Origin of the sequence: Klebsiella sp. GG_Kp146, from assembly GCF_040061975.1 — a bacterium.
GTDB lineage: Bacteria > Pseudomonadota > Gammaproteobacteria > Enterobacterales > Enterobacteriaceae > Klebsiella > Klebsiella quasipneumoniae.
In genome coordinates, this window is record NZ_JBEAHA010000001.1 from 170,623 (window position 1) to 227,471 (window position 56,849).

At 59.9% G+C, this 56,849-nt stretch carries 50 protein-coding genes and 1 pseudogene (2 of these 51 only partly in view); 19 read left to right on the forward strand and 32 right to left on the reverse strand.

Annotation, left to right across the window (positions count from 1 at the left end):
- The 6 genes and pseudogenes from ABLU95_RS00810 to tssK all read right to left on the reverse strand — a co-directional run.
- Positions 1–579: the start of a LysM peptidoglycan-binding domain-containing protein gene (locus ABLU95_RS00810; protein WP_348878611.1), read on the reverse strand. The gene continues 1,584 nt to the left of window position 1, outside the view; only the first 579 of its 2,163 coding nucleotides appear in the window; its start codon is at positions 577–579; the stop codon falls past the left edge of the window.
- Between the two features lie 2 nt (positions 580–581).
- A complete protein-coding gene (gene vgrG / locus ABLU95_RS00815) occupies positions 582–3,209 on the reverse strand; it encodes a type VI secretion system Vgr family protein (RefSeq protein WP_065881238.1) in 2,628 nt (875 codons plus the stop codon).
- Positions 3,210–3,359: 150 nt separating this feature from the next.
- Positions 3,360–3,483: pseudogene (locus ABLU95_RS00820) on the reverse strand (hypothetical protein).
- A 186-nt stretch (positions 3,484–3,669) separates the two neighbouring features.
- Entirely contained in the window at positions 3,670–5,367 is a 1,698-nt protein-coding gene (locus tag ABLU95_RS00825; protein ID WP_065881236.1) for an OmpA family protein, read from the reverse strand.
- Positions 5,368–5,370: 3 nt separating this feature from the next.
- Positions 5,371–6,024 carry a type VI secretion system protein TssL, short form gene (gene tssL, locus ABLU95_RS00830; RefSeq protein ID WP_065881234.1) on the reverse strand — a complete coding sequence of 218 codons (654 nt, stop codon included), beginning with the start codon at positions 6,022–6,024 and terminating at the stop codon, positions 5,371–5,373.
- The gene (gene tssK, locus ABLU95_RS00835) at positions 6,021–7,361 is read right to left on the reverse strand and encodes a type VI secretion system baseplate subunit TssK (RefSeq protein ID WP_218810843.1); all 1,341 of its coding nucleotides are present in this window, start codon (positions 7,359–7,361) and stop codon (positions 6,021–6,023) included. The genes tssL and tssK overlap by 4 nt, the downstream gene beginning before the upstream one ends.
- A gap of 597 nt (positions 7,362–7,958) precedes the next feature.
- On the opposite strand from tssK, the gene ABLU95_RS00840 reads away from it, so the two are divergent.
- Positions 7,959–8,288 (forward strand): gamma-glutamylcyclotransferase family protein, encoded by a 330-nt coding sequence (locus ABLU95_RS00840; RefSeq protein ID WP_065881230.1) that lies wholly within the window; start codon positions 7,959–7,961, stop codon positions 8,286–8,288.
- A 115-nt stretch (positions 8,289–8,403) separates the two neighbouring features.
- Positions 8,404–8,943 (forward strand): DUF2058 domain-containing protein, encoded by a 540-nt coding sequence (locus ABLU95_RS00845; protein ID WP_023290173.1) that lies wholly within the window; start codon positions 8,404–8,406, stop codon positions 8,941–8,943.
- A gap of 24 nt (positions 8,944–8,967) precedes the next feature.
- Here ABLU95_RS00845 and ABLU95_RS00850 read toward each other — a convergent pair whose 3' ends face one another.
- Positions 8,968–9,666 carry an RluA family pseudouridine synthase gene (locus ABLU95_RS00850; protein WP_241516603.1) on the reverse strand — a complete coding sequence of 233 codons (699 nt, stop codon included), beginning with the start codon at positions 9,664–9,666 and terminating at the stop codon, positions 8,968–8,970.
- 191 nt (positions 9,667–9,857) lie between these two features.
- Here ABLU95_RS00850 and ABLU95_RS00855 point away from each other — a divergent pair, with 191 nt between their 5' ends.
- Together ABLU95_RS00855 and ABLU95_RS00860 are read left to right on the forward strand one after the other, a co-directional pair.
- On the forward strand, positions 9,858–10,340 hold the full coding sequence (locus ABLU95_RS00855) for a cold shock domain-containing protein (protein WP_004203243.1): 483 nt from the start codon (positions 9,858–9,860) through the stop codon (positions 10,338–10,340).
- Positions 10,341–10,454: 114 nt separating this feature from the next.
- Positions 10,455–11,354 (forward strand): LysR family transcriptional regulator, encoded by a 900-nt coding sequence (locus ABLU95_RS00860; RefSeq protein WP_348878612.1) that lies wholly within the window; start codon positions 10,455–10,457, stop codon positions 11,352–11,354.
- On the opposite strand, the gene ABLU95_RS00865 is transcribed toward ABLU95_RS00860, so the two are convergent.
- From ABLU95_RS00865 to ABLU95_RS00875, 3 genes are all read right to left on the reverse strand, one after another.
- Entirely contained in the window at positions 11,329–12,138 is an 810-nt protein-coding gene (locus tag ABLU95_RS00865; protein WP_348878719.1) for a substrate-binding domain-containing protein, read from the reverse strand. The two genes, ABLU95_RS00860 and ABLU95_RS00865, sit on opposite strands and share 26 nt — an antisense overlap.
- A gap of 11 nt (positions 12,139–12,149) precedes the next feature.
- Positions 12,150–13,445: an MFS transporter gene (locus ABLU95_RS00870; RefSeq protein WP_241516494.1), complete on the reverse strand. Its 1,296-nt coding sequence runs from the start codon at positions 13,443–13,445 to the stop codon at positions 12,150–12,152.
- Between the two features lie 333 nt (positions 13,446–13,778).
- Positions 13,779–14,711, reverse strand: a complete 933-nt coding sequence (locus ABLU95_RS00875; RefSeq protein ID WP_241516495.1) for a LysR family transcriptional regulator — start codon at positions 14,709–14,711, stop codon at positions 13,779–13,781.
- Between the two features lie 99 nt (positions 14,712–14,810).
- On the opposite strand from ABLU95_RS00875, the gene ABLU95_RS00880 reads away from it, so the two are divergent.
- Positions 14,811–15,287, forward strand: coding sequence for a GNAT family N-acetyltransferase (locus ABLU95_RS00880; RefSeq protein WP_004203250.1), 477 nt, complete (start codon positions 14,811–14,813; stop codon positions 15,285–15,287).
- Positions 15,288–15,336: 49 nt separating this feature from the next.
- Here ABLU95_RS00880 and pckA read toward each other — a convergent pair whose 3' ends face one another.
- Positions 15,337–16,980, reverse strand: a complete 1,644-nt coding sequence (pckA, locus tag ABLU95_RS00885; protein ID WP_023290179.1) for a phosphoenolpyruvate carboxykinase (ATP) — start codon at positions 16,978–16,980, stop codon at positions 15,337–15,339.
- Between the two features lie 283 nt (positions 16,981–17,263).
- On the opposite strand from pckA, the gene ABLU95_RS00890 reads away from it, so the two are divergent.
- Positions 17,264–18,157, forward strand: coding sequence for a LysR substrate-binding domain-containing protein (locus tag ABLU95_RS00890; protein ID WP_023290180.1), 894 nt, complete (start codon positions 17,264–17,266; stop codon positions 18,155–18,157).
- A gap of 5 nt (positions 18,158–18,162) precedes the next feature.
- On the opposite strand, the gene ABLU95_RS00895 is transcribed toward ABLU95_RS00890, so the two are convergent.
- From ABLU95_RS00895 to ABLU95_RS00915, 5 genes are all read right to left on the reverse strand, one after another.
- Entirely contained in the window at positions 18,163–18,882 is a 720-nt protein-coding gene (locus tag ABLU95_RS00895) for an ABC transporter ATP-binding protein (RefSeq protein WP_262962561.1), read from the reverse strand.
- The gene (locus ABLU95_RS00900; RefSeq protein ID WP_072420770.1) at positions 18,879–19,754 is read right to left on the reverse strand and encodes an ATP-binding cassette domain-containing protein; all 876 of its coding nucleotides are present in this window, start codon (positions 19,752–19,754) and stop codon (positions 18,879–18,881) included. Before ABLU95_RS00900 ends, ABLU95_RS00895 begins: the two co-directional genes overlap by 4 nt.
- Positions 19,751–21,037, reverse strand: a complete 1,287-nt coding sequence (gene livM, locus ABLU95_RS00905) for a high-affinity branched-chain amino acid ABC transporter permease LivM (protein ID WP_023290183.1) — start codon at positions 21,035–21,037, stop codon at positions 19,751–19,753. Before livM ends, ABLU95_RS00900 begins: the two co-directional genes overlap by 4 nt.
- A 9-nt stretch (positions 21,038–21,046) precedes the next feature.
- Positions 21,047–21,961: a branched-chain amino acid ABC transporter permease gene (locus tag ABLU95_RS00910; protein ID WP_023290184.1), complete on the reverse strand. Its 915-nt coding sequence runs from the start codon at positions 21,959–21,961 to the stop codon at positions 21,047–21,049.
- Between the two features lie 109 nt (positions 21,962–22,070).
- Positions 22,071–23,129, reverse strand: a complete 1,059-nt coding sequence (locus ABLU95_RS00915) for a branched-chain amino acid ABC transporter substrate-binding protein (RefSeq protein ID WP_075206763.1) — start codon at positions 23,127–23,129, stop codon at positions 22,071–22,073.
- 289 nt (positions 23,130–23,418) lie between these two features.
- Between ABLU95_RS00915 and ABLU95_RS00920 the strand changes: the two genes are divergently transcribed.
- Positions 23,419–23,565, forward strand: a complete 147-nt coding sequence (locus ABLU95_RS00920; RefSeq protein ID WP_004225356.1) for a hypothetical protein — start codon at positions 23,419–23,421, stop codon at positions 23,563–23,565.
- 51 nt (positions 23,566–23,616) lie between these two features.
- Here ABLU95_RS00920 and pflB read toward each other — a convergent pair whose 3' ends face one another.
- The 5 genes from pflB to tdcA form a co-directional block, all read right to left on the reverse strand.
- The gene (pflB, locus tag ABLU95_RS00925; RefSeq protein ID WP_348878721.1) at positions 23,617–25,911 is read right to left on the reverse strand and encodes a formate C-acetyltransferase; all 2,295 of its coding nucleotides are present in this window, start codon (positions 25,909–25,911) and stop codon (positions 23,617–23,619) included.
- 29 nt (positions 25,912–25,940) lie between these two features.
- Positions 25,941–27,149, reverse strand: a complete 1,209-nt coding sequence (gene tdcD, locus ABLU95_RS00930) for a propionate kinase (protein WP_180263535.1) — start codon at positions 27,147–27,149, stop codon at positions 25,941–25,943.
- A gap of 27 nt (positions 27,150–27,176) precedes the next feature.
- Entirely contained in the window at positions 27,177–28,508 is a 1,332-nt protein-coding gene (tdcC, locus tag ABLU95_RS00935) for a threonine/serine transporter TdcC (RefSeq protein WP_348878614.1), read from the reverse strand.
- A 25-nt stretch (positions 28,509–28,533) separates the two neighbouring features.
- Positions 28,534–29,523, reverse strand: coding sequence for a bifunctional threonine ammonia-lyase/L-serine ammonia-lyase TdcB (gene tdcB / locus ABLU95_RS00940; protein WP_023290189.1), 990 nt, complete (start codon positions 29,521–29,523; stop codon positions 28,534–28,536).
- 93 nt (positions 29,524–29,616) lie between these two features.
- Positions 29,617–30,555, reverse strand: coding sequence for a transcriptional regulator TdcA (gene tdcA / locus ABLU95_RS00945; RefSeq protein ID WP_032453338.1), 939 nt, complete (start codon positions 30,553–30,555; stop codon positions 29,617–29,619).
- Between the two features lie 197 nt (positions 30,556–30,752).
- Between tdcA and ABLU95_RS00950 the strand changes: the two genes are divergently transcribed.
- From ABLU95_RS00950 to ABLU95_RS00975, 6 genes are all read left to right on the forward strand, one after another.
- Complete coding sequence (locus ABLU95_RS00950) at positions 30,753–30,875, forward strand: hypothetical protein (RefSeq protein ID WP_218811005.1); 123 nt, start codon at positions 30,753–30,755, stop codon at positions 30,873–30,875.
- 437 nt (positions 30,876–31,312) lie between these two features.
- Complete coding sequence (locus ABLU95_RS00955; protein ID WP_348878616.1) at positions 31,313–32,401, forward strand: ABC transporter ATP-binding protein; 1,089 nt, start codon at positions 31,313–31,315, stop codon at positions 32,399–32,401.
- A complete protein-coding gene (locus tag ABLU95_RS00960) occupies positions 32,394–33,023 on the forward strand; it encodes an ABC transporter permease subunit (protein WP_023290192.1) in 630 nt (209 codons plus the stop codon). The genes ABLU95_RS00955 and ABLU95_RS00960 overlap by 8 nt, the downstream gene beginning before the upstream one ends.
- On the forward strand, positions 33,023–33,691 hold the full coding sequence (locus ABLU95_RS00965; protein ID WP_348878722.1) for an ABC transporter permease: 669 nt from the start codon (positions 33,023–33,025) through the stop codon (positions 33,689–33,691). The genes ABLU95_RS00960 and ABLU95_RS00965 overlap by 1 nt, the downstream gene beginning before the upstream one ends.
- Positions 33,692–33,752: 61 nt before the next feature.
- Positions 33,753–34,652 (forward strand): ABC transporter substrate-binding protein, encoded by a 900-nt coding sequence (locus ABLU95_RS00970; protein ID WP_241516496.1) that lies wholly within the window; start codon positions 33,753–33,755, stop codon positions 34,650–34,652.
- Between the two features lie 58 nt (positions 34,653–34,710).
- Positions 34,711–36,054, forward strand: a complete 1,344-nt coding sequence (locus ABLU95_RS00975) for an LLM class flavin-dependent oxidoreductase (protein ID WP_348878723.1) — start codon at positions 34,711–34,713, stop codon at positions 36,052–36,054.
- 47 nt (positions 36,055–36,101) lie between these two features.
- Here the strand turns inward: ABLU95_RS00975 and ABLU95_RS00980 are convergent, their stop codons facing one another.
- The 6 genes from ABLU95_RS00980 to ABLU95_RS01005 all read right to left on the reverse strand — a co-directional run bounded on the left by ABLU95_RS00980 (position 36,102) and on the right by ABLU95_RS01005 (position 42,242).
- The gene (locus ABLU95_RS00980) at positions 36,102–36,902 is read right to left on the reverse strand and encodes a PhnD/SsuA/transferrin family substrate-binding protein (protein WP_348878618.1); all 801 of its coding nucleotides are present in this window, start codon (positions 36,900–36,902) and stop codon (positions 36,102–36,104) included.
- A complete protein-coding gene (locus tag ABLU95_RS00985) occupies positions 36,895–37,881 on the reverse strand; it encodes a fatty acid desaturase (protein WP_348878619.1) in 987 nt (328 codons plus the stop codon). Before ABLU95_RS00985 ends, ABLU95_RS00980 begins: the two co-directional genes overlap by 8 nt.
- Before the next feature lie 423 nt (positions 37,882–38,304).
- Positions 38,305–39,051: a proteasome-type protease gene (locus tag ABLU95_RS00990; protein WP_032453343.1), complete on the reverse strand. Its 747-nt coding sequence runs from the start codon at positions 39,049–39,051 to the stop codon at positions 38,305–38,307.
- Between the two features lie 16 nt (positions 39,052–39,067).
- A complete protein-coding gene (locus ABLU95_RS00995; RefSeq protein ID WP_032453344.1) occupies positions 39,068–39,883 on the reverse strand; it encodes a transglutaminase family protein in 816 nt (271 codons plus the stop codon).
- Positions 39,880–40,809, reverse strand: coding sequence for an alpha-E domain-containing protein (locus tag ABLU95_RS01000; RefSeq protein ID WP_002910835.1), 930 nt, complete (start codon positions 40,807–40,809; stop codon positions 39,880–39,882). Before ABLU95_RS01000 ends, ABLU95_RS00995 begins: the two co-directional genes overlap by 4 nt.
- Entirely contained in the window at positions 40,803–42,242 is a 1,440-nt protein-coding gene (locus ABLU95_RS01005) for a circularly permuted type 2 ATP-grasp protein (protein ID WP_101978088.1), read from the reverse strand. The genes ABLU95_RS01000 and ABLU95_RS01005 overlap by 7 nt, the downstream gene beginning before the upstream one ends.
- Before the next feature lie 486 nt (positions 42,243–42,728).
- Between ABLU95_RS01005 and ABLU95_RS01010 the strand changes: the two genes are divergently transcribed.
- Positions 42,729–44,462 carry an alpha,alpha-trehalase gene (locus ABLU95_RS01010; protein WP_023290200.1) on the forward strand — a complete coding sequence of 578 codons (1,734 nt, stop codon included), beginning with the start codon at positions 42,729–42,731 and terminating at the stop codon, positions 44,460–44,462.
- A gap of 255 nt (positions 44,463–44,717) precedes the next feature.
- Complete coding sequence (locus tag ABLU95_RS01015) at positions 44,718–46,838, forward strand: TonB-dependent siderophore receptor (RefSeq protein ID WP_348874095.1); 2,121 nt, start codon at positions 44,718–44,720, stop codon at positions 46,836–46,838.
- A gap of 41 nt (positions 46,839–46,879) precedes the next feature.
- Here the strand turns inward: ABLU95_RS01015 and emtA are convergent, their stop codons facing one another.
- Positions 46,880–47,491, reverse strand: a complete 612-nt coding sequence (gene emtA / locus ABLU95_RS01020) for a membrane-bound lytic murein transglycosylase EmtA (protein WP_048335997.1) — start codon at positions 47,489–47,491, stop codon at positions 46,880–46,882.
- Between the two features lie 175 nt (positions 47,492–47,666).
- Here emtA and ldcA point away from each other — a divergent pair, with 175 nt between their 5' ends.
- The gene (gene ldcA / locus ABLU95_RS01025) at positions 47,667–48,581 is read left to right on the forward strand and encodes a muramoyltetrapeptide carboxypeptidase (protein ID WP_044523947.1); all 915 of its coding nucleotides are present in this window, start codon (positions 47,667–47,669) and stop codon (positions 48,579–48,581) included.
- 92 nt (positions 48,582–48,673) lie between these two features.
- Positions 48,674–50,407, forward strand: coding sequence for a potassium/proton antiporter (locus ABLU95_RS01030; RefSeq protein WP_348878625.1), 1,734 nt, complete (start codon positions 48,674–48,676; stop codon positions 50,405–50,407).
- Between the two features lie 16 nt (positions 50,408–50,423).
- Here the strand turns inward: ABLU95_RS01030 and dadX are convergent, their stop codons facing one another.
- The 3 genes from dadX to ABLU95_RS01045 all read right to left on the reverse strand — a co-directional run bounded on the left by dadX (position 50,424) and on the right by ABLU95_RS01045 (position 53,047).
- Positions 50,424–51,494, reverse strand: coding sequence for a catabolic alanine racemase DadX (gene dadX, locus ABLU95_RS01035; protein ID WP_023290204.1), 1,071 nt, complete (start codon positions 51,492–51,494; stop codon positions 50,424–50,426).
- Between the two features lie 9 nt (positions 51,495–51,503).
- On the reverse strand, positions 51,504–52,802 hold the full coding sequence (locus ABLU95_RS01040; protein WP_101978085.1) for a D-amino acid dehydrogenase: 1,299 nt from the start codon (positions 52,800–52,802) through the stop codon (positions 51,504–51,506).
- A 98-nt stretch (positions 52,803–52,900) separates the two neighbouring features.
- The gene (locus tag ABLU95_RS01045; protein ID WP_060591653.1) at positions 52,901–53,047 is read right to left on the reverse strand and encodes a hypothetical protein; all 147 of its coding nucleotides are present in this window, start codon (positions 53,045–53,047) and stop codon (positions 52,901–52,903) included.
- A gap of 76 nt (positions 53,048–53,123) precedes the next feature.
- Between ABLU95_RS01045 and ABLU95_RS01050 the strand changes: the two genes are divergently transcribed.
- Complete coding sequence (locus tag ABLU95_RS01050; RefSeq protein ID WP_004203310.1) at positions 53,124–54,656, forward strand: SpoVR family protein; 1,533 nt, start codon at positions 53,124–53,126, stop codon at positions 54,654–54,656.
- Positions 54,657–54,730: 74 nt separating this feature from the next.
- Here ABLU95_RS01050 and fadR read toward each other — a convergent pair whose 3' ends face one another.
- Positions 54,731–55,450 (reverse strand): fatty acid metabolism transcriptional regulator FadR, encoded by a 720-nt coding sequence (fadR, locus tag ABLU95_RS01055; protein WP_004203311.1) that lies wholly within the window; start codon positions 55,448–55,450, stop codon positions 54,731–54,733.
- Between the two features lie 248 nt (positions 55,451–55,698).
- On the opposite strand from fadR, the gene nhaB reads away from it, so the two are divergent.
- A protein-coding gene (gene nhaB, locus ABLU95_RS01060) for a sodium/proton antiporter NhaB (RefSeq protein ID WP_101978084.1) crosses the window boundary here: on the forward strand, positions 55,699–56,849 show its 5' portion. It continues 400 nt past the right edge of the window; the window shows 1,151 of its 1,551 coding nt (coding positions 1–1,151); its start codon is at positions 55,699–55,701; its stop codon lies beyond the right edge, outside the window.

Genomic DNA, 56,849 nt, shown 5'->3' on the forward strand with positions numbered 1-56,849 from the left:
TTGATTTACAGAAGGAGTCGGGTTTTCTGTTGTTCTACTTTCTGATGGGCTGGAAGCAGATGAGTCATTTCTTTGTTTCGCCTTTTCTTTTTCCTGTCGTTTGCTCGATTGCTGGGTACCTTGTTTAACTCTGGTACTTCCTTTTATTATCATTTCTCTGGATGATATCCGCAGAGTTAACGTTCCCAGCGGTAATTTTTTATGGTTGGCTATCAGAATATATTCTTTCTTATTCAAATGTTGTAATTCAACCTTTATACCTTTGGTACTATCTTCAATAAGCAGACCTGCCATAACACCAGTCCCATCGGTTACGTATTCATACGTCCTGCCATCGAAAGTGAGTCTGACTTTTGCATTTTTGAGCGGACGCCAGGCAAGATCGCAGATCCTCAACGTCAATTGAGTATCATAGACTTTATCTTTTGATGGTAAATTTAATATCTGTCCGGGTTGGATAATATGTCGCTCTGCTTTAGTGTGAAGTCCATTAATACTGGCAAGTTCATTGATATCAATGCCAAATTTACGACTGATTTTCCACAGGCTGTCACCCTTCTGAACGGTATACTGTTCCATAGCTATTCCTTATCTTGTTCGTTTAGTTCACCATCATACTGCGGACCATGCTCACCAAGATCCAGATCATCATCAATCTCATCCTCAATCTCGTAGTTATCATCATAAGAAAAAAGACTCGTCCATTTGTCATCGCCAATTATTGCCTGAAAATTTTTACTTTCAGGTTGTTCAAAACATCCCGACTCTCCATCATTAAAAGCAGAGTCCCATATTTTTTCTTTTGACTCACTATCGAAAAGACTCACTTTCATAACAGATGGTGCAGCATTACCCAAAGCGTCCAGCAACATAAAACTCATTGCGTGTGGGCCACTATCGGGTAGTTCTGGAATATTTGATTGCAAAGACGCCGGACCACTATAGAGAAGCTTACTTTGTTTCATCATAATATCACCAGGACAACCTAACTCTATATTCCCCCCGGACAGACGAACATACGCACCACCAGCACAAGCCAATGTCAAAGTTTTTGCTGCTGTCAAAGTAATATTTTCTGTTGTACTGACCAAAGAGATATTCTGTTTAGCGATTGTTTCAATATTTCCTGACTGAGACTGCGACACCAAATCTCCCTTTGCGGCAATCGTCTCGACTCCTTCATCCTCAGTAAAAATTGATATTTTTTTAGATGCAGCCAGGCAAATATTATTATTTGCCCCCAATTCAATACGTTGCCCTGCCGTAATATAGATATTTTCACTTGCAGTCGTCTGAAAATGACCACCGCTGGCTAAAGCAACACCTTCGGGTGCACTTGCCAGCAATACAGCCTGCTTTAATGTAAGTAGCTTCTCTTCCATCAATGCCTGTTGTTGTTCATATTGCAGAAGCTGTGCTTTTGCCGCTGATGCTGCCTGTGAAAGTGATTCCATTTGGCTAAGGGCTTGCGCCAGTAAAGAATGTGCCGCAGCCATATCCAATGTCTTCCCCTGTGCTTCAGGCTGACTGTCCGCAGTAATAAATATCCCTTTCCCGGCGCGTATCGCCCCCCACTCATCAGTACGCAGCTCAAAACCTTCCCCACGGAGCGCTCGCTGAGCATCCACATTATGCCCCAGGTTCAGCTGCGTCTTGCCGCCGTACTCGGTGCTGAGCTTGATATGCTCTTCGCCGCGCTTGTCCTCCATCCGCAGCTTGTTCAGCCCCGCCGTTCTGATGACGTTGCGCGTACTGTTCTTTTCCGTCACATGGTCAACATGCCGCGAGTCGTGCAGCGCATGGGCGATATACGGGCGGTCGGGGTCGCCTTCGTGGAACGCTATCGCCACTTCCGTTCCCTGAATCAGCGGGAAGTGAAAGCCGTACACATCGCCGCCGTAGGGTTTGGCAAGCCGCACCGGCATGCTCTCCTGGCCCTGCTTTTTATCATCCCGGTCGGCGTCGAACATCACCCGGTACAGCCCGGACGCATCCTGCCAGGCGTAGATATCATTCGCCTTCGCGCTGGTCACCCGCGCTGTCATCGTGCCGGTCACCTTCGGACGCGGCAGCAGCGGCGGACGCCAGCACACCGTTTCGCTGTACGGCACCGCCAGTATTGTCACCCGCAGGGCGTTCCTGCGACTGGCGGTAAAACCGGTTCCGGTGATGAGTACCGGCTCCTGTAATGGCGCCGGCAGGGTCGGCGGCAGGCTGTCGGTGAGGGTCAGCACCTGGGCGGGCGCCAGCGTCGCGTCGGTGCTGACGCCGGTTATCAGCGTCTGGTTCGCCAGAAAACGTTCGTGGTCCAGGCGGGCGTAAAAGTTCGCCGTTTCCGCCGTGGGGTCGATTTTATCGCCCCGCTCCTGGTGGCGCAGTTTGTAGTGATACACCTCGCCATAGGTATTTCCTTCGCCGTCCCCCCGCGTCATATCCGCCGGGGCTGACTGCAGAATGCTCTGCGCGGTACGGTGGTTGTAATCTTTCGTGATGACGCCCGCCTCCACCACGTTATGGGAGACATTCAGCCCCCACACTGATTTCGCACCGCTGTCGCTCATCCCGGACGGGCTGTTAACCGGCAGTGTCTTATCGAACATCAGCGCCCGCTGCGCGTCGGCGAAGTGGACCACTTCGCTCTGGGCCTCTTCCTGCAGGGTGAAGAAATAAAATATCCCCACCTCTGCCAGCAGGCGCTGGATAAACGCCAGGTCACTCTCCTGATACTGATTAATTTGCTCGCGCCGCGGATAGTGTTGCTTGAGATTAAACTCATACTCCCAGTCATGCAGGTGGTGTTCCTGCAAAACCTGCTCCACCACTTCCGGCACCGATTTATTGACGAAGAAACGATGGGTGCGGAACTGTTTGTCCAGCAGCGAGAGGAAGGGTTCGAGGGTTATCATGTACTCTGCCTGGTCAGCAGAGCCACTGATACGCTCAAAATGCGTGACCACGCCATGCACCCGTTTGCATTCGGTCAGGCTCTGTAATATGCCGCCGCCCATCGTCAGCGTCGCCGGTTTGCTCAGTAACTGGCTGGCGTCGATATTTTTATCCGTGCTGGTGAAATAAATTGTCCAGAGATACGTTTCACTGAGTTTTTCTGCACCGCTGAATTCTTCCACATCCAGCGATGCAGTACATGAAGGAATATCCAGCTGGTAACGGTTAAGGGTGGTGCCGGTAATTATTGAAGAGGTATCCATTATATTCCTGTTTTACTCCGCAGTAGTGACCATCAAACATCGATTAACAGGCCATACGGTTTAATTTTGTTTAATGATAATCATCTCATTCATCATAAATATATTTAAGTGCATATCGATATATCAGATACCCCACCAGGAGTTTCATTACTAAAAGGCAACCCCAGGGATATTTATTTTCACTTACTGAGAAATAAAAAAGCACACAGAAACCGGAACCTTCAACGTTTAACGCTGCCAGCATTTCTCTGGCACTGTCCTTAGCGCTATCCATGCTGATCTCCTTTATCCATCCCCTTTCCTGCGCTTCATCCCCGCAGAGGCCCCGCTTTGCCGACAAGATTGACTGGCTGCAGGCACGCTACCGCCCATCGCTGTTTCCTGTTTATCAGGAACCCGTAGCGCACAGGGTCAGGCAGGCAGATTGTTATTGTTCACCGTCCTCGTTCGGGGTCGCGGATTACTCGGTTTCGTTTTTTAAGGCGTCAGCCCCGGCTCCTGAGGTATTAGCCGTGCCCGGCGTCAGACAGGCGTCCTTCTGCGGGACCAGACTGATCTCCACCCGGCGATTTTGCGCCCGCCCGTCTGGCGTCTCGTTGCTGGCGACAGGACGACTTTCGCCGTAGCCCTGCACCGCAAAACAGCTCTCCGGCACATCGCCGGTATCGCGCATCCAGTCGCGGACCGCCTCGGCACGCTTCAGAGAGAGCTGTTGATTGGATCTATCGTTGCCGATGCTGTCGGTATGGCCTGCCACCACGATCAGCCAGCCGGGTTTCGCCTTAATGCCCAGCAGCGAGTTCACCAGCAGCTTTGTCGAACCCGGTTTCAGCGTCGATTTGCCTGTATCGAACAGCGCCATGCTATCGAGGCGGATCGTCTGCGGCCCCTGCACAACCTGCTTAATGACCGGACGCGGCGGCGGGGGCGGCGCCCAGTCATTGATCGCGGCTTCCACGAAGGGGATCAGCCGCAATCCCTGATACAACCCCAGCCGGTAACGCAGCGGCTCTCCCCGGCGCAGCCAGTCATCCAGCAGGCGGCTGTCGGCACGCAGACGCTGCTGCGCCTGCAGCTTCGGCGTCGGCGGCGCGCCGCTAAGGCGGTGATACACCGCCAGATGATCGCCGACGCTGCGCACCAGGCGCTGGTTGTTGATAAAGGAAGCCAGCATCGCCAGCGCCAGAAAGAGGAAGCCCATGCCAGCGGCAAGACCGGCAGCGCGCATCCGGCGGCTGACCCCGTGGCGGTGCGGCAGTGACGACAGAAGAAGATCCGGCAGCGGGTGAGGACCTGGCGCCGCGGCGTTGCCCGGGGAGAGCGTGGTGATCCCGGCGATTTGCTGCTGCCAGAGGTTATTTGCCACCGCCGTCACCGGCGTCAGGCAGATGCCCATGGCGCACAGGTCCAACGGCGAAAGTTCCGCCTGGCGAGTGCTCAGTGGCCGGACAAGAACGTTTTCTGCCAACGCCAGAATGCTCTCCAGCCACAGCGTCTGATGCAGGCGTGAGGCTGAGCTGCCCTCTCGCTGCCAGTCGGCAATCGACTGGGGCGCTTGTCCCTTCTGCCGCACCTGGAGACCAGGCCGATCCGGCGTGACGGTAAACCAGCGGCTTTCCGCTGCCTGGCCGCCAGGCGGCGTCACCCAGAACACGCTCCACACCGGCGGCAGACCGTTTAACCAGGTTCGGCACTGAACAATACTCCGCCGCCAGTCGCACAGCGACTGCACCAGGTGCTCCCCGGAGGGGTGGTGCTCCGGTACCACCGCCAGCAGCACGGAAACCTGCGATACCAGCGCCGGACGCGCCGCCGCCAGGTACTGCGCCAGCCGCGGCAACTGCTCCGCGCTGTCTCCCCGTAGATACCAGCCGTGACGGGTTTCGCAGTGCGCCGAACGCCCGGGAAACAGACTGTCGGTATCCCCGCAGACCAGAACCACTGCCCCCTGAAAATCCTCGGGCGGCAGGACGATTTCCGATCGCTGACGGCTGACTGCCCGGCGACGCTGACGCCAGAGCGCCGCGCCGCCCACCAGCAGGATGCACAGACTGACGATCACCTGGTTGCCGATGGACAGCGGCCAGAAGCCCAGCGCCAGCCACAGGGCCAGGATGACGGTCAGTAGCGTAAGCAGACGACGGGCGTTATCACGCATCTCTTATCCCTGCCCTGCTATCTTCGCCACCATCTGTGACAGCACGGCGGAGAAGGTCAACCACAGCGCGGCCAGCGCCACAATGCCAACCGCCCAGCCGCACCAGTACATCCGCCGTCCGCTGCGCAGCCGGGAGGCACGAACCACCACCGGCGCCTCCTGGGTCAGGCTGAACGGCGGGACCCGTGCGCCAAGCGCATGCGCCACGTCCTCACGCCGTTCGTCATCCTGGGCGCGGTACTGCCCGACAAACCCCAGCTGCAAAGTACGATAGAAACAAGTCAGCACTGCCGCATCCGCCGTGGGCTCTCGCAGCAGCTGGCGGATCCGTTCCCAGAGCTCTTCCCCGGCGTTGAGAGTGCTGAAAAAACGCGCCTGCAGCGGATCCTTGCGCCACCTGCGGTAGCCATCATCCTGACTGGCGCGGTTGAGGACGCTCTCATCGAGCAGCGCGCAGTAGGCATAGAGCATCTGCTCAGCGCTGGCTTCACTGACGCCTGCCGCCGCCAGCGCCTCGCGCGCCTCGGTCACCCATCGACAGGCCTGACGATAGAGCGCCTCGCCATCGGTCACCGGCTGGCCGCAGCGTAACTGACTGACCATCAGCCAGCCCGGGTAAAAGGTTTTGTTGATCAGATCGCTTTCAGAGATATTCATGAGCGCAGTACCGCAAAGAGTTCAAGTTTCACGTCGCCAAGCGATTCCGGGGTATAGAAGGTGCAGTTGCCGGCCTCCAGCATCGCGCGGGCGGCATCGGTGGAGAGATCCAGAGCGAAATATTGGTTTTCCAGACGTAGCGGAATCGCCGCCGGCACGTGGCTCAGCGGTTTGATCGCGATGCCGCTGAGGGCAATGTTGACGACCTCGGCGACATCATCATGGCTACCCGCCTTACAGAGCTGCGGAAAGCGGCTCTGAAGCTGGTGAGGGGGAAGTGAAGAACGCACCGACAGATAAAAATCCGCCCCCTCGCGCAGCCGTGCATCGTGCAGCCTCCCCCGCCAGATCTCCCGGTCAGCACCCTGCTCCAGCGCGATGGCGATCACCCTTGAGGGCAAGCTGACTTCGAGCAGCGTATCCAACAGGGCAAACAGCGGTGGGAATACCTGCTCCGGCGAGGCATGCCGGTAGCGGGGGATCGCGTCCAGATGATGTTCAAGAGAGAAGGTCAGCAGACTGCCGGCCAGCCTGGCCAGTTCACGATAGAGCAGCTCCGGATGGCGCGAAGGGTCCTGATGCAGCTCGCTGAGCACCGGCTCGGCGCTGTTCAGCGCGTTGAGCAGCCAGAACAGGGAAACATCCGCCACGGCAAAATCAGCCATCCGCGCATTGCTTTCACGGCGCATGGCCATGAGGCGTCTGCGTCGGGCCTGCAGGCGATGTAGCAGCTCGCCCAGCTCGCTGACCAGCGTCGGGCTTGCGGCCAGCGACAGCAGCGGCGGGATGAATTTCGGGTCAACGATCCACTGCCCCTGGGCGTCGCGTACCAGACGCGCTACCGGGCAGGTAAGGAAGGCCGCATTTTCCTCGGTGGAGAGACGCAGCGTCAGCGCGTGGCGCAGAACGGCCAGCTCGCTGCGTTCATGGCCTGCCAGCTCCTGCACGGTCACCTGCTCGGCGCGCCAGCGGCGCGGGCGGGCGCTTTCCTGGCCGTCATCAAGATTGCCGCCGCTGGCGCTGAGCAGCGGCAGAGCGAGCAGAACCTCCACGTTGTCCTGCATCACGTCCGATACATCGCGGACCGGTGGCAAAATATCCGCCAGCTCGGTGTCAATCAGCGCGCCGTCGGCGAAACGCACGATCAGCCGGGTGGCGTTGAGCCGGGAAAGGGTGAGCGCGCTGGCGTCAAACTCCGCGCGCAATACCCCCCAGGGGTGGGCGAGCGCCATGCGGGAGACCGTATCGGCGACGTGCGCCTCCCAGCGGGCCTGTTGCTGAAACTGCTGCGGAACCAGAAAAGCCCCATCGTGCCATAATGGGCGGAAAATCTTCATTGCACCTCCTGTGCCTTTCGCTTTCATCTGTCTGCAGACAGGACCAAATGCCCGGTCGGATATCCTTCATCCGCCGTACGTTCGCCTCAGCCCCTGCATTTGCTCTGGCCTGTTCCTCACTAGCGGTTTTTCTCCCGAACGTCGTTCGTCTCGATTGATTGCCTGCCGCTTCAAGGAAAGGAAATATCTCCCCTGCCCGCGAGAATTTCGAAATCAGATGGTATTTTTTGTTCAAGGGAGGTTTATCTTAAAGTGAAATAGCCAGGGGAGGTAACGCCTGGCCCTAAATAATATCTGAATTCAACCCAAGGAAGTTTTATAATTCCTCTTCATTCCATTCACGCAGCTTATTCTATAAGCCGTCCATTTATTATTTCGCTATTAAATATTATTTATATTCACCTGCAAATAATAAAAAACTCAACACTAAATTGTCACTGCAGTAAATATGCCACCGACAGCGCCGGCGCCTGAATCTCCTCCGGCATCAGAGAGATGCCTGCCCCCCCACCCGGCCATTGCCAGGCGCTGAATTACCCCGTATTTTGGTTTTCCGCTCCGCTGGGGGCGGGTATCAGGGCGAACGAGAGAGAGAAAATGAAACCGCTATTTGTCTATGGGACGCTCTGTCCCGGTCGCAGCAATGCGCATATTCTGGAGGCGATCGGGGGCGAGTGGCGTCCGGGCTACGTTACCGGTACCTTTTACGCGCGCGGCTGGGGCGCAGCTGCTGATTTTCCGGGGATCGTCCTCGATGCCAACGGCCCGCGGGTCAACGGCTATCTGTTCCTGTCCGACCGGCTGGCGGCGCACTGGGCCATGCTGGACGACTTTGAGGAGGGGTACGATCGGGTGTCGGTGGAGGTGACCACCGACGATGGACAGCAGGTCAGCGCCTGGATTTATCAGCTCCAGCCCCGGGAGTAATCCCCGGCCAGTCTCGAGCTACCGGGCACAGCGGCCCAGTACGTCCGCGGGTCTGGCGTCGTTTCCGCCAATGCAGGTATACTTGCCAGATGTTTCCTAAGCTTCAGATACGCAAATGACAAAACTTACCTTACAAGAGCAGATGCTCAAAGCCGGCCTGGTCAGCAGCAAAAAAATGGCCAAAGTCCAGAGAACGGCGAAAAAATCCCGCGTGCAGGCCCGTGAGGCCCGGGAAGCGGTGGAAGAGAATAAAAAAGCCCAGCTGGAGCGCGATAAACAGCTCAGCGAGCAGCAAAAGCAGGCGGTGCTGGCGAAAGAGTATAAAGCTCAGGTCAAGCAGCTGATTGAGATGAACCGCATTACGGTCGCCCGGGGCGATATCGGCTTTAACTTTACCGATAATAATCTGATCAAAAAAATCATGGTCGACAAGACCACCCAAACCCAGCTGATTAACGGTCGCCTGGCGATTGCCCGCCTGGCGGTGGATAACAAACCTGAAGGGGAATATGCAATTATTCCGGCGATTGTGGCAGAGAAAATTGCCCAGCGCGATGCCAGCAGCATCGTGTTGCACAGCGCCCTGAGCCAGGATGAGCAGGATGAAGACGATCCGTACGCCGACTTTAAGGTGCCCGACGACCTGATGTGGTGATGGCGGGCTTCCAGCGGCAGGCGATCAGAACGAGCTTGCCTGCTGGATATGCATCGGCTCGCAGCTGACGGGGTGGCGAAAACGCAGTTCGCTGGCGTGCAGCATCAGCCGCGGAGCCTGTTCCGTGCCCGGAAATTCCCGGCCGCCATACAGATCGCAGCCAAGGATCGGATAGCCCAGCAGCTGACAGTGGATCCGCAGCTGATGGGTGCGCCCGGTCTCCGGGGTGAGCGCCACCCTCGTCAGCGCCAGCGCCCTCTCCCCTTCCCGCGTCTGGTACATACGGTCAATTACCCGGTAGTGCGAACGCGCCGGTTTGCCGTGCCGGGCGCAGATCGACATGCGCGGGAAACGGGCCGGGTCTTTGGCGATCGCCGCCTCCACTATCCCTTCATCTTCCGGCAGATGGCCGCACAGCAGCGCCGTATAGACCTTACCCACCGTGCGCTGACTGAACTGCTGGCACAGCGCGGCGTTAATCACCTTGTTGCGGGCGACCACCATCAGACCGGAAGTGCCGAAATCAAGGCGGTGTACCAGGGTGCAGCCCGGAAAGCGCTGGACCAGTCGATGATGCACGGAGTCGAGGTTGCGCGGATCTTTGCCTGACAGGCTCAGCAGCCCGGCAGGTTTATTGATCAGCAGCAGGTGTTCGTCCTGATACAGGAGGGTTATCTGCTCGCGGCACGGCGGAGCGACAAAGGTATCGATAATGGTGGACATCAGACGGCCCGAAGAAGGAGTGGCCGGCGATAGTACCCCATTTTGCCCGCCGGTACGACGCTGGCGCACGATCCGCCCTCGCGGCGGCGTCATTTATCACCCACACTTATCGCAAAGGCATGGTCTGCGCAGGCAATGTGCTTTACACTGCGCGCTGCAAAATTTGAGTTAACCAACGAGTAAGAACGGTAATGGCGATGAACGGAACAATCACAACGTGGTTTAAAGATAAAGGTTTTGGATTTATCAAAGATGAAAACGGCGAAAACCGGTATTTTCATGTGATTAAGGTCGCCAATCCCGATCTCATCAAGAAAGACGCGGCGGTGACTTTTGAACCTACCACCAACAATAAAGGGCTGTCGGCCTACGCGGTGAAGGTCATTCCGGAAAGCAAATATATCTATATCGCCGGCGAGCGGCTGAAGCTGACCTCCATCAAATCCTATGTGGTTTACCGGGAAGAAGAGCCGGTCGAGACCCGCGTGGATAAAGAAAACGCGGTGCTGTCGGTCGGGCTGCTGATGAACAGCATCCGGCCAAAATCCACAGTGCAGCCGGGAGAGATGCGCTCGGTGAAAAAGCTGGCGATCACCACCTTTCAGGGGACAACCCTGATCTTCTCGGAAGACGAAATCGATATCGATGCCACGGTAAAACTGCTCAAGGTATGACGACCCGGCGTGCGGTCAGCCGCGCGCCCAGTCACCTGCCGAGCCGATTTTCGTCGCCATCGCCCCTCACCGGACGGGGCGAGGCGCCAGACAGCCGATAAGGATGCCGCCGCCATGCCCGTAAATTTTGACTTCAACGATCTCTATGCCTTTCGCGCCCTGATGGAGTATGGCAGCTTTCGGCTGGCCGCAGAATCCATTTGCCTGTCGCAGTCGGCCCTCAGCCGCCGCATCGAAAAGCTGGAGACCGCGTTAGGCAACCGGCTGTTCGAGCGCACCACCCGCCGCGTGACCCTTACGCTGTATGGACAGAATTTTGCCGAACGTTCGGAGCAGCTGCTGGCCCACGTCGAGACGGTGCTGGCGGATATCAGCCAGGTCAGCAAGACGCGTACCGGGCTGGTGACAGTGGCGACGGTACCTTCTGCCGCCTACTACTTTATGCCGGAAATCATCCGCAGCTTTCAGGCGCGCTTTCCCCAGGTGCGTATCCGGCTGATCGACAGCAGCGCCGGGAATGTCATCGAGGCGGTGAGCAGCGGACAGGCTGACTTTGGCCTCTGCTTTGCCAAAAACCTGCCGGCCAGCATCGAATTCACCCCGCTGGCCGACGACCGCTATGTCGCCGCCTGTCGGCACGACCATCCGCTGGCGAGCAGGACGCACCTCAGCTGGCAGGCATACTTTGAACAGGATTATATTGGCCTCGATCGGGTCTCCGGCAACCGGACGCTGCTCGACAGGGAGCTGGCGCATCTGACGCCGGCGCGGCCAAGCATTTGCGAAACCCGCCACGTCACCACGATGCTGGGGATGGTAGAAGCGGGCATCGGCATTGCCGCCGTGCCCGCGATGTCGATGCCCGCCGGGGAGCATTCCGTTCTCCGCGCCGTACCGCTTACCGAGCCGGTGGTCACCCGTACGGTAGGTCTGATCCGCCTCAGCGGCCGTATTCAGTCCTACGTGGCGGCAGAGCTGGAGAAGCTGATTATTGAACAGTATCCTTCTGGCTGACCGGCGCGGCGGCAGCTACGCTTCGCATACCGGTGGCGTGGATGGTCTCCTGCGCCGCCGGTGAGGCCAGATACGTCAGCAGCGCCTTTCCTTCCTGCGGGTGGTCGGCGCTGACGGTCACCGCCCCGGCAAAGCGGGTGACGTACTGCAGGTTATCCGGCAGTTCGCCGACAACGGTCACGCCGGGCACCGGCAGCAGTTCGCTCACCTGCTGAAAACCGATCGCATACCGTCCCTTCGCCACTTCCGAGGCTACCGGAATACGCTCCACCATCTGCGCTTTGCTCTGCATCGCCTCATCAATGCCCAGGCGGTGGAACAGCGTCGAGCTGACATAGCGTCCGCTGGCGCTGTCGGAGTACGCGACCGACGGCGCAGCCAGCAGCGCCGCCCGCAGCTGGTCTGCGCTGCGGATAGCCGGCAGCGGCGCTCCCGCTTTTACCACCACGCCGATGGGCGAGTCGGCCAGCTCCCGGCGCGAATCCGGTTGCGTACGGCCCGCTTTCTCGAGGCCGGTCAGCGCGTCGCCGACCATAATCACCACGTCCGCGTGTTCGCCCCGCGCCAGGCGGTTAGGGATCGCCTGCGGCGTTTTCCCCATCGACGGCCCGGGGATCACCACGAGGTGGTTACCGCTTTGTTTTTCCCATGCCGGGGCCAGCTTTTCCAGCGCCGCTTTGAAGCCGCCGGAGATCATCACGGTGACCTCAGCGGACAGCGCGCTGCCGCCGGTGGCGGCCAGCAGCAACGTGGCCAGCAGGGTTCCTGTCGTTTTACGCATCATCATCTCCCTGATTAACGTGCCGTCTGCAGCGTAACGGCGCTGCGGCGATAGAGGTAGCAAGTGGCCAGCAGGCCGCAGACGGCGGCAAAGCTCATCCAGTAGCCTGGGGAAGCTTTATCACCGGTATATTCAATCAGCGCCGTGGAAATCACCGGCGTGAAGCCGCCAAACACCGCGGTCGCCAGGCTATAGGCCAGCGAGAAGCCTGCCACGCGCACTTCGGCGGGCATAATTTCGGTCAGCGCCGGGATCATCGCCCCGTTGTACATGCCGTAGATAAAGGACAACCACAGCAGCACGCTCAGCATCATCAAAAAGCTCGGCGCGTTCGCCAGCATGGTCAGCGCAGGCCACGCGGTAGCCAGCGCCAGCAGGGTCATGGCAATCAGCACCGGCCGGCGGCCAAAGCGGTCGGACAGCGCCCCGCCCAGCGGCAGCCAGAAGAAGTTGGAAATCGCCACCAGCAGCGTGACCAGCAGGCTGTCCGAGGCGCTGAGCATCAGCACTTTTTTGCCAAAGGTCGGCGCATAGACGGTGATCAGATAGAACGCGGTGGTGGTCATCGCCACCATCATCATCCCGGCGATGACCACCTGCCAGTTCGCCAGCAGGGTGGCGAATACCTGGCGCATCGCCAGATGATGGCGGCGGGCAGTAAACTCCTGGGTCTCCTCCAGCTTACGGCGCAGCACAAAAATGAACGGGACGATCAGGCAGCCGAAAAGGAACGGAATACGCCAGCCCCAGTCGCTGATGGCGCTCTGCTCCAGCACGGCGTTGAGGGCAAAGCCCATCGCGGCCGCCACCATAATGGCGACCTGCTGGCTGCCCGACTGCCAGCTGGTGTAAAACCCTTTGCGGCCCGGGGTGGCGATCTCGGCCAGATAGACGGATACCCCGCCCAGCTCAGCGCCGGCGGAGAAGCCCTGCAGCAGGCGGCCGATCAGCACCAGCAGCGGCGCCCACAGGCCAATGGCCTGGTAAGAGGGGATCAGCACGATCAGGAAGGTGCCGGTGGCCATGATCGACAGGGTCACAATCAGCCCTTTGCGCCGCCCTACCTTGTCGATATAGGCGCCAAGCACGATGGCGCCGATGGGCCGCATCAGAAAGCCGGCGCCAAAGACCGCGAAGGTCATCATCAGCGAGGCGAATTCACTGCTCGCCGGAAAAAAGGTATGTGCGATGTAGGTGGCATAAAACCCGAACAGGAAAAAGTCGAACTGTTCGAGAAAGTTACCGGACGTGACGCGCAGAATGGCGCCGAGCCGGTCACGGGTACTCATCAGTGAGGTTGTCGAATGCATGCAGGTCTCCAGTTTGTTATCCACGCGTTGTCGCGCGCCTGTTGCTGAAGACTGAAACAGAACCGGGAATGAAATAAGCGTAATAAACGCATCCATTGATGCAATTTACGCATAAATAACATTTAACTAATTAACATTACTTTTACATACAATCATTTAACACTCTCTGCACCATCAGCGTCGGCGGCAGGGATGAAAAGGTGAGTTTTCCGTTTTGTGACCGAGGCCAGGGTACGCCGCTGCGCCCCGGGCGCCGGGCGGTAAAAGACATACCCGGCCCGGCAGGGTTAACGCGACGCGGAGCGGCGAGATGTTAATAATCCGGACGTGACCTCAGGGCGCCGGCGCCGCGGCGGCGTTCCCCAGCGTCTGCAACAGGGAGATCAGCCAGCGGGTGGCCTCGCGTTTCCCGCTGCGTTTGTGGGCGTAAATCTTGACGTCAAACGGGGGAACCGGAAACGGCAGCGGGAAAATGGCCAGCCGGGCGGCGCGAGCCATCGTCTCCGCCGCCCGCCGGGGCAGCGCCATCAGCAGATCGCTCTGCTCAATAATAAAGGGAGCGCTCAGCATCGAGGGCGTTTTCACCGCCACCTGCCGCGAATAGCCCTGCCGCTCCAGCTCACAGTCCAGCACCCCCTGCCGCTCATTCCACGGGGTCACCACCAGATGACGGGCCGCAAGGTAGGCGTCCAGGGTGAGCGCCGTTCGGTCGGTCTGGCTGATAACCACATATTCGTCCCGCAGCCAGTTAATCTCCTCGAGATCGGGATGAGCTGGCTCGTCAGGGGTATTGAACCCGAGAGCCAGATCGACCTCCCCCGCCAGCAGCTCGGTCAGCGCCGGGCTGTGGGGCAGATAACGGAGCTCAAACCGCAGCCCGGGCGCCTCACGCTGCAGGTGGTGCATCAGCGTCGGAAAGACGCAGAACGCGGTGAAATCGGTGATCGCAATCTGCATGCAGTCGGTGCTGGCGGCCGGCACAAACGCCGCCGGCGGCGTCAGCTCCTGATTGAGAAATTTCAGCGCCGAAGCGATAGAGGGCGCCAGCTGGCTGGCATAGACGCTGGGACACATCCGGTGACCTTCCCGATAGAACAGCGGGTCGTTGAGGGCGCTGCGCAGCCGGGAGAGCGCATGGCTCAGCGCCGAGGTGCTCATCGCCAGCTCTTCTGCCGCCAGGCGCACCGAGCGGGAGCGATAGACCGCGTCAAAGACCGGCAGCAGGTTGAGGTCGATACGGCGCAGGACAGGATGCATAATATTCATCGTTTGCTGATTTCATTGCACTTAATTCTTTTCACAATACCGCTTATGCTCTGGGTCAGCAATTTTGCTTTCCTTCATACCATTCAGACAGGACGACCCATGAGCATCACGATCCGCCAGGCCACCCCGGACGACGCCACCGCTATTTATGACATGATTTATGAACTCGCGGTCTACGAGAAAGCCCCCGAAGAGGTGGTGACGACGGCAGAGGAGATCAGAGAGACGCTGTTTGCCAGCAGCAGCAAAACCGAGGCGCTGATCTGCGAGGTGGCGGGCAAAGCGGTGGGCTACGCCGTGTTCTTCACCAGCTACTCCACCTGGCTTGGCCGTAACGGCATCTATATGGAGGATCTGTACGTAACCCCCGACTATCGCGGGATCGGCGCCGGAAAAGCGCTGCTGAAAACCATCGCGCAATATGCTGTACAGCGTCAGTGCGGGCGTCTGGAGTGGAGCGTGCTCGACTGGAACCAGCCGGCGATTGATTTCTATCTGAGCATTGGCGCGCAGCCGCAGGATGAGTGGGTGCGTTATCGCCTCACTGGCGATGCGCTGCGGGCCTTTGCGGAGTAAAGCGGCTCGCCAGCAGGTCGGCGCCAGGCGTCGACCTGCTGGCCGCGGATCAGGCTTCGACCGCGCTATTCTGCAGCTGCGGACCGGCCAGCGCCAGACGCGCGCCCGCTTCGGTATCGCTGTACTGCTTAAAGTTATCCATAAACAGCTGAGCCAGACTCTCCGCCTTCTCCTGCCACTTATCCGCTGAGCTCCAGCCATTACGCGGATCCAGCACTGCGCTGTCGACGCCCGGAATGCTCTGCGGGATCGCAAGATTGAACACCGGGATCGCTTCATCGCGCAGCGGGCCGGTGGTGCCATTGAGGATCGCGCTGATGATGCTGCGGGTATCGCGCAGCGACAGGCGTTTGCCCTCGCCGTTCCAGCCGGTGTTGACCAGCCAGGCTTCCGCACCGGATTCCGCCATCTTCGCCGCCAGTACGCTGGCGTACTGGGTCGGGTGAAGCAGCAGGAACGCCGCGCCGTAGCAGGCGGAGAAGGTCGGCGTCGGCTGGGTAATGCCGCGCTCGGTGCCCGCCAGCTTCGAGGTGAAGCCCGACAGGAAATGGTACTGCATCTGCTCGGTGGTCAGACGGGAGACCGGCGGCAGGACGCCAAACGCGTCTGCGGCAAGGAAAATCACCTTCGATGGATGGCCCGCCCGGGACACCGGCTTGACGATATTGTCGATATGCGACAGCGGATAGGAGACGCGGGTGTTCTCGGTTTTGCTGCCGTCGGCGTAATCCACGCTGCCGTCGGCGCGCACCACCACGTTTTCCAGCAGCGCATTGCGGCGGATGGCGCCATAAATCTCCGGCTCCGCCTGCGGGTCGAGATTGATGGTCTTGGCGTAGCAGCCGCCTTCGAAGTTAAACACCCCATCATCGTCCCAGCCGTGCTCGTCATCGCCAATCAGTTGACGATGCGGATCGGTGGACAGCGTGGTTTTGCCGGTACCGGAGAGGCCGAAGAACAGCGCGACGTCCCCTGCTTCGCCGCGGTTGGCCGAGCAGTGCATCGACGCGATGCCTTTCTGCGGCAGCAGGTAGTTCATGACCGAGAACAGCCCTTTTTTCATTTCGCCGCCGTACCAGGTGCCGCCGATGAGCTGAATACGCTCGCTCAGGTTAAAGGCGACGAAGTTCTCGGAGTTCATGCCCTGCGCCTGCCAGTTGGCATTGGTGCAGCCGGCGCCGTTGAGCACCACGAAGTCCGGGGTAAAGCTGGCCAGCTCGTCGGCGCTCGGCACGATAAACATGTTTTTGACAAAGTGGGCCTGCCACGCCACCTCGGTGACGAAGCGCACGCCAAGGCGGGTGTCCGGGCTGGCGCCGCACCAGGCGTCGATGATGTACAGTTTTTTGCCGCTCAGCTGGCCTGCGACCAGGCTTTTCAGGCTGCGCCACACTTCTGGCGATAACGGCTTATTGTCATTGCGGCCGAGGCCGGAGTCAGCCCACCATACGGTGTCGCGCGTCTGCTCGTCTCTGACGATATATTTATCGCGCGGCGAGCGGCCGGTGAAGATGCCGGTATCCACTGCCACAGCGCCAGAGTCGGTCATTACGCCGCGGGCCGCGCCGGTCAGCTCAGGAGCGGTTTCATGTGCAATAAGCAAATCGTAATCAGGGTTGTAAAACAATTCGCCGCTTGCATTAATCCCCAGCTCCTGCAGAGCCATTTTTACTGATTCAATTTGTTGTGACATGGAACTCCTGACAAACTATTTAAGGTAAGAGGCCTGGGTTATTCATTGCTTTCGTCATCGTCGCCAGCTATTTAATAAGATAAATCCTGGGCAATGAAATAAAGCAATAAATAACCGTGAGTCGCGATTTCATATCGTGCTCATGTAGGGTCGCCGATACGCATTCATAAATCTCAACTTTCCAAAAAATGTTAACACCTGTCGATAATTATGTTAATTGCATAGTTTCTATGCGCTATGCTAAAATTGCATAGCCTTTATTGCGTTTTTGAGGACTGGATCGGTGTTGGCAAATCTGGAAGTTAAATGGCTGTATGATGTGATTGCTCTCGAGGAGTCACGCAGCTTTACCCTGGCGGCCAAAGCCCGCAATATCTCCCAGTCCTCGTTCAGCCGACGCATCCAGTCGCTGGAGGCTTCCCTCGGATTCAGCATCTTCGACCGCAGCGCCAACCCCCTGCAGTTGACCAACCGCGGGAAAATTTTTGTCGGCTATGCGCGAAATATGCTCGACGACATGGATTTTCAGATCAGCCGAATTAAAGGTTTAAATAACACCACGCAGAAAATAAGAATCGACGCCGCCCCTTCGCTGTCGGTGTTATTGCTGCCGGAAATTATCGCCGGTTACACCGACCGTAAAAATAAGACTTTTCATGTTGAATCGATTAACGTCAACGACGCCGTATTTAACCTGAAAGAGGGTAAAAGCGATTTTATCCTCTCCTTCTATAATGAAGAATTAATGAACTATCCGTTTATTAATCATAAAATTTTTGATTCTTACCTGCACCTGGTCTCCCCCTGCGACGAACATGGCCGGCCGCTGTTTCATTTACATCGCGGCGTGCTGCCGCTGATGAAATACGCCAACGACAGCTATATGGGGCGCCAGGTGAACCAGGTCATCGACCGCACGCCGGAGATCACCTTCTCCCTCACCTTTGTCTCTTCCATGAGCGAACTGCTCAAGCGCATGATCCTCAATGGCGACGGCGTGGGCTGGCTGCCGCAGTACTCCATTCAGCGCGAGCTGGACGAAGGCCGACTGACGATCCTCGATGAGAGCCTGTCGCTGCCGATCGGCGCCTGGCTCTACCGCTCCGGCTCGCGGCTTAACCAGGCCGCCGAACGTTTCTGGCAGCACATTAAAACCCGTAACCAACCGCGGGATTAACCCTCTCAGCCGCTGATCCCCAGATACGCCTTACGCACCTCCGGGTCGTTGAGCAGCGCCTGGCCGCTACCGCTCAGGCGGATCTGGCCGTTCACCATCACGTAGGCGCGGTCCGACAGGTTGAGGGCATGGCGGGCGTTCTGCTCCACCAGAAACAGCGTCATCCCCTGGGCCGTCAGCTCGCGCAGGATCTGAAATATCTGCTTCACCACCAGCGGCGCCAGTCCCAGGCTCGGCTCATCCAGCAGCAGCAGGCGCGGCCGGCTCATCAGCGCCCTGGCGATGGCCAGCATCTGCTGTTCGCCGCCGGAGAGGGTCATCGCCCGCTGTCCCCGCCGCTCTTCCAGCCGGGGGAACAGCTGGTACATCCGGACCTTGTCCTCGGCCTGATAGCGGTTGCCAATGGCAATGGTCCCCATCAGCAGATTCTCCTCGACGGTCATATCGGGAAAGATGCGCCGCCCTTCCGGGGCCTGGGCGATGCCGTTGCTGGCGATAAAGTGGGTCGATTTCCGGCTGATCGCCTCCCCGCGATAGAAAATCTCCCCGCCGGCAATACGCGGCTGCCCGAAGACCGACATCAACAGCGTCGATTTACCCGCGCCGTTGGCGCCGATCAGCGCCACCGTCTCCCCCTCGTTGACGGTCAGGGAGACCTGCTTCAGGGCCTGGATCGGCCCGTAGAAGACATCCACCTCATCAAAGGCAAGCAGTGGCTGGCTCATCGGCGCGTCTCCTCTTCCTCAGCGCCAAGATAGGCGGCAATCACGCTGGCGTTGGCCTGAATCGCCTGCGGCGCGCCGCGGGCGATGACGTCCCCGTGATCGAGGACGATGATATGATCCGAAATCTCCATCACCATCCCCATATCATGTTCGATCAATAGCACCGTGATGCCGTGCTGCTGGCGCAGAAAGCGGATGATCCGGCTCAGCGCCTGGGTTTCGACCGGGTTGAGTCCGGCCGCCGGCTCGTCCAGACAGATCATCTCCGGACGGGTGCACATGGCGCGGGCGATCTCCAGCCGCCGCTGCTGTCCGTAGGAAAGCGTTCCCGCCAGACGGTTGGCGCAGTCCACCATCTCCACCACCTCCAGCCAGTAAAACGCGCGATCCAGCGCCTGACTTTCCGCCTGCCGATAGCTGCGGGTGTTGAGGATCCCGGCCAGCAGATGGCGGTTGACCTGGGTATGCTGGGCCACCAGCAGGTTCTCAATCACCGACATCTCGCGGAACAGGCGAATATTCTGGAAGGTGCGGGCCAGACCGGCGCGGTTCACCAGATGGGTGCCGCCGAACATCTTGTAATAGATCCGCCGCCCCAGCTGCGCCGGGTGGAGGAAATCGTCCGGGTGAAGCTTTTGCCCCAGCACCTGAATGACATCGGTGACCTTTTCCCGCGCCCGTAGCACGATACTCCCCCCCGTCGCCCGGTAAAAGCCGGTCAGGCAGTTAAACACCGTGGTCTTGCCCGCGCCGTTGGGGCCGATCAGGGCGGTGATCGACCCCCGCTCCACCTCCAGATTGACGTCATTCAGCGCTTTGATGCCGCCGAAATGCATCATCAGATGCTCAACGCGTAAGATGCTGTCGCTCATGGCGCGACTCCTTTTCGCAACGCGACCCCGCTGCGGCTGGTGCGCACCAGGCCGCGCGGCCGCCAGATCATCATCAGCACCATCAGGACGCCAAACAGCAGCACGCGATATTCGTCAAACCCACGCAGCAGTTCCGGGGTGACCGTCAGGACAAACGCCGCCAGCACCACCCCAAGGGTGGAGCCCATTCCCCCCAGCACCACAATCGCCAGGATCAGCGCCGACTCAAAAAAGGTGAACGACGTCGGATTAACAAATCCCTGATAGCTGGCGAAGAACACTCCGGCGATGCCGGCGGTCGACGCGCCGAGCATGAACGCCGAGAGCTTGACCAGCACATGGTTGAGCCCCATCGCACGACAGGCGATCTCATCCTCGCGCAGCGCCTCCCAGGCGCGGCCGATGGGCATCCGCGTCAGGCGATGCTTCACCAGCAGCACCAGTATCACCACCATGCACAGCACGGCGTAGAGGAAGATGAATTTCAGGTTGGGGTTGTAACTGACGTGGAAGAACTCATGGATGGGGATACCGCCATCCTTTGCCCGGCGGGTAAATTCGAGGCCAAACAGCGTCGGGGACGGCACCGGGACGCCGTTGGGGCCGCCGGTGAAGCTCACCCAGTTGTTAAGCACCAGGCGAATGATTTCGCCAAAGCCGAGGGTGACGATGGCAAGATAGTCGCCGTGCATGCGCAGCACCGGAAAGCCCAGCAACGCCCCGGCGAGGGCCGCCATCACCGCCCCCAGCGGCAGCATCGCCCAGAAGCCGAGACCCAGGTACTGGTAGCCCAGCGCCAGGCCGTAGGCGCCGATAGCATAGAACGCCACATAGCCCAGATCGAGCAGCCCCGCGAGACCCACCACGATATTCAGCCCCAAACCGAGCAGGACATAGATCAGCCCGAGGATCGCCACGGTCAGCAGGTATTTGCTGGCGAGAAACGGAAAGGCGATAGCCAAGCCCACCAGCAGCGGCATTATCCAGCGCAGCCGCGAGCGGTAGCCCGGGGGCCGAACGTACACCCCGTCATCCGCCCCCTCAAAGCGGGCAACCAAGGCCTTGCCCCGCCGGCTCTGCAGCAGCAGGCTGAGCGCCAGTCTGCCGGCCATCACCACCGCCACCAGGATCGCCACCCGCGCGGGCGCGAGGGTAAAGCCATAGCCTTTGAGCACCACGCCGACGATCGGGCCAAAGACAATTAACGCGCAAAGACCGGCCAGCACGCTGTCGATCAGCGCGCTTTTGATATCCCGCGCAGGCTGGCGCGTCAGTTCACCCATAGAGCCCCCTCAGACCTTGGCCACCAGCGGACGACCCAGCAGCCCCTGCGGGCGAAAAATCAGGATCGCCACCAGCAGCGCAAAGGAAAAAACGTCTTTGTAATCCGAATTCACCATTCCGGCGAACTGCGCCTCGGCCACCCCGAGCAGCAGTCCGCCCAGCATCGCGCCAGGCAGCGAGCCAATCCCGCCCAACACCGCGGCGGTGAAGGCTTTGATGCCGATAATAAATCCGATGTAGAAGTCGAAGGTGCCGTAGTTCATGGTCACCAGCACCCCGGCCAGGCCGGCCATCGCCGCGCCGATGACAAACACCAGGGAGATCACCCGGTCGGTATTGATGCCGAGGATCGCCGCCATGCGCCGGTCCTGCTGGGTGGCGCGGCAGATGCGCCCCAGCCGGGTGTACTGGATAATCCAGGTCAGGATCAGCATCCCCACCAGCGCGGCGACGAGAATAAACACCTTGGTCCAGGTGATCTGCACTACCCCATCGCCCACCGTCATACGCAGCGCGCCGCTGAGCAGCGTCGGGATCCCCTGCTGGTTTGGCCCCTGGCTCAGCTGAACATAGTTCTGCAGGATCAGCGACATTCCAATAGCCGAGATCAGCGGCGCCAGGCGCGTCGAGTTGCGCAGCGGCCGGTAGGCGATGCGCTCGATCGCCCAGCCGTACACGCCGGTGACCACAATGGTGAATACCAGGGTGGCGAAAATCAGCAGCGGAAACGAATGGATCCCGAAGAAGGAGAGCAGCGCCAGGCCGATGGCGCACAGGTAGGCGGAGACCATATACACCTCGCCGTGGGCGAAGTTGATCATGCCGATGATCCCATACACCATGGTGTAGCCGATGGCGATTAAGCCGTACACCGCGCCCAGCGTCAGCCCATTGATCAGTTGTTGCAGAAAAAACGCCGTCATAGCCCCTCCAGCCGCCCGGCCGACGGCCGTCGGGATCGGTACCCGGTCGACCGCCGTCGTGAGACGATTAGCCAATCAAAACAACGGATAGTTCCTGGGTGGTCGCCGATCAGAGCTGGTGATATTTGCCCTTGTCGTCCCACTGATAGACCACATAGTCCGACACCTTGAGGTCGCCTTTGCCATCCCAGCCTTTTTTGCCCATCACCGTCTCGACGTCGTGGCTCTTCAGCCAGTCGCTGGCTTTGGCGTTATCGGTGCCGACGGCGTTCCAGGCGGCGGCGATAGCCTGAATAGAGGCGTAGGCGTAGAGGGTATAGCCTTCCGGCTCAAAGCCGCTGGCGCGGAACTTCTCGATCACCGCTTTGCCTTCCGGGAGAGTGCGCGGGTCCTGACCAAAGGTCATCAGCACGCCGTTGGTGAACTGCGGCCCGCCGGCGGCCGTCACCAGCTCCTCGGTGACAATACAGTCGCCGGAGAAGAATTTCGCCTGCACTCCCTGCTCGCGCATCTGGCGCACCAGCGGGCCCGCCTCAGGGTGGCAGCCGCCAAAATAGACCACGTCCGGCTTGAGGGCGCCGATCTTGGTCACCAGGGCGTTAAAGTCTTTTTCACCGCGGGAGAGGCCTTCGTACAACACTTCTTTAGTGCCCCGCTTCGCCAGCGCCGCGCGGGTGGCATCGGCCAGCCCCTGGCCATAGGTGTCTTTATCGTGGATGACGGCAATTTTCTTCGCCTTCAGCACGTCCAGCATATAGTTGGCGGCAATCGCCCCCTGCTGATCGTCGCGGCCGCACATGCGGAAGAGATCCTTCATGCCGCGCTCGGTGATCTGCGGGTTGGTGGAGCCGGGAGTAATGGTCAGAATCCCGGCTTCGTCATACACCTCGGAGGCCGGCATCGTTGAGGAAGAGCAAAAATGCCCCACCACGGCGGAGACTTTCGCTTCGTCCACCAGCCGGTTGGCCACCGCTACCGCCTGTTTCGGTTCGCACGCGTCATCCCCCTGCACCAGCACAATCTTTTCGCCTTTGATGCCGCCGGCGGCATTGATATCAGCCACCGCCTGCGAGGCCCCCTTCCAGTACTGGGCGCCGTAGGTAGCGTTGGGGCCGGTGAAGGGCCCGGCGACGCCGATCTTCACGTCAGCCTGGGCGTAAAAGGCCATGCTCATACAACCTGCTATCACAACATGAAGCGTCATTGTTTTCAGTTTCAAAGACATTCGGATATTCCTCAGCGATTTAGAGCCTGGCGTCATGGAATGACGCAGAAAATATCACTTACCGTGTGGTACCGACGCAGGCGCAGCGCCAGGACGGCCAGGGTGGAAGAAGCAAAAATCCCGCCAGGTAGAGAGATCGCGCCGGAGAGCGGACGCCCCGGTCGGTGCGCACGCGACGACAACCCGTGCCGCATCCGGCAAGGGCGCATTCCCTTTCAGGTCAGGAGATCGGTTGCCATCACGTGGCGAGCCGGACAACGCGGTATCCGTACCGGCCCGTGAGCTAAACATAGATGCAGTTAGCGGTCGCTGCGCGCCAGCGTGGTGCAAAAATGCGAATATGATCAACAGTGGTGATTATTTTGTTGCGGTAATGTGAAGATGATAACAGGAGAGCCCGTTAAGGGCTCCCCTGTGGCCCGGCGGCCGCTCAGAGCTGGCTGGTGAACGTTCGCGAGATCACATCCTGCTGCTGCTCGCGGGTTAGCGCGTTAAAGCGGACCGCATAGCCGGAGACGCGGATCGTCAGATTCGGATACTGCTCCGGATGTTCTATCGCATCGAGCAGCTTTTCCCGGTTCAGTACATTGACGTTGAGGTGCTGTCCCCCCTCCACCGTCTCCTCGTGATGGAAGTAGCCGTCCAGCAGCCCCACCAGGTTGTTTTCCTGCGCCGACGGCGCTTTGCCGAGGGCCGCCGGCACGATGGAGAAGGTGTACGAGATGCCATCTTTGGCGTAGGTAAACGGCAGTTTCGCCACCGAGGTCAGCGACGCCACCGCCCCTTTGCGGTCGCGGCCATGCATCGGATTGGCCCCCGGGGCGAACGGCGTCCCCGCCCGACGTCCGTCCGGCGTGTTGCCGGTTTTCTGCCCGTACACCACGTTGGAGGTAATGGTCAGGATCGACTGGGTCGGCACCGCCTGGCGCCAGGTGGGCAGCGCCTGGATTTTGCGCATAAAGCGCTCCACCAGGTCGCAGGCGATGGCATCGACGCGATCGTCGTTGTTGCCATATTGCGGATAATCCCCCTCAATGACAAAGTCCACCGCCAGGCCGTGATGGTCGCGCACCGGCTTCACCCGGGCGTACTTTATCGCCGACAGCGAATCCGCCGCCACCGACAGGCCGGCGATGCCGCAGGCCATCGTACGGTAGACGTCGCGGTCGTGCAGGGCCATCAGCGCCGCTTCGTAACTGTACTTATCATGCATGCAGTGGATGATGTTTAGCGCGCTGATGTACTGCACCGCCAGCCAGTCCATAAAGTGGTCGAGGCTGGCCATCACGCTGTCGTAGTCCAGCACCTCATCGCGCAGCGGCGCGGTTTTCGGCCCCACCTGGATCTTCAGTTTCTCATCCACCCCGCCGTTAATCGCGTAGAGCAGCGTTTTGGCGAGATTGGCGCGGGCGCCGAAGAACTGCATCTGCTTGCCGATCACCATCGGGCTGACGCAGCAGGCGATGGCGTAGTCGTCACTGTGAAAATCGCTGCGCATCAGATCGTCGTTCTCATACTGCAGCGACGAGGTGGCGATAGAGACCCGGGCGGCGTATTTTTTAAACGCCACCGGCAGCGCCTGCGACCAGAGCACGGTCAGGTTCGGCTCCGGCGCCGGACCCATGGTGTGCAGGGTATGCAGGTAACGGAAGGTGGTTTTACTGACCAGGGTGCGGCCATCCAGCCCCATACCGCCCAGGACTTCCGTCGCCCAGATGGGATCCCCGGAGAACAGCGAGTCAAATTCCGGGGTACGCAGGAAACGCACCATGCGGATCTTCATGATGAAGTGGTCAATCAGCTCCTGGGCCTGCTCCTCATTGAGTAAACCGGCGCGCAGATCGCGGTCAATATAGATGTCAAGGAAGGTGGCCGTCCGTCCCAGCGACATGGCGCCGCCGTTCTGCGACTTCACCGCCGCCAGGTAGGCGAAGTAGAGCCACTGCACCGCCTCCCGGGCGGTGCGCGCCGGGTGGGAGATATCGCAGCCGTAACGGGCCGCCATCTCCTGCATCTGCTGCAGCGCGCGCCGCTGTTCGGCCAGCTCTTCGCGCAGGCGCAGGGTGGACTCCAGCGCCTCGCCGCGTTCAAGGGCCGGCTGCAGGTCGGCAAACTGCAGCTCACGTTCGCGGACCAGGTAGCGAATGCCGTACAGCGCCACGCGGCGGTAATCGCCGATGATCCGTCCGCGACCGTAGCCGTCCGGCAGCCCGGTCAGCACCCCGGACTTACGGCAGCGCAGCATATCCGGGGAATAGACGTCAAATACGCCCTGATTGTGGGTCTTGCGCAGCGCCGTAAACTGATACTCAAAATCGGGGTCCATTTCGCGGCCATAGGCCTCGAAGGCGCTTTTGATCATATTGATGCCGCCAAAGGGATGCAGGGCGCGCTTCAGCGGCCGGTCCGTTTGCAGGCCGACGATCTTTTCCAGCGGCTGGTTGATATAGCCCGCCGCGTGGGCGGTGATGCTGGTGGCGACATTGGTGTCGAAATCCACCGGCGCATGGGTGACGTTCTCGACGCGGATCCCGGCCATCACCTGCTCCCAGAGGGCGGTGGTGGCCGGCGTCGCGTCGGCGAGGAAGGACTCATCGCCCTCGTAAGGGGTGTAGTTATGCTGAATAAAGTCGCGAACGTTAATCTGCGTTTGCCACGCCGTACCGCGAAAGCCCTGCCAGGCGTCGGCGTATCGTGCGTCGTGGGTGTCGATATCTACTTTCATGAACATCGTCTCTCTACAGAATAAAAAAATCAGGCCAGCGCCGCCGCGGTGTGGATCCGGCCTAAGCGGATCGCATCGAGGGCAATCATGCGCTCTTCATTGGTGGGGATAACCGCACAGCGCACCCGGCTGCCGTCGGCGGAGATCAGGCGCTCGCCGGCCGAATTAGGCTGCTGGTTGCGGGCAGCGTCCATCTCAAGGCCAAAGACCGCCAGCCGCTCGCTCACCAGCCGACGGATCAGCACCGAGTTTTCGCCAATCCCGCCGGTGAAAATAATGCCGTCGAGACGCTGCAGCGCGGCGGCGTGGCCGGCGATATGGCGGGCGATGCGATGGACGAAGGTTTTGATCGCCAGGCGGGCGCGGGCATGGCCCTCATGCCAGGCCTGCTCCAGTACCCGCAGGTCGGAGGAAAGGCCGGAGATCCCCAGCAGGCCGGAGGCGGTGTTGGCCACCCGCTCCAGGTCGCTGAGGGTCTGCCGGGTTTCCGCGGCAATCCACGCCATGGCGCCGAAGTCGACATCGCCGCTGCGGGTGCCCATCATCAGCCCCTCCAGGGGCGTCATACCCATCGAGGTGTCCACGCTGCGGCCGTTGCGCACCGCGCAGATCGAGGCGCCATTGCCCAGGTGGGCGATCACCAGGCCGCTCTCCTGCTCCGGCAACCCGAGCAGCGCCAGGGCGCGCCGGGAGACATAGCGGTGGGAGGTTCCGTGGAAGCCATAGCGGCGCACCCCGAGGTTCTGGTAATACTCCCACGGCAGGCCATAGAGAAAGGCTTCCGGGGCCAGGGTCTGGTGAAAGCTGGTATCAAAGACCGCCACCTGCATGACCCCCGGGAACAGCCGCTGCGCCGAGGCGATGCCGCTAAGGCTGGCGTAGTTATGCAGCGGGGCCAGGGACGATACCTGGCGAATATTGTCGATAACCTCCTCGCTGATAATGACCGACTCGGTGAAGAGGTCGCCGCCGTGGGCGACGCGGTGGCCAATCAGGGCCACGCTGTCGATAAGATCGCGTTGGGCTAATGCCCCGGCAATCGCCTGCAGGGCGCCTTCGTAGCCGCGCGGCGATAGCGCAACCGGCTCGCCGCCGTTGAGCGAGAGAGACGCCTGGTCCGCGTTGATGCCCTCGGCTACGCCGTTGAGCAGGCAGTCGCAGCTGGCGGCGTCCAGTACGGAAAATTTGATCGACGACGAGCCGCAGTTGATCACCAGCACTACCGGAAATTCAGTCATGTTGTACTCCGCGTGGCCTGAGCCGGATTAGAACAGTTTGTAAACGATATTGAGGATGGTCAGCAGACCAATGGCGGTCACAAAGAGGTTATCGAGACGGCCACGGTATTTGGCCAGCGAAGGCGCTTTACGAATGGCGTACATCGGCAGCAGGCACAGCAGCGAGGCGATAATCGGCGCGCCCATGGCCTCAATCAGGTCGAGGATATTGGGGTTGGCATAGGCCACCACCCAGGTCGAGCCCATGATGAACACCATGCTCAGGGTATTGAGCTTGCCGCTGGAGACCCGGGTTTTATCCCCTTTATAGCCGAAGCGCAGGATCAAACCGTTCAGCCCCTCGAGGGTGCCGAGATAGTGGCCGAAGAACGATTTGAAGATGGCCACCAGGGCGATGATCGACGCGCCATACTCCAGCAGGGAGGCAAAGGTGGATTTGGCGCCCGACATCGAGGCAAAGTGGTTCGCCAGATAGGAGAGCACCGGGATATTCTGCGCCTTGGCGTCCGCCATGTTCTGCGGCGAGAGGGTAAACAGGCAGCTGAAGGCGAAGAACATCACCACCGCCACCATCAGCATGCTGGCCCGGGAGATGATCTGCGAGCATTTGTGTTCGGTATACTCCCGGCCAAACTGCGCTTCATACTCTTCGCGTTTGGAGACCACAAACGAGGAGACGATCGGCGAGAAGTTAAAGGAGAACACCATAATGGAGATGCCCAGCCACACTGTCACCAGAATGCCGTCGTGACCGGTTAAGGCGATATCGCTGAGGTTCACCTGATCAATCACCGCGCTATTCCAGTAAGGGATCAGAGACAGGGAGATCACCACCAGGCTGGCGATAAACGGCCACACCAGATAGCTCATCACCTTGACCATCAGGTCTTTGCCAAACCAGATGACAAACGCCATCAGCAGCAGCAGGAGCAGCGCCACCACTCCGCGGTTGAGGGCCGGCATCTGCAGCTGGTTCTCCCAGAAGGTCATGAAGGTATTGGTGATCGTCACGCCATAAATCCACAGCAGCGGGCAGATGGCGAAGAAGTACAGAAAGGTGATCACCACCCCGCCGGTTTTGCCAAAATGCTCTTCCACCGTTTCGGTGATATTGCCGGAGGGGTTAGCCCCCGACAGGCACAGCCGCGCCAGCGCCCGGTGGCAATAGAAGGCGATGGGATAGGCCAGCACCAGCATCACCAGGATCGGGATCAGCCCGCCGAAGCCGGCGCGGATGGGGAAAAACAGCACCCCGGCGCCGATGGCGGTGCCAAACAGGCCCAGGGTCCAGGTGGTGTCGGATTTACGCCAGGACGAAAGGCTTGTCTGGCTGGATGCAATGCTCTCAGTCGTACTCATATCCTGTCCTCACTAATGTATTGAATTAAGCGTCAACAAAACCGGTAATTTGCGATACCCGCGAGAGATCGATATTGCCGCCGGAAATCAGGCTGACCGTTTTGCGGTTCTGGATATAGCTGTCTAATTTGCCGCTTAATAACGCGGCGCAGGCCAACGCTCCGGCCCCTTCGGTGATCACTTTATTGCGCTGAATTAAGGCGACCATGCTCTGGCGAATGTCGTCCTCACTGACGAGGACGATGTCATCCACCAGCTGGCGGGCGATTTCATAGGTCAGTTTTCCCGGGCGGGCGACATCGCAGCCATCGGCTAAGGTGCCGGCGTGGCGATGGCTGGTGATCTCTCCGGCGTACCAGGAGGCGGCCATGCCGTGAACATTCTCCGACTGCACGCCGATAATGCGGATCGTCGGGTTAATGGATTTAATCGCAATCGCGATGCCGGCAATTAAGCCCCCGCCGCCAATCGGCACAATGACATTATCCACGTCATACAGATCTTCTAATATTTCGAGACCGATAGTGCCCTGCCCGGCAATAACCTGGGGATCGTCATAGGGGGGAATAAAGATACGGCCTTCAAGTTCAACAATATCGCTGGCTTTGGCGAGGGTATCGTTAAAATTATCGCCATGCAGCACCACCTCCGCCGAATAATCGCAGGTGGCGGCGACTTTCGATTTCGGCGCCCCTTTCGGCATCACCACTTTCCCGTCAATGCCGAGCATGGCGCAGGAGAGCGAGACGCCCTGGGCGTGGTTGCCCGCTGAGCAGGCCACCACCCCTTTGCGTTTTTCCGCTGCGGTTAAGCCGCAGAGCTTATTAAAGGCGCCGCGAATTTTAAATGAACCCGTGCGCTGCATATTTTCGAATTTAAGAAATATTTCACCCTTACAGCGTTCGCTAAAATAATTCGACCGCGGCATACCCGTTTTATATATTTTTCCTGCCAGGCGTTGCTTCGCTTCGAGAATATCGTCAATGGATACCGGAAGATCGTAGGTAATATGCATTATGGCCTCTGTATCTTAATATAAAGTCAATGACCGGGCGTCATCCTGCTGACAACAGCGAGGATGGTTGTTGGATTATTTAATCAATATCAGTCAGGCAATTTCTATTGGCTGCCAGTGGCGGTTGCCCTGCCCCGATGAATACTGTTTCGCCATCTCCACCAGCGACGCCGCCGCGGTTTTCAGCCGGTAATTTTTCGACCACACCGCCGCATAGCGCGCCACCGGCAAGGCCTCTTTAATGGGGATGGTGACAAACTGGCTCGAGCCGAACGGCGTGGTCATGTCGCAGGGAATGACCGTCAAAAAATCGGCATTGAGCACCAGGTTATAGATCGTCACCACCGAATCGGTATTGACGATATTTTCACGGCGGATGCCGCTGCGCTGCAGGGTGGTCAGCAGTTCGCTGTAGTAGCCCATATTGGTCTCCGGCAGCACCCACTGCTCGTGCTGGAGCGAGGCCAGGCGGACGGTGCCGTTGCCGATCCGCGCCCGGTTCGCCACCAGCACAAACTCAGACTCAAACAGCGGCTCGACGTGCAGGTCCTGCAGCTTCATCTCATCGCTCAGCGTCCCGATGGCGAAGTCGAGGCGCCCGTCGCGGATCGCCGGCAAGAAGGCAGAGAGCTGCGCCTCATACATCGATACCCGCGCCTTAGGGAAGGTCATTTTGAACTGATGCACCATCTCCGACATAAAGGTAAACCCCACCAGCGAGGGAAAACCAAAGGAGACATCCACCACCGTGCTGTTGGTCAACGCATTCATTTCATTGACCATATTTTTCATTTCACGGGTGATCGCCTCTGACCAGTTCAGAAATACCTGCCCGGCCTCGGTGAGCGAGACGCCGGTATTTCGCCGGACGATTAATTCGCTGCCAAAATAGCTTTCCATGTCGCCAATGATTTTACTGACCGCCGGCTGTGTGAGTCCTAACGCTTTTGCTCCGGCCCCGATAGACCCGCTGCGGATCACTTCCTGGAAAACCACCAGATGCTGAGTTTTAGGCAGAGAAAAAGTATTCATCACGTCTCGCTTTCATTCCTTTGTTGACGGCGGAAAGTGTAACAAATCGCGATTAGCGGGTTATGTGAGAGCTCTCACAAAGGCTCCGCCGTGGCCGATTAGCAGGATTCTCCACCCAGAACAATCCATTTAAAATCAATGAATTAAGATTATAGTGAACGTCGTTTGCGCGTTTATTGCCGTAACCGAATGCGGGGATAAAAATAATTGATGGCGATAACATCGACGGCAAAATGGCGATAAAAAATACGCTTTTTGTACGCTATTTGACCCGCGCCGTCAGGGCGATAAAAAAGGCGAAAATTAAATTAATGCTGTAAAGAATAAAAAGCGGACGTAATCAACGCCATTATTTAACGACAAGTCGGTTTGGCATCACATTTTATCGGCGGCGGGCGGGAAAAAGGCGCAGGCATTATTTACATCAAAGAAACATTAAATTCACAATCTTGTTTTTCTTATGCGGCGGAGGGGGCGGCTTTTTCCGCCATATCGCAGGCGGTCATACTTTGATTAAAATCAACCCTGGCAATTTATCTTTTACAGCGCCTGGCAGGCAGTCATTTGTGTTGCCGATCACAAATCCATAAAACAACCTCCCGGCCTCTCTTCCACCGCAACTGATTAACCAGCTTTTCACTATGCAAATGCAAATAACGTATTTGCCCTCCCCGCAGGCGCTCTGTAGTTTGAGCCAGGATCCCGGCGCCACTTTTTCCGGGTCAGGACTTTATTATGCAGAGTGTTGAATTCCGCCATGATAAAATTAGCGCATCTTTTCAAAACCTATTCAGGCAGCGCCCAGCCGGCCATTCGCGACCTCAGTCTGGATATTGATCATGGCGAATTCTGCACTTTCGTCGGCCCGAGCGGCTGCGGAAAAACCACCATCCTGCGGATGATCAACCAGCTGGATATTCCCGACAGCGGCGACGTCTATATTCAGGGCGTCCGCCTCGCTGACGCTGATATTATCCAGGTCCGCCGCCAGATCGGCTTCGTGATGCAAAGCGCCGCGCTCTTTCCCCATCGTACCGTGGCGCAAAATATCGCCACCGTGCCGCGGCTGGCGGGCTGGAGCAAAGCGCGCATCAGCGCGCGCATTGACGAACTGGTAGCGCTGATGTCGCTCGACAGCCATCTGCTGCACCGCTATCCGCATCAGCTCTCCGGCGGCCAGCAGGGACGCGTGGCCATCGCCCGCGCCATCGCCGCCGATCCGCCGATTTTACTGATGGATGAGCCCTTCGCCGCCATCGACCCGGTGGTCCGTGAACGCCTCCAGGACGAGCTGTTGCTGTTGCAGCAGCGGCTGCAGAAAACCATTGTATTAGTGACCCACGACATCAATGAAGCGATCCGCCTCGGCGATAAAATCGCCATTTTCCAGGAAGGCGGCGTGCTGGCGCAGTTTGATACCCCCGACCGTATTCTGGCCCACCCGGCGAGCGAGTTCGTGCGCCGCTTTATCGGCCCGGAGCCCAATCTGAAACGGCTGGGTATGATTCAGGTCGGCCAGCTGCCGCGTCACGATGTCCCCCTGCTCGACGAAGCGCTGACGCCGATCGCCAGCGCCCATCCACCGCTGGCCAGCCCGCTGCGCCTGGTGCTTGACCGCCAGCGACGTCCGCTGCACTGGTTCGATCCGCAACACGGTCTCACCCTGCCGGTGGAGCGCCCGCTCGCCAGCAGCCACAGCCTGCGTTTCGCCTACAGCGCGCTGCTCGACGTGGCGACCGGCGTGCTGGTGCATGTGGATGGCGAAGGACAATACCAGGGGGCGGTGTCCCACGCCCTGCTGCAGCAGGTGCTCGACGGCGCGGTGGGGGTGAGACCTCATGATTGACTGGGGCTGGGTTATCGATAACCGCGCGATGATCGGCGATCTTCTCTGGCAGCATGCGCGGATGGTCCTGCTGGCGCTGTTTTTCGGCTCCCTGCTCACCGGCGGCCTGTTAGCCATTACCCTGCGCTGGCCCGCGACGGCGCAGCCGCTCATCACCCTCTGCGGCGTGCTGTTTACCATTCCCTCGCTGGCGCTGTTTATTTTATTGCTGCCGTTTACCGGGCTGTCGCTGACCACCTCGCTGATTGGCCTGACGCTGTACTCCCTGCTGATCCTGCTGCGCAACGTGCTGGCCGGCATGGAGAAGCTGCCGCAGGCGGCGCTGGAGTCCGCGCGGGCGCTCGGCTACACCCGCGGTTTCCGCTTCTTCGATATCGAGCTGTGGCTGCTGCTGCCCTCTCTGTTTGCCGGGCTGCGCATTGCCTCGGTGACGCTGGTCGGCCTGGTCACTGTCACCGCGCTGATCGGTCAGGGCGGGCTCGGGCAGTTGCTGATGGCGGGCTTTAATCAGGACTTTCTGACACCGATTGTCGTCAGCCTGGTCCTCAGTCTTGTACTTTCGCTGGTCTTTGACGGGCTGATTGCCCGTCTCGGCGACTGGCTAACGCCGTGGACGAAATGATGACGCTGCTTCTCGCCACCTTTCACTGGTTAACCCAGCCGGAGCACTGGCTGGGCGACGATGGCATCCTGCTGCGCCTGGGCCAACACCTTTATTACGTGCTGGTCAGCATGGCCGTTGCCTGCGCCATTGCCCTGCCGCTCGGCATCGCCCTGGGTTACTGGCGCAAAGGCGCCTTCGTGGTGATCAACCTGTTTAATCTTGGCCGCGCCATCCCTTCGTTAGGGCTGATTTTATTATGCATCATCGTTTTTGGCTTTAACGATATCCCGGTGCTGGCGGCGCTGATCGCGCTTTCTATTCCGCCCATTCTCACTAACTCCTGGGTGGGGATTTATCACGCCGACCGCCCGCTGTGCGATGCGGCCATTGCGCTGGGCATGACCCCCTGGCAAAGCCTGTGGCAGCTGCGGATCCCGCTGGCGGCGCCGCTGATCCTCGCCGGGATGCGCACCGCGCTGGTCCAGCTTATCGCCACGGCGGTAGTCGCAGCCTATGCCGGTCTGGGCGGGCTGGGACGATTTCTGATCGATGGCCTCGGGCAGCGGGATATCCCGCAGGTGATCGGCGGCTCGCTGGTGGTTTCCCTGCTGGCGATAGGCGGCGAACTGCTTTTCGCCCGCTGCGCCGGACGCCTGACCCACCGCCGAATTGCCGCGCCTTATTAGCGTGTACCTGACATTACCCTCAGCGCCTGGCGCTGATTAACCTGAAAATACAAGAGGTATTATGAAGCAATTATTTGGCAAGGCCGTCACCGCCCGTCGATTTCGTCTCTCGCTGCTGGCCGCCGGGCTCTTCAGTCTGAGCGTTAACACCTTTGCCGCCGGCGTCACCGTGGGCGGCGCCAACTTTACCGAAAGCTCCATTCTCGCCAACATCTACGCCAGCGCGCTAAAGAAAAATCATATTGAGGCCAACACCCGTCTCAACCTCGGCAACCGGGAAATTATTATTCCGGCGCTGCAGAGCGGTGAGATCGATATCGTTCCGGAATATCTTGGCGCCCTGCTCAATTTCTATAACGGTAAAACCGAGGCCACCAGCCAGCAGGACGTCAGCGCAGAGCTGGCCCAGGCCCTGCCCGCCGATTTCACCCTGCTGAACCCGGCCCCGGCCACCTCGATCACCGCCTGGGCGGTACGTGCCGAGACCGCGGAGAAATACCATCTGCGTACCCTCTCCGACCTGAAGCCCGTCGCCCCGCAACTGGTGATCGGCGGACCGCCGGAGCTGGCGGTACGCGCCCTGGGCCTGCCGGGGCTGAAGCGCGTCTATGGTCTTGAGTTCAAAGCGGTGAAATCGCTGGACATGGGTGGGCCGCTCACCCGGCTGGCGCTCAATTCGGGCAAAATCGACGTCGCGACGGTCGTCTCCACCCAGGGCAATCTGGCGAAGGAGAAATGGGTGGTCCTCGAGGATGATAAACATGAACAACCGAGTCAGAACGTGGTGCCGCTGGTGCGCAAAGCCAGTCTGACGCCGAAGATAGGCGCCGTGCTCAATGAGGTTTCCGGCAAGCTGGACAATGCCACGCTGATTGCCCTCAACCAGCAGGTGGATCTCCAGCATAAAGATCCGGCGGCCGTCGCCGAACAGTGGGTTAATGCCAACCTATCCCAACACTGACCGTCACCCCGCCACGGATGGCGTTCAGCCGCGAGTCTATACTATGTCTAACCGACACATGATCCTGAACCTCTTCTTTTATAACCCACAGGGGGATTACCGTTTCTCCTGGCGCCACCCTGACGCGCCTGAAGCGGACATATTTACCCTCGACTATTACGCCAGCCTGGCGCGTAAGGCCGAAGCGGCGACCCTGGACGCTATCTTTGTCGCCGACCATATCGCGGTGTGGGATACGGTGCCCAGCGGCCTAAGCCACTATGCTAACGCCCGGCTTGAACCTCTGACGCTGCTCTCCGCCCTCGCCGCGGTAACGGAGCATATCGGCCTGATGGCCACCGCGTCGACCTCCTATAACGAACCCTATAATCTCGCCCGGTACTTTGCCTCGCTGGATTTCCTTAGCAATGGCCGGGCAAGCTGGAATGTGGTGACGTCGTGGCTGGAAGAAGAAGCGGCAAACTTCGGTCTGGAGCAGCTTCCCCGCCACGGCACCCGCTACCAGCGGGCCAATGAATTCATCGACGTGGTCACTCGCCTGTGGGATTCCTGGGAAGATGGCGCGGCAATCTTTGATAAAGCGCGCGGAGTCTTCGCCGATGCCGACAAGGTGCATCACCTCGACTATCAGGGAGAGTACTTCCGCGTCCGCGGCCCGCTCAACGTACCTCGCCCGCCGCAGGGCCATCCGCTGCTGGTGCAGGCCGGCTCTTCGGAGGCGGGAAAAGCGCTGGCCGCCGCCTGGTCTGATATGCACTTCGTGTTTATTCATTCGGTCGCCGAGGGGCTGGCCTATCGCGAAAAGATGAACCAGCGGCTGCGCCAGCACGGGCGCGATCCGGCCCATTTCAAAATCATCGCCGGGGTCCTGCCGGTGGTGGTGAACTCCGGCGAGGAGAAGGCGGCCCGCCAGCAGCTTAACGAGCAGCTCATGAGCGACCAGATGGCTATCGATCTGCTCTCCTCTTATCTTCGAATGGATCTCAGCGCCCTGCCGCGGGACCAACCTCTGCCGCCGCTCCCCGATGAGGAGAGCTTTGACGGCATCCGTACCGCGCTGAAGCTTATCCGCCAGTACGATCCGCAGCTCACCCTGCTGGAGTTGGGGAAGTTGTTATTACAGAGTTCTGATAGCTGGCTGCTGCTGGGCAGCGCCGAGGAGATTGCCGCCACCTTAACGGAGACCTGGCAGGCGGGCGCCGCCGATGGGTTCAACCTGATGTTCCCGCTGCTGCCGGGAGACTTTGACCGCTTTATTGACCAGGTGGTGCCGCTTCTGCAGCGTAACGGCGTCATGCGCGACCGCTATCCGCCCGGCACCCTGCGTGAAAAGCTCGGTCTGCCGGCGGTGGAAAACCGCTTCACCGCCCCGACCCGCCCCGCGTTACCGCCGACGCCGTAGCTTGCCATGGCCCGCCCCGGCGCAGATCGCTGGCCGGGGCATTTTACCTACAGCTGACTGACCCCCAGCGCCGCGGCCTCATCCCGCCACGCCAGCAGTGGAGCATAGGCCTCCCGCGACATATCGCTATAGCCGCAGATCAGCAAGGCGTAGCACAGGGGGCGATAGCGCGCATCGCTCACCAGCTGCTGGAGCGCCTCGCGCAGGCTGTTCAGCGTCGCCGCCGGGGTGGCGCCGGCGGTGATCAGCGGCAGCCCTGGCGCGGCCGGGCTCCAGCCGATCGCCGCCAGGCCTGCCAGGGCCTGCGGCTGATGGCGCTGCAGCAAAGCGTAGGTCACGCAGTCGATGGCGGCGATATCGGCGTTTTCCTGTTGCAGCTCGCGCAGCGACTGCCGATGGCTGCCGCTGAACACCACCGCCGAAAAAAATCGCCCCTGCCGGGAGAGCGGCGCGACCATTTTGCGCAGCACGTTGTAGCCAGACTGCGAGTGCTCGGCATTGCACACCGCGCGGCGGCCAAAAAAGTCCGCCAGCATCCGGTGACTATCCGCTTCGCGGACCACCAGCAGGCTGCGGTAGCGGCGCCCCTCGCAACCGGGCGCGGCGTAGTGGAAGCAGCCCACCGTCTGCACCTCCGGCAGCTGGGTCACCAGCGGATAGCCACAGGTCTGGCTCAGCAACAGCCCCGGCTGGCGCCAGTGGGCCTGCAGATCCTCGGGATCGGCCGCCGGAGGGTCCCCTGTCACCCTCACGCCGCGTTCAGCCAGCAGCGACTGCACCGCCAGCCACAGGGCCTGGGTCTGTTGTCGGTGGATGGCATACATGGGAAAGGTCATACGTTCAGCCATGTTCTCCTCCCGCCTGCGCCTGTTCGCCAAAGCCTGGATGGGCGTTCACCGCCACCGCCCGGCGGCTAAAATGTCGTCGCCACTCACCGTAACCACGTACCAGGAACCCCTGATTACGCTGCAGATAAGCCGCCTGACGATGCAGATACAGCCGACGTAAAGCGTACCAGGGGACCCCTGGCAGGTCATGATGTACCGCATGGTAGTTGAGATTGAGGAACAGCACCCGCCAGGGAAGCCCGGCCTCGTTGATCACCGAGCGGGCCAGCGGGTCATCCGCGGCCCGGTGTTCGAGAAAAGAGCGCACTTTGGTCAGGGCCAGCGCCGGGTAGCTCACCGCCAGCACAAACCACAGCGGGGAAAAAACCTGCGCCGCCATCCAGGCCAGCAGACCCGTCAATAGAAACAGATGCAGGCTCCACATGGCGATGGCGCGGCGGTCGCCCGCGCGGAAAGCCCGCAGCGCGCTACGCAGGGTGTGAACGATATCCATCAGCGGCGCCAGCAGCAGACGCCCCCAGAAGGTGTTGCGCAGGTGGATAAGACGGCGCTGCCAGGCAGAGAAGCGCTGCCAGCTTTCCGCCGTCACATAGTACGACTCGGGGTCGTCCTCGGGGTGCGTCAGCAGATGGTTGCGATGGTGCGCCAGATGGCTGTCGCGGTAGACGCCGTAGGGATACCAGACCGCCAGCGGCAGCGTCCCCAGCAGCTGGTTGAACCATGCCAGCCGGGTGGGATGCCCGTGGATCAGCTCATGCTGTAAGGACATATACCAGGCGGTAAACCAGATTAGCAGCAGCGTGGCCGGAAACAGTCCCAGCGTCCGCCAGCTCGTCACGCAGGCAAACCAGCCGCCGTAAACCGTCACAATCAGCAGCCAGGTCGGCAGCTCGCTACGCCACAGCCAGCTGCGCGCCAGCTGGCGGATCAGGATGCGCTGTTGGTCATCCACATAGACAGCCGTCTTCTTTTCCGTCACTTCCCATACCTTGCCGTGTTGCCTCATTCCCTCCGAAGATGTGAGATAACACGTTAAATAACAAAGTATTTAATTTACTTAGCTTTGCCAAAAAGCGCGTTTACGTTCCGCATGACTCAGAGAATGCCGTCCACGGCGCAACGGGTCGATGGCGTGCAAATAGCGTGGGATTCTGACAGCCGTGGCATGAGTTAAGAGGAGACGTTCGCTGCGACCACCATTTGGTTATGATGGCCCATCGCCCGGCGGCGCTAAGCTTGCCGGGCCTACGGGATGAACGTCGATCCCCGGTCACTGGAGGCCGGTGTTAGCGCAGCGCCGCCCGGCAATCCACAGCAGGCAACGTACCCCCCTTTCTTGCCCGCTGGAGGCTGGCGCCTTATCCGCCTTCGCGCCGGCGTGGCCGGCGGGGCGGCGCAGAGACTACTCCTCTTCCCGCTCCGCTGGGGTCCAGGTCGGCAGGGTCCGGAAGGTGTGCAACAGCCCTTCCGACCACGCCTTGCGGATGCGGTTGAAGTAGGGATCGCTGTCGGTGATGCGATGCTGCCCGGCGCTGCTCAGGCTGCCGCTGCGGTAGAGCAGCGTATCCAGCGGCAGACCGACGGACAGATTACTGCGCAGCGTCGAGTCAATGGAGATCAACGCGCAGCACATCGCCTGCTCCAGCGGCGTATCGATGGTCAGCACCCGATCGATGATCGGCTTGCCGTATTTGCTTTCGCCAATCTGGAAATAAGGCGTGTCGCGGGTGGCTTCAATAAAGTTACCCTCCGGATAAATATGGAACAGACGATGGGTTTCACCGGCGATCTGGCCGCCAAGCAGCAGGTTGCAGTTGAAGTTGGTGTTACTGCAGTTTTGCTGGTTGCTGCTGTCGCGCTGGATCACCTCCAGCAGCGTTTTCCCGATCAGCATGGCGGCGTCGTAGAGGGAAGTTACCTGCATCAGGTTCGGCTCCTGCTGGGTACGGATCCGCGCGCTGAGCAGGCTTATCACGCTCTGGGTGGTGGCCAGGTTGCCGGCGGATTGCAGCACCAGCACCCGTTCCCCTTCCTGATGGAAAACGTGCAGCTTTTTAAAAGTGGCAATATGGTCGACGCCCGCGTTGGTGCGGGAGTCGGAAGCAAACACCAGTCCATCCGCCAGGCACATGGCCACACAGTAGGTCATTGCGGTTATTCCCGTATTATTGCTGCTGCGCCTGCTGACTGTGTTCGCGCACTTCAGCGTTGGTTAACATAATCTCCCCGCCGCCGCCCAACCGGGTGCCCCGTACCGGGCAGGCGTCGAGATAATCCAGCCCGGTCGCCAGCCGCAGATGCTGATTCAGACGACGGGTATTATTGGTGATATCAAACGACAGCCAGCGGCCGTCGAGCCACACTTCCGCCCAGGCATGCATCGCCACATGCTGGGCGTTATCGCTGTAGACATAGCCGCTGACGTAGCGCGCCGGGATATCCAGCGCCCGGCAGCAGGCGAGAAAAACATGGGTATGATCCTGGCACACTCCCTTCGCCCGGGCGAAGGCGTCGGCAGCGGAGTCCTGCACCTGGGTCGCGCCGGGGGAGTATGGCATTCTTAACAGCAGATCCGCCATCAGTTGATTCAAACTCTCTTCCGCCGCATCGGGACGATAGAGGCGCTGGGCAAACTCGCGGATCGCCGTATCGGCGCGGGTCAGCGGCGTAGAGCGCAGAAAAACCAGCGGCGACAGCAGCTCGGCCTCTTCATCACGCGTCTCTTCCCCCTCGTCGGCGATATCGACAATCCCGCTGGCGCGGATGGTGATCTCTTTGTGCGGGTTATCCAGCGTCAGCACATGCAGCACATTGCCCCAGCCGTCGGTGGTGGTCACCGCCGCGCCGTCCGGCAGGGTCAGCGTCCAGGCGGTGATGGTCTGCCGTCCGGTGCTGCGCGGCGTCAGGCGCAGATACTGGGTGGAAAACTTCACTTCTTCATCGTAGCCGTAGCGGGTGAGATGATCGATGACCAGTTTCATAAGGCCTCCAGATAGGTTTGTCTGATGCTGTCGGACAGGGCGTTAATTCTCGCCAGCAGTCCGTTAAGCGTGGTCTGCAGGTCCGCCTGCGCCAGGTCGTCACGGGTGCTGAAGCGCAGGTCAACGTTGAGCTGATGGGCGAGGCGCAGCGGCTGATAGGAGCGATCGTTGGCGATCTTCTCCAGTTCGCCCACCAGGTCGGCAATGCTGGCGCGCAGCGAACGTGGAATATCGTTACGCAGGATCAGCAGCTCCATCACCGTTTCGCGACTGACCGGCTGGCGGTAGAGGCTGTTGTATGCTTCGCGGGCGCTGACCGCATTGAGCAGGGTATCCAGCCGGTAGTATTCGCGCACCGGGTCCGGATCGTTGGTCAGCTGTTGATCCTTAATCAGCAGCAGCTGGGTGGTGGCGAACGCACGCTCGATCAGCGTGCCGATACCGATAAAGCTCAGGGCGTCGTTGCGCAGCAGCGTGCCAATCACCGCCCCGCGAAACAGATGCACCCGCTCTTTCACCCACTCGAAAAAGCCGTCGCTCCCCAGCTCGCCCAGCCCCTGCTGGCGGAGGGTTCGCAGCTCGATGCGGGTGGCATTGATGCTCTCCCACACTTCGGCCGACAGACTGCCGCGCACCGCGTGCGCGTTGTTCCACGCCATCTCCACGCAGCTGTAAATACTGCAGGGGTTGTTGCCATCGAGGGCAAAAAAGTTGAGCAGATTGCTCATGGTAAAGCGGGCGTGGCGCGCCTGAAACAGCTCGTGGGTCATCGACAAATTTAGCGGCAGCGCCAGATCCCGCGACTGCTGACTGTGGCGGGGGATCATTGATAATTTCCAGGTCACGTCCAGCACCCGGGCGTAGCTCTCCGCCCGCTCAAGATAGCGGGCCATCCAGAACAGTTCACTCGCCGTACGACTTAGCATGATGCGTCATCCTCCATCACCCAGGTATCCTTGGTTCCGCCGCCCTGCGACGAGTTGACCACCAGCGACCCTTCGGTCAGCGCCACGCGGGTCAGGCCGCCAGGCACCAGCCGCATCTCCTGCCCGGACAGCACGTAGGGGCGTAAATCGATATGCCGCGGCGACAGCCCTTCATCAACGAAGGTCGGGCAGGTCGACAGCGCGAGGGTGTCCTGGGCGATATAGTTGGCCGGATTGGCCAGCAGGCGCTGGCGGAAGGCCTCCCGCTCTTCTTGGGTGGAACGCGGGCCGACCAGCATGCCGTAGCCCCCGGCGCCATGGACCTCCTTGACCACCATCAGCTCCAGATTGCTCAGCACGTAGCGCAGGTCCTCCGCTTTCCGGCACTGCCAGGTGGGGATATTGCTGAGGATCGGCTGTTCGCCGAGGTAAAAGCGGATCATCTCCGGGACGTACGGGTAGATCGATTTGTCGTCCGCCACCCCGGTGCCGATGGCGTTGGCCAGCACCACGCCGCCGGCGCGATAAACGGACAGCAGCCCCGGTACGCCGAGCATCGAATCGGCGCGGAAGGCCAGCGGGTCGAGCCAGGCGTCATCGATGCGGCGATAAATCACATCCACCCGCCGCGGCCCCTCGGTGGTGCGCATATACACCGCGCCGTTTTTAATAAACAGGTCGGCGCTTTCCACCAGCTCGACCCCCATCTGCTGCGCCAGGAAGCTGTGCTCGAAGTAGGCGCTGTTGAAGCGACCCGGCGTCATCACCACGACGCAGGGATCATCCACCAGCGAACTTTCGCGCAGGGTCTGCAGGAGGTAGCTCGGGTAGCGCTCCACCGGCGCAATGTGATGCTGCTCGAACATCTCCGGATAGAGGCGCATCATCATCTTACGGTTTTCGAGCATGTAGGAGACACCGGACGGCGTGCGCAGATTATCCTCCAGCACGTAGTACTGACCGTCGTTATTGCGCACCATATCGACGCCGGTGATATGGGCATAGGTGTTGTTTGGCAGGTTGATGCCCTGCATGCATGGCTGATACTGCTCGTTGGCCAGCACCTGTTCGGCCGGGATCAGCCCCGCACGCAGGATATTCTGCTCATGATAGATGTCATAGAGAAAAGCGTTCAGCGCTTTCACCCGCTGGCGTATACCGCGGTCAATGCGCTGCCACTCCCCGGCGGGGATGATCCGCGGCACGCTGTCAAACGGGATCAGCCGCTCGGTCCCTTCATCCTCGCCGTAAACGTTAAAAGTGATGCCGATACGGTGAAAGAGCAGTTCCGCTTGCGCTTTTTTCTGCCGGATAGAGAATTGATCGGTGTTGCGAAACCATTGCCACCAGGCATTATAGTGCGCCCGCTGTTCACCCTGGGCGGTCAGCATCTCGTCATAATAATGCCCGTCAGGAAGCGTTATTTTTATCATGGCCGTCTCCTCCGGTTGTACTCACTTTGTGGTAATCCCGGTAAGAGATAAGCATTAATTATGCCAGGTCATCCGCCGCCGCGGCGTTGTGCAAATCGGTTCTGACCCGCCGTCTGATTGTGCAAAAAATCGCCACAATGGCCGCCTGCGCCCGCCTGCGGTTGCACCGTCGTGAGGCAGGGCGACGATTTTTGCGCCATGGTGGACGCCAGCGCCGTCAGCCAGTGTGCCGCAGGCCGGGCCTCACAACCCTTCTCGATCCGCTGGTATTCGCCTCCAGCGCGCCGTGGCCAGTGGCCCGGGCGCGCTGGCTTGTCTGTAAGACTAATCGCGTTCCCGGCGGTTGTAGCAGAAAACCAGGCAGGTAAATCCTCTGTTTTCGCGCAAAATGTTACCCCTGACACGCGCAGCGGCAGATATTCGTCTAAGGTTTTTGGATGGCCAAACGTCGTGGCCCGCAGTCGATAATGATAAGGAGAACTCCCCATGACGAGTACTGATGCACATCGTCCCGCTGCTTTGCCCTGTTCCCTGCGCCTGGCGATCGGCGGCGCCCTGCTCGCCCTGATGAGCCTGAATGTCCAGGCGGAAGACGGCAAAACCGCGCCGCCACCCTCGCCGGATATTCTGCTGGGCCCGTTGTTCAATGATGTCCAGAGCGCGAAGCTCTTTGCCGATCAAAAAACCTTCGCCGACGCGATCCCTAACAGCGATCCGCTGATGATCCTTGCCGATTACCGGATGCAAAAAAACCAGGCCAGCTTCGACCTGCGCCACTTCGTCGAGCTGAACTTCACGCTGCCGAAAGAGAACGACACCTATGTGCCGCCCAAAGGGCAAACCCTGCGTCAGCATATCGACGGCCTGTGGCCGGTCCTGACCCGCAGCACCGTCGAGGTGGAAAAGTGGGACTCGCTGCTGCCGCTGCCTAAGCCCTACGTGGTCCCCGGAGGACGCTTTCGCGAAGTCTATTACTGGGACAGCTATTTCACCATGCTGGGTCTTGCCGAAAGCGGTCACTGGGATAAAGTCGAAGATATGGTCGCCAACTTCGCCGCGGAAATTGACACCTGGGGCCATATCCCCAACGGTAACCGCACCTATTACCTCAGCCGTTCGCAGCCCCCCTTCTTCTCCTTTATGGTAAGCCTGCTGGCGACGCACGATGGCGACCAGGTGCTGAAAACCTACCAGCCGCAGCTGGAGAAAGAGTATCGCTACTGGATGGCCGGGGCGGACGCGCTGGCTCCCGGCAGCGCCGACAAACGGGCGGTGCGGATGGCCGATGGCGCGCTGCTCAACCGCTACTGGGACGATAACGACACCCCGCGCCCCGAGTCCTGGCTTGACGACGTCAAAACCGCCAAAAGCAACCCGAATCGTCCGGCCACCGAGATCTATCGCGACCTGCGCTCCGCCGCCGCTTCCGGCTGGGATTTCAGCTCCCGCTGGATGGACAATCCGCAGCAGCTTGCCACCATTCGCACCACCTCGATTGTCCCGGTCGATCTCAATGCCCTGATGTTCCATCTGGAGAAAACCCTCGCCCGCGCCAGTAAAGCTGCGGGGGACAGCGCCGGCGCTACGCGGTACGATGCGCTGGCCAACACCCGCCAGCAGGCTATCGAGAAATACCTGTGGAATGAAAAAGAGGGGTGGTACGCCGATTACGATCTGAAAAGCCACAAGGTGCGCAATCAGCTGACCGCCGCGGCGCTGTTCCCGCTGTACGTCAATGCCGCGTCACGCGAGCGGGCGACGAAAGTGGCGGCCGCCGCCGAGTCGCGGCTGCTCAAACCCGGCGGGCTGACCACCACCACCGTCAACAGCGGCCAGCAGTGGGACGCTCCCAACGGCTGGGCGCCGCTGCAGTGGGTGGCCGTCGAGGGGCTGCAAAACTATGGCCAGCAGAAGATCGCCATGGAGGTCAGCTGGCGTTTCCTGACCAACGTGCAGCATACCTATGACAGCAAACAAAAACTGGTGGAGAAGTATGATGTGAGTTCGACCGGCACCGGCGGCGGCGGTGGGGAATATCCACTGCAGGACGGTTTTGGCTGGACCAACGGCGTCACCCTTAAGATGCTGGACCTGATCTGCCCGCAGGAGAAACCCTGCGATGCGCTGCCCGCCACCCGTCCGGCGACAACGCCTTCACTACAGGACAAACCCGCCGCTAACGACCCCGCCCCTGCGGCACCGCAAAAGACCGGCTCCTGACGCTGTTCCGCTTCCCCCTACCAAAATCGGTAGGGGTGAAGCGGTCTCCCTGGTCACGACCCTCCCGCGCAGGCCCATTCTGCGGCTCGCGGGAAACACCTCTCCACCCCCTCGCGCTGAACAGGTCACCTTTTCGCTTGATTGCACAAATACAAACAATAATAATTCGCATTACTTTTTAACGAATAATGACAGATTCGTTTTTCCCGCGGCGGCGTACAGGAGTACCAGACCGCGCTGGTTCAGGATGATCTTATGAACGTGGCTATTTTTCGAAAACGCCCGGGGCTGCTGTACGCCCTCGCGGTCGCACTTCCCTTCACCGCGCAGGCCGAAGAAACGGTGGTGGTGACGGCCAGCCCGCCGGCGTCTGCCAGCGCGCCGACTGAAGGCTATAGCGCCAGCACCTCGCTCGGGGCGACGAAAACCGACCAGCCGTTAATCACCACCGCCCAGTCGGTGTCGGTTGTCACCCGCCAGCAGATGGCGGATCAGGGGGCGAATACCATCAGCCAGGCGCTGGAATATACCCCAGGGGTCTACTCCAGCTTCGGCGGCGGCGCCACCCGGTTTGACGCCATCTCCCTGCGCGGCTACCACGGCGGCGACGTCGATAACCTGTTCCTCGACGGCATGCGCCTGATGAGCGACGGCGGCAGCCATAACGTTGTGCAGATCGACCCATGGTTTATCGAACGCGTCGATGTGATCCGCGGCCCCTCCTCCGCGCTCTACGGGCAAAGCGTGCCGGGTGGCGTGGTCAACCTGACCTCCAAGCGCCCGCAGTTCAGTCAACAGGGCCACGTCCGCCTGACTGGCGGAACGCAAAATACCAAAGGCGCGGCCTTCGATTACACCGACGCCATCAATGAGCAGTGGGCATGGCGGCTGATCGGTATGACCCGCAGCAGCGACACGCAGTATGACCATACCCGCGAAGAGCGCTACGCCATTTCGCCTTCCCTGCTGTGGCAGCCGGACAGCGACACCTCGCTGCTGCTGCGCGCCTATCTGCAAAAAGATCCTTCCGGCGGCTATCATGGCTCTTTGCCGCTGGACGGCACCCGCTTCGCGCACAATGGCCGTAAGCTCTCCACCAGCACCAACGAGGGCGATCCGGGAGATGGCTATCAGCGCCGTCAGCAGATCTACAGCTATGAGTTTGACCACCAGTTCACCGACGTCTGGTCGGTCTATTCCGCCGGGAGCTACACCCACACCAACGTCTCCCTCGATCAGGTCTACCAGGTCGGCTGGATAGATGACAGCGATAGGCTGGCCCGCAGCTACAGCGGCTCGCGCGGTTCGCTGGACGGCTGGTCAACCGATAACCGCCTGCGCGCCGATTTCAACACTGGCGATCTGGCGCATACCCTGATCCTCGGCGCCGAATATCATCGCTTCCGCAACGATCTGTGGACCGGCGCCGGCGGCGCGGCGCCGCTTAACCCGTTTACCGGCTATACCGCCCAGACCGGGCATACCGTGACCTACAGCGATGACAATAATCGCCGCTATTACCAGACCGGGCTGTATCTACAGGATGAGATGGTCTGGGACCGCTGGCATATGGATGTTTCCGCCCGCTATGACCGCATCGTTTCCCAGCAGGTCAGCGACACCCAGGGCACCTCGAACCGCCGTTCAGACGATCATATCAGCGGCCGCGCCTCGCTGTTGTATGCTCTGGACAACGGGCTTTCACCCTATCTGAGCTACAGTCAGGCGATTACCCCGGCGATGCTGCCCGGCGCGGATGGCAAACCATTGAAACCGACCACCGCCGAACAGTTTGAAGCCGGCCTGAAGTTCCAGCCGCCGGGCAGCAGCGACCTCTACAGCATCGCGATTTACGACCTGACGCAAAAGGATGTCGCCACCCGCGACCCGAACATCGCCACCGCCACCTATATTCCTGCGGGGAAAGTGCATTCCCAGGGCGTCGAACTGGAAGCGCACCATCAGATCACGCCGCAGCTGAGCACTATCGCCTCGTATACCTGGAATCGTCTGCGCTTCCAGGACACTAAGGACGGTACCGACAACAACACGCCGCAGCTGACCCCGGATCAGATGGCCTCCTTCTGGGCGCGCTATCAGTTCCCGGCGGGGATCTCGGTGGGCGCCGGCGTCCGCTACATCGGCAAACAGTGGGCGGATGATGCCAACACCGCGCGGCTGCCGTCGGTGACGTTGATAGATGCCATGATGCGGGCCGACCTCGGCGTCTGGTCGCCGGGGCTGAAAGGCGCTTATGTGCAGGTTAACGCCAACAATATCGGCAATCGTGAATACGTTTCCGGCTGCTACGGCACCGGCAACTGCTACTGGGGAGCAGAGCGCAGCGTGATGGCTACCGTCGGCTACGATTTCTGAGGACGTGGCCTCCGGGAGACTCCCGGAGGCCAAACGAGGGATTACATGGCATCCAGCGCTTTCTGCAGCTTCCAGATATAGCGCGGCGCCTGCGGAGCCGGGTGTTTTTTCACCACATGCTCGAAGAACTCATCGGCGTCGAGATCGTTAATCTCGTCGATGGCGTCCTGCCGGTTTGACGAGAAGGTGCGCAACAGCGCGCCCGCGCCGTTGGCGTAGGAGACCACCACCGCATAGCGCATCACCTGCGGGTCTTTGATCCCCGCCAGCGGGCCGTTTTCCAGAATGCTCAGATAGGCGGCCCCCATCGAGATATTCCGTTCCGGGTTTTTCAGCTCACTGACCGACGGCTCGCCGCGCCAGCCCATCCGCCGATAGACATCGCGTCCGGAGGTCGACGGCTTAAGCTGCATCAGCCCGACGGCGCCGGATTTACTCACTACCGCAGGGTTACCGCCCGACTCGATGGCGATGATCGCCGTGATCAGCTGCGGATCCACGCCCCAGGCGGCGCCGGCTTTTTCACTGATCGGCATCCACTGCATCGCCCGCTTCACCGGGACCTCGGGGTTCCACGGCGGATTGGTGTAATCATGTTTCGAACTACAACCGGCCAGAAAAACGACTAAAATAAGCAACCATCTCAATTTCACACATCTATCCTTATCTACCCAAACGCCATCATGCTGCAGAACGACGGCAGCGGTACGACCCCCGCCCGCCGACAGCCAGAAGGATGACGGGTGCGGATTGAAGTTAGCCACCTGGAGATGACAATCGCCATTCCAGGCGGCATCATAACCCTTTCATTCATAGCAAGGAATTATCATGTCTCAGTTTTATCTGGTCGCGCCATCCGGTTATTGCATCAACCAGCAAGCGGCGGCCCGCGGCGTCGAGCGTCTGCAGCAGGCCGGACACGAGGTGGCCCACCAGCAGGTCATTCCCCGCCGGCTGCAGCGTTTCGCCGGGACTGAACATGAACGGCTGGCCGATATTAACCAGCTTGCCCAGCTGCCCGGGCGCAACCGGATCGTCCTCGCGGTGCGCGGCGGCTACGGCGCCAGTCGTCTGCTGCCGCATATCGACTGGCAGGGGCTGATTGCCCGCCAGCAGCGCGACCCGCTGCTGATTTGCGGCCACAGCGATTTCACCGCCATCCAGTCGGGCCTGCTGGCCCTGGGCAATGTCGTCACCTTCAGCGGGCCGATGCTCGCGGGCAACTTCGGCGCGGAGACCCTCGATCCGTTTACCGAACACCATTTCTGGCAGGCGCTGCGCCAGCCGGAATTCACCCTCGAATGGCCGGGCGAAGGGCCGAACTGCCGGGTGGAAGGCACCCTGTGGGGCGGGAATCTGGCGATGCTGACCTCGCTTATCGGCACCCCGTGGCTGCCGGCGATCCGCGACGGCATCCTGGTGGTGGAGGATATCAATGAGCACCCGTTCCGCGTCGAACGCATGTTGCTTCAGCTGTTGCACAGCGGCGTACTGGCGGCGCAGAAGGCGGTGATCTTCGGCAGCTTCACCGGCGGCACGCCGAACGACTATGACGCGGGATACGACCTGCCGCAGGTCTTTGATTACCTGCGCCAGCAGCTCTCTGTACCGATGATTAGCGGACTGGAGTTTGGTCACGAGCAGCGCACGGTGACCCTGCCGCTGGGGGCGCGCGCGCGGCTGGTGAATCAGGCGGCGGCCACCACCCTAACAATCAGCGGCCACCCGGTGCTGGCAGAATAAATTTGTCAGACGCATAGGCGGATCCCCTGCGAATTGTTAAAATAGTGTCACTTTTAGCCATTTTTTCACGCCAGTCAGGGAGTACGTGAACATTGGACGCCGCTGCGGTCATTAGTCTGTTTATTCTGGGTTCTGTTTTAGTAACCTGCAGTATCTTATTGAGCTCCTTTTCTTCTCGCCTTGGCATCCCGATTCTGGTCATCTTTCTGGCTATCGGGATGCTGGCAGGCATTGACGGCATCGGCGGCATCCCCTTCGACAACTACCCCTTCGCCTACATGGTGAGTAACCTGGCGCTGGCGGTGATCCTGCTGGACGGCGGGATGCGCACCCAGGCCAGCTCCTTTCGCGTGGCGCTATGGCCGGCGCTGTCGCTGGCGACGGTCGGGGTGCTGATCACTTCGGCGCTCACCGGGATGATGGCGGCCTGGCTGTTCAAACTGGATATGATCGAAGGCCTGCTGATCGGCGCCATTGTCGGCTCCACCGACGCCGCGGCGGTCTTCTCGCTGCTCGGCGGCAAGGGGCTCAACGAGCGCGTCGGCTCGACGCTGGAAATTGAGTCAGGCAGTAACGACCCGATGGCGGTTTTCCTGACCATCACCCTGATCGAAATGATCCAGCAGCACCAGACCGGCCTCAGCTGGATGTTCGCCGTGCATATCATTCAACAGTTTGGCCTCGGGATCGTCATCGGCCTCGGCGGCGGCTACCTGCTGCTGCAGATGATCAACCGCATCGTGCTGCCCGCCGGGCTCTATCCGCTGCTGGCGCTGAGCGGCGGGATCATGATTTTCGCCGTCACCACCACCCTCGACGGCAGCGGTATCCTCGCCGTCTATCTCTGCGGCTTTTTGTTGGGCAATCGGCCGATCCGCAACCGGCACGGTATCCTGCAGAACTTCGACGGTCTGGCGTGGCTGGCGCAAATCGCCATGTTCCTGGTGCTGGGCCTGCTGGTGACGCCCACCGACCTGCTGCCGATCGCTATCCCGGCGCTGCTGCTGTCGATGTGGATGATTTTCATTGCCCGTCCGCTGTCGGTGTTTGCCGGTCTGCTGCCGTTCCGCGGGTTTAATCTCCGTGAACGGGTGTTTATCAGCTGGGTTGGCCTGCGCGGCGCGGTGCCGATTATTCTCGCGGTGTTCCCGATGATGGCCGGCCTGGACAACGCCCGCCTGTTCTTTAATGTCGCCTTCTTCGTGGTGCTGGTGTCGCTACTGCTGCAGGGCACCTCGCTATCGTGGGCGGCGAAAAAAGCCAAAGTGGTGGTGCCCCCCGTCAGCTGGCCCATCTCCCGCGTCGGGCTGGATATTCACCCGGAAAACCCGTGGGAGCAGTTCGTCTACCAGCTGGGGGCCGATAAATGGTGCATCGGCGCGGCGCTGCGCGACCTGCATATGCCGCCGGAGACGCGGATTGCCGCGCTGTTTCGCAACAATGCCCTGCTGCACCCCACCGGCAGCACCCGCCTGCGGGAAGGCGATATCCTGTGCGTCATTGGCCGGGAACACGACCTGCCTGCGCTGGGCAAAATGTTCAGCCAGTCGCCGCCGGTGGCGCTCGATCAGCGCTTTTTCGGCGACTTTATCCTTGATGCCGAGGCCCGCTTCGCCGATGTGGCGCAAATCTACGGCATCGACGGCGGAGAGGAGTTCCGCGAACATCAGCAGTCGCTGGGGGAAGTGGTTCAGCAGCTGCTGGGCGCCGCGCCGGTGGTGGGCGACCAGGTGGAGTTCGCCGGGATGGTGTGGACAGTAGCGGAAAAAGAGAACGATCACGTACTGAAGGTAGGGGTCCGGGTCGCGGAAGACGAGGCGGAGTGATCCGCCCCGGAATACGTTACAGGGTCACAACCGGCACCCGCGGCGCCAGGGCGCACATCAGCTCATAGCCGACGGTGCCGCAGCTGGCCGCCACGTCGTCGATTTTAATCTCTTTGCCCCACAGTTCGACCGGCGCGCCAATCCCGGCCTGCGGACAGGGGGTTAAATCGACCGCCAGCATATCCATCGACACGCGCCCGACGGTGGTGGTCCGCACGCCGTCCACCAGCACCGGCGTGCCGCTCGGCGCCACCCGCGGATAGCCGTCGGCATAGCCGCAGGCGACGATGCCGATCCGCTGCTCCTGAGTGGTGCGATACAGGCCGCCATAGCCGATCGCCTCGCCGGGGCGCAGGTTCTGCACGGCGATGATTTCGCTGCGCAGGGCCATCACCGGCTTCAGGCCGGTATTCGCGATGTCCTGCCACTGTCCGGAGGGCGACGCGCCATACAGCACGATGCCCGGTCGAACCCAGTCAAAATGCGCTTCCGGATGCCAGAGGGTCGCCGCCGAGTTGGCCAGCGAGCGCGGGCAATCCAGCCCCTCCGCCGCTTGTTCAATCCGGCGCATCGGCTCGACAATCCCCTGCGGGTTCTCCGCCTCCGCGAAGTGCGACATCAGCGTCATCTCGCCGACATTGCTTATCGCCCGCAGCTGCTGCCAGACGGTATGCACCCGCTCCGGCATAAAGCCCAGCCGGTTCATGCCGCTGTTCACCTTGAGATAAATATCCAGCGGCGCGCGCAGCTTCGCCTGCTGCAGCGCCTTAATCTGCCAGTTGCTGTGAACGCTGGTGGTTAAGCGATATTGATCCAGCACCGCCAGCTCATCGGCATGGAAGAAGCCCTCCAGCAGCAGAATCGGACCTTTCCAGCCCTGCTCGCGCAACAGGATCGCCTCTTCAAGGTTGAGCAAGGCGAAACCATCCGCCGCGCTCAACGCACTCCATACTCGCGCCACGCCATGGCCATAAGCATTAGCTTTGACCACCGCCCACAGGCGCGACCCGGGGGCCGCGCGACGCACTATCTGTAAATTCTGCCGCAAGGCCAGCAGGTCGATGCTGGCCACTACCGGACGGGTCATGCAAGCTCCTTAGTTGTGTGCGCCATGCAGATGCTGCGGACGCGCCGGGGTGAACCCGGGGCTGTAGCGGGCGACCGCCAGATCGTCGTAAGGGATCGCCGGCGTGCGGCCGGAGATCAAATCGCTGATCAGCTGCCCTGAGCCGCAGGCCATGGTCCAGCCGAGGGTACCGTGGCCGGTGTTGAGCCACAGGTTTTTAAACGCCGTGCGCCCGACCACCGGCGTGCCGTCCGGCGTCATCGGCCGCAGGCCGGTCCAGAAGGTGGCCTGCTCAACGTGGCCGCCGCGCGGGAACAGGTCGCGCACCACCATTTCCAGAGTTTCCCGACGCGGCTGCAGCAGCGCTTTGTTAAAACCGACGATCTCGGCCATACCGCCGACGCGAATGCGCTGATCGAAACGGGTGATGGCGATTTTATACGTCTCATCAAGGATAGTGGAAACCGGCGCGCCGTCTTCCTGGGCAATCGGGATGGTTAACGAATAGCCTTTCAGCGGGTAGACCGGAATATCCACCAGCCCCTTGAGCATCGCCGTCGAGTAGGAGCCGAAGGCCATCACATAGGCGTCGCCTTTGATAATCTCATCGCCGCATTTCACCCCGGCAATGCGTTCGCCCTCCTGCAGCAGGGCGTCCACCGGGGTGTTGAAGCGGAAAGTGACCCCGGCCTGTTCCGCCATCGCCGCCAGACGGGTGGTAAACAGCTGGCAGTCGCCGGTTTCATCGTTTGGCAGACGCAGGCCGCCGGTCAGTTTGTGGCTGACCTCCGCCAGCGCGGGCTCCACTTCCGCCAGCCGCTTCGCCTCCAGCAGCTGATAGGGCACGCCGGCGTCCTCCAGCACCGCGATGTCGCGGGTGGCGTTTTCATACTGTTTGGCGGTACGGAACAGCTGCAGCGTCCCGCCCTGACGCCCTTCATACTGAATGCCGGTGGTGTCGCGCAGCGCCTTCAGGCAGTCACGGCTGTACTCCGCCAGGCGCACCATCCGGCCTTTGTTCTCCATATAGTGGCGGGTGTCGCAGTTGCGCAGCATCTGCCACATCCACTTCAGCTGGAACGACGTGCCGTCAAGGCCGATCGCCAGCGGCGCATGGCGCTGGAACATCCATTTTATCGCCTTCAGCGGCACCCCCGGCGCCGCCCAGGGCGCCGCATAGCCGGGAGAAATCTGCCCGGCGTTGGCCGCGCTGGTCTCCTCTGCCGGACCGGGCTGACGGTCGATAACCGTCACCTCATGACCCGCCTGACTCAAATACCACGCGCTGGCTACCCCAACCACCCCACTTCCCAGTATGACGACACGCATAGCGACTCCGTAACAGTTAAAGAACAATCATCTAATTACAAATTGATAACTCAGATGAAAATATTATTCAACATACGCTTTATTTATGGTGACTTAACTCACAGCAAACCGCACCAGTCCTGCGCTGCGAGATTTACGATCTCATGCTGCGCTTTATTTTTACCCAGCATTATATTCTGTAAATAAGCGCAAAAAACGGCTTTGAGATGGGGAAATCGCGAAGAAAAGCGATTGGCTGACAACACAGTTTGCTGTGCGGTGTTCTATGCTTGTTTAGAGGTTTTCCGTTCAGAGAAAACCAACAACAACGAGGGCGCGCTAATGGCTACGATTGACTCCATGAACAGGGACACCACCCGTTTAAGCGATGGACCCGACTGGACGTTTGAGTTACTGGAGACCTACCTGGCCGAAGTGGACCGGGTCGCTAAGCTCTATCGTCTTGACACCTACCCGCACCAGATCGAAGTCATTACTTCCGAGCAGATGATGGACGCCTACTCCAGCGTTGGCATGCCCATCAACTATCCGCACTGGTCGTTCGGCAAAAAATTCATTGAGACCGAGCAGGCCTATAAGCACGGCCAGCAGGGCCTGGCGTATGAGATTGTCATCAACTCCAACCCCTGTATCGCCTACCTGATGGAAGAAAACACCATCACCATGCAGGCGCTGGTGATGGCGCACGCCTGCTACGGGCATAACTCGTTCTTTAAAAACAATTACCTGTTTCGCAGCTGGACCGACGCCAGCTCAATCATCGATTACCTGATCTTCGCCCGCAAATACATTACCGAGTGCGAAGAACGCTATGGCGTCGACGAAGTGGAGAAACTGCTCGACTCCTGCCATGCGCTGATGAACTACGGCGTCGACCGCTATAAACGTCCGCAAAAAATCTCTCTGCAGGAGGAGAAGGCGCGGCAGAAAAGCCGGGAAGAGTATCTGCAGAGCCAGGTGAATATGCTGTGGCGCACCCTGCCGAAGCGCGAAGAGGAGAAGGCGATTGAGTCCGCCCGCCGCTACCCTTCCGAACCGCAGGAGAACCTGCTGTACTTTATGGAGAAGAACGCCCCGCTGCTGGAATCGTGGCAGCGCGAGATCCTGCGCATCGTGCGCAAAGTCAGCCAGTATTTCTACCCGCAGAAACAGACCCAGGTGATGAACGAGGGGTGGGCCACCTTCTGGCACTACACCATCCTCAATCATCTCTATGATGAAGGGAAAGTGACCGAGCGCTTTATGCTGGAGTTTCTCCACAGCCACACGAACGTGGTGTTCCAGCCGCCATACAACAGTCCGTGGTACAGTGGGATTAACCCCTACGCGCTGGGCTTCGCCATGTTCCAGGACATCAAGCGCATCTGCCAGTCGCCCACCGAAGAGGACAAGTACTGGTTCCCGGATATCGCCGGTTCCGACTGGCTGGAAACGCTGCATTTCGCCATGCGCGACTTCAAGGATGAGAGCTTTATCAGCCAGTTCCTGTCGCCGAAGATCATGCGCGATTTCCGCTTCTTCACCGTGCTCGACGACGACCACAACAATTATCTCGAGATCTCGGCGATCCACAACGAAGAGGGCTATCGCGAGATCCGCAACAAGCTCTCAGCGCAATATAACCTCAGCAATCTTGAGCCGAATATCCAGGTGTGGAACGTTGACCTGCGCGGCGACCGCTCGCTGACGTTGCGCTATGTGCCGCACAACCGTGTCCCGCTGGACAAAGGGCGGCGCGAAGTGCTGAAACATGTGCATCGTCTGTGGGGGTTCGATGTGCTGCTGGAGCAGCAGAACGCCGACGGCAGCATTGAGCTACTGGACCGCTGCCCGGCGCGGCCGAACGCGCTATAGCTTTGCGGGACGAATAAAATGACGAAGGGGGCCATCGGCCCCCTTATTGTGTTTATCGATGGCGAATAGCCAGCTTAACGCACATTCATAGCTAAATCGCCGGGCAGCGATTTCTGCATCCGGTGCCAGATCTCGCCGCTGTCATGGCCGTAGCGACGCACCAGCTCATACACCTGATCGTGCAGGCCGCCTTCGCACACCTTCGCCAGCTGATGATAAAAGCCCAGCGCCAGGCTGCGCGCTTCCGGGCTGGAGAAATAGTGGCGGCCAATGCGGGTATACAGCCCCTTCATGCCGTTGAGGATCAGACCATAGATCGGATTGCCGGAGGCGAACGCCAGACCGCGGAAAATGTTGTAATCGAGGTCGGCGAAGGCGTCGGCGTGATCTTCCACTTCCCGGGCGCTGTCCAGCACCGCCAGCGCTTTATCCGGATGCTGACGGAACGCGGTGCGAATAAAAATCGTGGAAATATTGGTGCGCACGGAGAGCAGGTTATCAATCAGCTGCGGGACGCTGTCGTGATCGAGACGCGCCAGCGTTTCAAGGATATTCAGCCCGGAGGTCTCCCAGAAGTTGTTCACTTTGGTAGGCTTGCCGTGCTGAATGGTCAACCAGCCGTCACGCGCCAGACGCTGCAACACTTCGCGCAGAGTGGTGCGGGTGACACCGATCAGCTCAGAAAGCTCGCGTTCAGCGGGGAGAATCGATCCAGGTGGGAAGCGGTTATTCCAGATGCTCTCAATGATATACTCTTCCGCGAAACCCGCAGGGCTCTGCGCCTTAATGACCATAATAATATTTCCATTACACATTGTTGCAATTGCACTCATCATACCAGAGCCGCTATAGCGCAGATAGCATCGCAAGTGAATTAAAAAGGGATCGCCGTTTCATTTTCCGTTTTTACTTTACGCTTTTCCTTCTCGCCCGTAGCCGCCGCCGCGCTGCGAAGAAAGTTGCTTCTCATTTTGCTCAACTGATACTCTTGCCAATCGTTACGCACAAAATCATGTACTAACTGACGGGGAAGGATTCTGTCGTGGAAATTTCTTATGGCCGCGCGCTGTGGCGCAATTTTCTTGGCCAGTCGCCTGACTGGTACAAGCTGGCATTAATTATTTTCTTAATCATCAATCCGCTGGTGTTCGCCTTAGCGCCGTTTGTCGCCGGCTGGCTGCTGGTGGTTGAGTTTATCTTTACCCTCGCCATGGCGCTGAAGTGCTATCCACTGCTGCCGGGGGGGCTGCTGGCATTTGAAGCGGTGCTGATCGGCATGACCAGCCCGGGTCATGTGCGGGAAGAGATCGCCAGCAACCTGGAAGTGCTGCTCCTGCTGATGTTCATGGTGGCGGGCATCTACTTTATGAAGCAGCTGCTTCTGTTCGTCTTTACGCGCCTGCTGCTCGGCATCCGCAGCAAAATGCTGCTGTCGCTGGCCTTCTGCCTGGCCGCCGCCTTTCTCTCCGCCTTTCTCGATGCGCTCACCGTGGTGGCGGTGGTAATTAGCGTCGCCGTCGGGTTTTACGGCATCTATCACCGCGTCGCCTCGGCGCGCCCCGACGATAGCGATATGCAGGACGACAGCCATATCGATCAGCACTACCGCGAGGTGCTGGAGCAGTTCCGCGGTTTTCTGCGCAGCCTGATGATGCACGCCGGCGTCGGTACCGCGCTCGGCGGCGTCATGACCATGGTCGGCGAGCCGCAAAACTTGATTATCGCCAAAGCGGCGGGCTGGCATTTTGGCGAATTCTTCATTCGCATGTCGCCCATCACGCTGCCGGTGCTGGTCTGCGGGCTGCTGACCTGTCTGCTGGTGGAAAAGTATCGCCTGTTTGGCTACGGCGAACCGCTGCCGCCGACGGTCCGAAAGGTGCTGCAGGACTTTGACGATCGCAGCCGCGCGCAGCGCAGTCGTCAGGAACGGCTGCGGCTGATTGCCCAGGCGCTGATTGGCGTCTGGCTGATCGCAGCCCTCGCTTTGCACCTTGCCGAAGTCGGCCTCATTGGCCTGTCGGTGATCATTCTCGCTACCACCTTTACCGGCGTGACCGATGAACATGCGATTGGCAAGGCGTTCACCGAGGCGTTGCCCTTCACCGCGCTGCTGACGGTATTCTTTGCCGTTGTGGCGGTGATCATCGACCAGCAGCTGTTCACGCCGGTCATCGAGTTTGTTCTGCAGGCCTC

What these genes read in the sequence shown, in the direction of transcription:
- fadR (WP_004203311.1), bottom strand. Translation starts at nt 55,450, where the DNA reads ATGGTCATTAAGGCGCAGAGCCCTGCGGGTTTCGCGGAAGAGTATATC.
- ABLU95_RS00965 (WP_348878722.1), top strand. Translation starts at nt 33,023, where the DNA reads ATGACGCTGCTTCTCGCCACCTTTCACTGGTTAACCCAGCCGGAGCAC.
- ABLU95_RS00975 (WP_348878723.1), top strand. Translation starts at nt 34,711, where the DNA reads ATGATCCTGAACCTCTTCTTTTATAACCCACAGGGGGATTACCGTTTC.
- ABLU95_RS00955 (WP_348878616.1), top strand. Translation starts at nt 31,313, where the DNA reads ATGATAAAATTAGCGCATCTTTTCAAAACCTATTCAGGCAGCGCCCAG.
- ABLU95_RS00895 (WP_262962561.1), bottom strand. Translation starts at nt 18,882, where the DNA reads ATGAGCCAGCCACTGCTTGCCTTTGATGAGGTGGATGTCTTCTACGGG.
- livM (WP_023290183.1), bottom strand. Translation starts at nt 21,037, where the DNA reads ATGGGTGAACTGACGCGCCAGCCTGCGCGGGATATCAAAAGCGCGCTG.
- ABLU95_RS00915 (WP_075206763.1), bottom strand. Translation starts at nt 23,129, where the DNA reads ATGGCCTTTTACGCCCAGGCTGACGTGAAGATCGGCGTCGCCGGGCCC.
- ABLU95_RS00845 (WP_023290173.1), top strand. Translation starts at nt 8,404, where the DNA reads ATGACAAAACTTACCTTACAAGAGCAGATGCTCAAAGCCGGCCTGGTC.
- dadX (WP_023290204.1), bottom strand. Translation starts at nt 51,494, where the DNA reads ATGACCCGTCCGGTAGTGGCCAGCATCGACCTGCTGGCCTTGCGGCAG.
- ABLU95_RS00865 (WP_348878719.1), bottom strand. Translation starts at nt 12,138, where the DNA reads ATGATGCGTAAAACGACAGGAACCCTGCTGGCCACGTTGCTGCTGGCC.
- ABLU95_RS00980 (WP_348878618.1), bottom strand. Translation starts at nt 36,902, where the DNA reads ATGGCTGAACGTATGACCTTTCCCATGTATGCCATCCACCGACAACAG.
- tdcA (WP_032453338.1), bottom strand. Translation starts at nt 30,555, where the DNA reads ATGAATACTTTTTCTCTGCCTAAAACTCAGCATCTGGTGGTTTTCCAG.
- tdcC (WP_348878614.1), bottom strand. Translation starts at nt 28,508, where the DNA reads ATGAGTACGACTGAGAGCATTGCATCCAGCCAGACAAGCCTTTCGTCC.
- ABLU95_RS01015 (WP_348874095.1), top strand. Translation starts at nt 44,718, where the DNA reads ATGAACGTGGCTATTTTTCGAAAACGCCCGGGGCTGCTGTACGCCCTC.
- ABLU95_RS00875 (WP_241516495.1), bottom strand. Translation starts at nt 14,711, where the DNA reads ATGAATATTATGCATCCTGTCCTGCGCCGTATCGACCTCAACCTGCTG.
- ABLU95_RS00840 (WP_065881230.1), top strand. Translation starts at nt 7,959, where the DNA reads ATGAAACCGCTATTTGTCTATGGGACGCTCTGTCCCGGTCGCAGCAAT.
- ABLU95_RS01040 (WP_101978085.1), bottom strand. Translation starts at nt 52,802, where the DNA reads ATGCGTGTCGTCATACTGGGAAGTGGGGTGGTTGGGGTAGCCAGCGCG.
- ABLU95_RS00850 (WP_241516603.1), bottom strand. Translation starts at nt 9,666, where the DNA reads ATGTCCACCATTATCGATACCTTTGTCGCTCCGCCGTGCCGCGAGCAG.
- tdcD (WP_180263535.1), bottom strand. Translation starts at nt 27,149, where the DNA reads ATGACTGAATTTCCGGTAGTGCTGGTGATCAACTGCGGCTCGTCGTCG.
- ldcA (WP_044523947.1), top strand. Translation starts at nt 47,667, where the DNA reads ATGTCTCAGTTTTATCTGGTCGCGCCATCCGGTTATTGCATCAACCAG.
- pckA (WP_023290179.1), bottom strand. Translation starts at nt 16,980, where the DNA reads ATGTCACAACAAATTGAATCAGTAAAAATGGCTCTGCAGGAGCTGGGG.
- ABLU95_RS01010 (WP_023290200.1), top strand. Translation starts at nt 42,729, where the DNA reads ATGACGAGTACTGATGCACATCGTCCCGCTGCTTTGCCCTGTTCCCTG.
- ABLU95_RS00910 (WP_023290184.1), bottom strand. Translation starts at nt 21,961, where the DNA reads ATGACGGCGTTTTTTCTGCAACAACTGATCAATGGGCTGACGCTGGGC.
- ABLU95_RS00960 (WP_023290192.1), top strand. Translation starts at nt 32,394, where the DNA reads ATGATTGACTGGGGCTGGGTTATCGATAACCGCGCGATGATCGGCGAT.
- ABLU95_RS01005 (WP_101978088.1), bottom strand. Translation starts at nt 42,242, where the DNA reads ATGATAAAAATAACGCTTCCTGACGGGCATTATTATGACGAGATGCTG.
- pflB (WP_348878721.1), bottom strand. Translation starts at nt 25,911, where the DNA reads ATGAAAGTAGATATCGACACCCACGACGCACGATACGCCGACGCCTGG.
- tdcB (WP_023290189.1), bottom strand. Translation starts at nt 29,523, where the DNA reads ATGCATATTACCTACGATCTTCCGGTATCCATTGACGATATTCTCGAA.
- tssK (WP_218810843.1), bottom strand. Translation starts at nt 7,361, where the DNA reads ATGAAGATTTTCCGCCCATTATGGCACGATGGGGCTTTTCTGGTTCCG.
- ABLU95_RS00970 (WP_241516496.1), top strand. Translation starts at nt 33,753, where the DNA reads ATGAAGCAATTATTTGGCAAGGCCGTCACCGCCCGTCGATTTCGTCTC.
- ABLU95_RS00855 (WP_004203243.1), top strand. Translation starts at nt 9,858, where the DNA reads ATGGCGATGAACGGAACAATCACAACGTGGTTTAAAGATAAAGGTTTT.
- tssL (WP_065881234.1), bottom strand. Translation starts at nt 6,024, where the DNA reads ATGAATATCTCTGAAAGCGATCTGATCAACAAAACCTTTTACCCGGGC.
- ABLU95_RS01000 (WP_002910835.1), bottom strand. Translation starts at nt 40,809, where the DNA reads ATGCTAAGTCGTACGGCGAGTGAACTGTTCTGGATGGCCCGCTATCTT.
- ABLU95_RS00860 (WP_348878612.1), top strand. Translation starts at nt 10,455, where the DNA reads ATGCCCGTAAATTTTGACTTCAACGATCTCTATGCCTTTCGCGCCCTG.
- vgrG (WP_065881238.1), bottom strand. Translation starts at nt 3,209, where the DNA reads ATGGATACCTCTTCAATAATTACCGGCACCACCCTTAACCGTTACCAG.
- ABLU95_RS00995 (WP_032453344.1), bottom strand. Translation starts at nt 39,883, where the DNA reads ATGAAACTGGTCATCGATCATCTCACCCGCTACGGCTACGATGAAGAA.
- ABLU95_RS01050 (WP_004203310.1), top strand. Translation starts at nt 53,124, where the DNA reads ATGGCTACGATTGACTCCATGAACAGGGACACCACCCGTTTAAGCGAT.
- ABLU95_RS00990 (WP_032453343.1), bottom strand. Translation starts at nt 39,051, where the DNA reads ATGACCTACTGTGTGGCCATGTGCCTGGCGGATGGACTGGTGTTTGCT.
- ABLU95_RS00880 (WP_004203250.1), top strand. Translation starts at nt 14,811, where the DNA reads ATGAGCATCACGATCCGCCAGGCCACCCCGGACGACGCCACCGCTATT.
- ABLU95_RS00870 (WP_241516494.1), bottom strand. Translation starts at nt 13,445, where the DNA reads ATGCATTCGACAACCTCACTGATGAGTACCCGTGACCGGCTCGGCGCC.
- ABLU95_RS00900 (WP_072420770.1), bottom strand. Translation starts at nt 19,754, where the DNA reads ATGAGCGACAGCATCTTACGCGTTGAGCATCTGATGATGCATTTCGGC.
- ABLU95_RS00825 (WP_065881236.1), bottom strand. Translation starts at nt 5,367, where the DNA reads ATGCGTGATAACGCCCGTCGTCTGCTTACGCTACTGACCGTCATCCTG.